The following is a 53,856-nucleotide window of genomic DNA, read 5'->3' as shown; positions in this document are numbered from 1 at the left end:
TTGAGTATTGTTGTTAGGCAACGGTTTTCGTGTTGTGGAGTTGGGTTGGATGGCCTGCGGCCATCACTCGCACTCGCTTTATTGTTGTGCTGCAACGGTTTTGGTATTCGTTGGTGGTGATGGCTTCGCCATTGTTCATGATTTCAATCTTACTGTATTGCAGTCGTTTTCGGCTACCATGTCTCGGCTTCGCCTCGACTGCGGTGAGTTCGTCGCGAATGCCGGCCGGCGGATCCGACTCGAGGGTTGTTGCCCGACTTGGCATCTCGACTCCCGTTCCGGCTACGCCCTACTTTACCATACTCGTTGCGTATCAACATGATTCGATATTCGATCAATCGCGCCTGCGGCGCTACACCCCCGCCCGGACCGTACCAGAACCGCCCCGACTCACACCCGGGCACTCTCCCACCCATCCGTTGCCCATCATCCTACCGACCGTAATACCTGAGGGTCAGCGTTCCCCATGAACCCCGGTGCTTCGATCAACCCCCAGCGCGGTCACCCACCGACCAGTGACGTCACCCCCAACAAGCCCAGCTCCGCCGGCCAACCCCGGCCCAGACAACCGCCGGCACCCTCAGCACAGCGCCGCGTCTCGGCCCCCTGGGCGCTAGCTGCCATGCTGAAGAACCCCACCAGCGCACAGGAACGCCACACCACCATGACCGAACCACGACACGTCAAACTCTCCGAAGTCGCCCACACCACCGGCATCCCCACCGACACCCTCAAACTCATGGCCGCCGACAACCTCCTCCCCGGCATGACACGCGGCCGAGGCGGACACACCTACCTCCACGAAGACCAGATCCCCACCTGGAACGACTGCATTCAACTACTCCAAGAACAACGCGACCGACACCTGCGACGCGCAGCATCAGCACTACGTCGCCTGGAGACCGAGTTGGAGGCGGTGCGCAACGACATCAACGAAGCCCGCGAGCACCCCCGAGACGCCCTGGGCATCGACATGATGAGCTTCGGCCACTGGCCTCACGACCGAATTCAGTCTTCGTTGCGCGGCCAACCACTCGTCACCGCCGTCCTGGAGCAATTCGCGATCGAGCGCATGTCGATCATCCGCTACCACGACGCCTACCTCGACGCCCTGGCCTCCGAAAGCAAGCTCCCGCCCACCGACGACTGACCTTCGACTTGCAGGCGCTGATGCTGCAGTTCGTTAGAAGAACGCCGGCTGACGCGCGCCACGGCCTTGTACCGCCCATCTGGGCCACGGTCTAGCGATCGTCGCTGCCTGCGCTCAACTCCCGTGTCCCCGCGCAAGTAGCTGGTCTGAACCCGAGCCGCCCACCATCGACCATCCGAACCTTCTACACCTGCGTAGGCCATATGTGGCCTGACCTGGCCACTACAGGGTGAAGCCCCGCACTGAGTCCCGCCCACAGCCTGTCGAATCGACGAGAACCAACGGGGAATATACGGACCACATCTCAATCGGGCACACCACGTGGTCAGCACCTCAGCTTGCCCGTCAGGAGCGTCCTCATGGACGACATCATGATCGTTTTGGTGGCCGCCATCATCGTCCCGTGCGTCACCGCCGCCTACATCGTCACCCAGACCGGATCCACCGACGGCATCGCCGAGATCCTCCGAGCCCTGGCCGACATCCTGCGAGCACTCTCCCCCTGGGGTGACAACAGCTAGCGGCCTCGGCCTCTGCGCAGCCGTACTCAAGCCGAGCCGGCGGCGCTGGCGGTCGCACTGGGTCGGGGAAGGACTCATGCCAACTGGGTTGTCATGAGTCCTTCCCCGTAAGCATGTTGATCACCCGGCCAACTCGTCCAGTAGTGCTCTCAGATTGACCAGATTCCGACAAGGCGGACGCAGCCTTGCGCACATCGGCCGCTTGTGCAGCCGGCCAGAACGGGGAATTCGGATCATCGGTGCCAATCTTCGAGTCCGCGTCCAGTCCTGCTGCACGCCTGTCCCAGTAGCGCTCCCTGCGCGAGGGCGGCTCGTCCCATATCCTCATCATTCGCTTCAGATCGTCTCTGCGCGCCTGCAGTGCAGCGACCTCAGAGGCCGAGCGCTCTGCCCTTGTGCGGGTATCTCCGCTGCATCGCTGCGGTCCACCAGGTTCGGCACTCGATTTGCACATTGTTCCTCCATCGTGCAGACACCTTCAATGAAGTAGTACCGGCGCAAGTCGCGGATTCCGTCGGTCAGGGCACCGACGAAATCAACTTCCTCAACCGGAGTCCACAGCACTGCCGGTAACCCGGCAGCGGTGTCAGGTGCGCCGGTGCTGGCGATCGCGTCCGACGCGCATGCGCAGTATCGAGTTCACCCACCACACGGGCCCCGATTCTCGGGAGAGCGCCTCCATCTGATCGTCTGTCAGGCCGGCGGGGCGACCGGCGTTCTGACCGGTAACCAAAGCAATACCGCGCAACAGTGGGACGGTGCGAGCAGAGAAGCCCGATACAGCCAGCAGGTTCAACGTGGCCATCCGGTTCACCGCGAGGTTCCCGGAACCAGCGCCGAACCAGAACACAAGCCCATCAGCAGTGGTGACTGACTCCGCCGCGGCTCCGACGTGTACTTCCACGACATCGCGGGTGATGTGGACCAGGCGCATGGTCTCGTCCGCTGGCATCAGGAGACCGACTGGGACTTGCGCTTCCAGGAGTTCGACGTCTTCGGGGCTCAGGTCGCTCACGCGGCGGCCCTCATCGGTGGGGGCGCCGCACGGTATAGCTGGTCCAGTCGGTGACCTCATGCATGAGGACTGGCTCGCGGCCGGCGACGGTGCAGAGCACCTGCAGCACGTCCTCACCGGCGACCACAGCGCCGACGCCGACACCGGCCGGCACGTAACGGGTGGCGGAGATGATCTCGGTGTGGTCAGCGTCCAGCTGGACCTCGACGCTGCCGGCGCCGGCGAGCTGGCACTCGCGGTAGTAGTCGATAGGCATCTCTTCCAGGGCCCCAGGCACGGGGTGGTTGAAGATGAGCAGCTTCGTCGTGTGCGCAGTGATAGCAGTCATCGGGGTAGGTCCTCTCATCGGTTCCGCGACCGGGCGTCCGGATGGTCCTACGGTACGAAACGAGGGTGCACGCTTGGCTACACCAGGGCTCTGAAGTGCAGCGATGGGTCTTTTGAACTCGGGGGGTGGCCTATTGGCGGACTCTAGGTCGATGGGATTCGATCCAATGTCGCACACGTGCCCGATCGCGAATTGCGGGGAACCGGTCGAGGAACTCCACGCGAGCCGATGCGTCGTTCTGGTGGACGGTGACATCGATCTGGCCGTGCTGCACGACAACGAGCGTGGCGAACTCGACTTCCGCGCCATCAAGCCAGAGCGGATCATCGCGATCCAGGACGTTGATGGCGTGCGTGTCGATGCGGTGAGCCGCTGCGTCCAGCTCCGGGAAGTGCTCGTGGAAGTAGGCGTCGGCGGCCGGGGGGGTCCTTGTGGACGGTCACGTTGATCTGGTCGTCGTGCAAGACGGCCAGAGTGGCGAACTGCACGACGGGAGACTCGCTGCCGCCACCGGCGCGCACGAACGTCGCTTGCCCTTGATGGGGCTCCTCGGGTAACCGCTCCCCGATCTGGGTGCCGATGATCGCGAACGTGTCAGCTTGCGCCTGTAGCCACTCAGCGGCGTAGTTGCAACCCTGCTGTGGGAGTTCGCCGTGGCCGGGTTCGGTGCGGGTGCCAGCGCGACGGACGGTGTCGGCGGCTGCTGCGTACGCGTCCGTTAACAGCGCGATGGCTTCCATCGTTGCCGGACGGGTCGACCATGCGGGATCTGAAAGTTCGAGTCGGAAGAGTTCGGCCAACCGGGAGAACATCGGCGCCGCCTCACGGTCGTTGCGCCCCGCCCAGGCTTGCGCGTTCTGCGCGGCGTGATCAAACGCCGCGGCGGCAAGAATCAGGTGCAGTGGTTCGCTCGGCGCCGGCCGATCATCGAAGGACATCGATTTCCTTTCCAGGTAGTTGCTATCTCCCCCGACCGTCCGTTCTTGACGGCCCATGCCGCCCTAGCGGTGTTGGGCGCCGAAGAACTCGGATGCTGGAACGGTGCGTTCCATCACGCACCACAGTCCCCACAGGTGCGGCTGTACATGCAGGATCGAGGTGTCCATCATGTTCGCGAAGCGAACGGCAACCTCGACGAACTCTCCTGGCCGAGCAGCCTTGAGATCGGCCTCCGCCCTTTTTGCACCGTCAGCAGAGTTATCGGCCAGCGCGTACACCAAGAGTTCGTTCGTCTTCGCGGTCGTTCCCTGCAGGGCCAATGCCCACATGTTGACCACGTCGGGGTAACTCTGCGTCATGTCGTCTCCTTATCTCGGCTGACGGTCGTGAAGGTATGGATCTCATATTCGGACGTCTGGGTGACGACGGAGTGAGCGGTGGTCGTCACGCTCCGTCCGTTGCGTCGATGACTTCGAACTTGCTCGGTCGGGTGATCACCGTTTGGTCGACTTCGTTGTAGGTGTCATGCGCCTTGACTGTTGCCGCGCCGATCGTGAAGCGCTGGCCTACCTCGACGTCGAGCGCTTTGTGGGCCTTCCACACCAAGGTGTGGCCGTCGTCGGCGATCGCGACGAGGAAGGTGGTGGTGCCCCAGTCACCGTCCTGATAGACGACGGTCTTCGCGGTGGCAGTGATGTCCTTGACGCGCTCGCCGACGTCGCCGAGGAACCCGGCGACCACGGGGTGGGCCTTGCGCTCGACTTCGATCTGCTGCTGGCGGGCATACACCTTGACCAGTGAGCCGAGGATCCCGACGTTCTTGCCGCTGACGCTCTCCCCCGCAAGCAGCACGCGCAGGTTGCGGCCGTAGTCGCTGTCCTTGGCAGTCTCGGTCACAGAGGCCTTGATGGCCGCGAGCAGCTCGGGGTCGGCCAGGTGGCCGGCCGCTTCGCCGGCCTTGGCGCGGTAGTACTCCCGGTCGGCTTCCCTGAGTTTGTCGATGTCGAAGAACAGGCTGGTGCGCACCCTGCTGACGGTGGAGGTTTCGGAGTACATGCCCGACGGGATGTAGGCGCGGCCCCGGTCGGAGTGGGCGAATGCGTAGGCCAACACCAGGTCGACCGATGCGCCGTAGTGCTTCGGACCGAACCCGCCCTCGACGTCATTGCTAGTGAAATCCGCCAGCTCCTCATCAAACGTCAATGCCCACAGTCCTTTTGGGCTCACGCCGGTATAGAGCTCGATGCAGGAGTGCCCCAGCTGGATGATCGATCCGTCTCGATCATCACGCACCAAGTACAACCGCATCCGGCTGCGCTCAACCTGGCAGTGATCGCAGGAGTTGTCACCGCGAGGGCTATACCCGCCGAGTTCCTGCCCCGGAGCGGAATGCACGGTCATACCGGCTTCTTCGGGCACCAGGCGCGCGACGAAGGTGAAGTGACCGTGCCGCAAGGTCAGCGGGCCCGTCAGCGTCGCGCGCACCCACGGCTCGTAGACGTAGACCGGCGCGTGATTGCTGACCACCGCGTGGTCAACGCGGGCAACGTTCTTCTTCACCTCGAAGTCCTCGTAGGAGACCTCGAACCGAGCATCGAGACCCGCCTTGGCTAGCCGCTTGTTGGCTTGGGCGATCTTTGCCTGGAACGCGCCGAGCTTGTAGGAGGGGATCTCCCATTCATGTGTCTCAACGGTCTGCAGACTCATGGCAATCATGCTTTCCCCCTGGGGAATTCGGTGACCTGACGCGCACGCCCGGCCGTTGGTATGTATACGACTATACACTTTTGTGGTGCGTTTTCGCTAGCGGTGCTTCCCCCAGCCGTGCCCGCAGTATCCACCACTCCACCGACACCAGCGCCGGCCGCCATGCTCGATTCCGCAACGCGTCGTTCGGCGGCCCGTCGTGCCAACGCGCTGCGGAACAGCGACTTTGCAGCGGCGCGGCCTTCCGGTGTGCTCGCAACTCTGCTGTTCGGCGACTGATCTGCAGCGACAGTCCCGGTGGGTACGTGTTCCTTACGAGCGGACGGTCCTCCACCGGCCACTGATGCAGCGGGCTTCGCAATTCGCCGCAGGCGGGCGGCCAGGAATGCGCCTGGGCGTTCGATTCGATCTGGCCAGCTCCAGCCAGTGATGCGCATGTCGGCGTTGAGAGCCTTGATGATCTCGGTCGACGTCCAAGCATCAATGTCCAACCCAGAGCGGGTCAGCGCGTCGCAGATGTGCCCAGGATGGACGCTGTCGAGGCCTCGGCTGCCTGCGATGATGCCGGCCGCGAGCTTCTGGACTGCTAGCGGGCGCGGCGCGGAGCGTCCGCGCTGCGCCGGTTTGGTTGTCGAGGAATTCTTCGTCGGCGGCCGTGTGCGGCCGCTTGGTGATTTTTTACCAACAGGACCTAACCGCCTATCACTACGTGATGGCGGTAGGCGGCAAACGCCCGCGTTATCCACAGGTTCCCGCCTGCTCACGAGATGCCATACCGAGGCTCGTCTGCCGTATCCGGGTGTGGCCGTGGACCCCGTGCCGCGGCGCGCTTCGACGGCCAACTGTGCTTGGCGTAGCACACCGCGCACTGTTCGCACGGTGCGAACCGAGCAGTTAGCTGCTTGCGCTGCAGCGGCATTGGTAAGCGCACAGTTGCGCCCGGTTCGGTGGTCGGCGCGCGCGGCCAGTGCCGCGGCTACGCGCAGCACCATGGCGTGGCTGATGTTGACCTTGGCCCGTTCAGCTCGACCGGTGTCACCGTCCGACCAGGCGGCGAGTTCGTCGAGCCAGCCCTCGCGGCTAGTCCACATCGGCAAGCTCGTCGGCGATGCGCCTGCGCCAACAATCCACGTGCGACGCGCGCGCCGGAACTGGGCGCGAGCAACTCTCGACGGCGAGCCGTCGAGAGAAGAAATATCACGATTTAGCTCACGGAATAGCGCGTCATCTGGCCCTGCAGATGGGTATGCGCTACCGTGGCACCTGTCGGCCTTCAAAATCGACAGATCCCTTCAGGGATTGGGTGAGAACCCACCGAACCGAGCGCCAACTCGGTTCGAAAACTTCAGACGAAGCCCTCGGTTCCCGCCGGGGGCTTCGTGTTTCAGAAGCCGGTAGATCTCACCTGCTATTCAGATGTCAGGTCACAACTCGGTGATTGGACCCTCGTATGGGATCCATCCCCGTGGAGTTGCGTGGTCACATCGCCAGCGGCAACCCCTCCCCCAGCGGCAGCTCATGCTTGCGGTCAAGTTCGACAACGAGTTCGGGGCAGCCGACGTGAAGAGCCAGCACGTCGGCGACGTACTGGCTCACAGAGGAGACGCCGCTCTCACTCTTCAAGCGGTGAATGTCGTTCCACACTGGTCGGTAGAGGCGTGTCTGCACCAGCGGGCGGGCAGCGCCAGCCGTTGCGCCCACCGGTCGTGCTGGCGGATCGACGAATGGCAACTCATCGGTGCGACCCAGTTCGACCGCAAGATGTGGTTGGCCGACGTGCACAGCGAGCACGTCGGCGATGTACTGACTGAGCGAGGAGATTCGGAGCCTGCGTCGACGCTGGTCCACCCGCCCGGCCACGTCGGGGTGCGGGCGCGTCTGTAGGAGAAGCCGATCTCCCTTGTGTTTACGACCCATGGCGCTCAACCTTCTCATCTGTATCGGGGAATCTGATTCGACACGCCGACGCAATTTATAACATGGCGGACGAACAGAGCGTTTCCCGCATATTAAGGGCTTTTCCGGTCTAACGGCTGCCCTCCGGCGGTGTTTTTACCGCTACTGGTAGATATTGGACGGCCTGTGGAGCGGTCTGGCCGGTCTAGCGGTGCACCTCCTCCGAGCGCTTGCCGCGTCCTCCTACAACGCAAGTACCGCGACCTGGCACCAATTCCGTCAGGGGCAGGCCGACCGTGTCTGGGCAGCCTTCAGCGCCGAATGTGTTCAGGCGGGGTCTTACCAACGGCGCCCGGAAGGCGGCTGGACCGGATGTTCCCAGCGGCCGGCGGTCCTATGGCTATCTGAGGATGCCGGTGTGCAGCGGCATCGGAGGGAGCTGGTTATAGCGTGAAGCGGCGGCCGCGTTCCCGCGGTGTGAATCCCATTCGACCTCCCGAATCCGATTTACTTATCCGGGCGGAATCGTCGCACGCCAATGCGCGGTTAATCGCGCAACACGCCGCGCGATTAACCGCGGATTCTGGATCCGCCTACGAGCGGATCAGCTGGCCAACTCCTTCGTCGAATCGAGCTCCTTGAGCGCTTCGGCCAAGTCGCGCTCCACGCGATCCAGGATCAACTGCTGTGCGTTCTTAAAGCCCAGTCGCACGGCGTACGCATTGAGGGCCTGAACCTGATCCGAAGTTTCGAACCGGACGCCGACCAACCCATTGAGCCGGCGCTTGTTCGTTCCGCTGCGACCCTGCTTGGTAGAACCGGCGCCGTTCGATGTGTTCGCCATGCGGTTCCCTCCAGTCGATGCAGCCTACGAACTGCGCAGATGTACCAATAGATACCTTGAGTAGAGGGTAAAGCGCACGATCGCGCAGTCAACGGATTGAAGACGGCGTGTTGGAGCATTAATGGCACATCACTGCACGTAAACGACGTCATCACCAACGCCCCCGTCGCGTTATGATGAGACACCGCCGACCCCACTCCCCCGCCGGATGTGCCAATGACCATCGAGATCCGCCCCGAACAGGGCCGCTCGGTGATGACTGCCCGCGAGGCGGCCCGGTACCTCCGAAAAGACCCGCGCACCGTCCGGCGAATGATTGAGTCAGGGCAGCTGGCGGGCTTCACGGACAACACAGGTGAGCGTCGTCGCTGGTACGTCTACACCGATCAACTCGGCCCTGACGGACCCCTCGTCGTCGAGCACAAAACTGCCGGGCGTCAGCGCACGGCAGGTGCCACCGACCTGCACGTCGAGAACGTCCGACTACGCCAGGAAAACAGCGACTTACGCGCACAACTGGCCAGCACAGAAGACGCGTATCGGACCGTACTGGCCCAACAGGCCACAATGCAGGAAGCCCTCGCCGAATACCAGCAGTCCGTCGATCAGCTGCTCGCGGGCACAAGTAGCTACCGCGACGCCGCTCAACAATTCCAGGGTGCCGCGACGAGCCTGCAGGCCAGCAACACCAAACTCACCGCCGTCCTCGGCACCTATCAGGGCGCACTGCATCAACACCTGATCCCCGGCCACGCCGGCGAGCTGTTCGCGCATCCAGAACAGCCGTAGAACTGATTTCCGGCCCCGGATGCCGCATCCCTTCCGGCTCACCCCACCCGCTGCATTGGGGCAGAAGCCCAGGCCTGGGCCCGACCTAGTCTTGAAACCAGCCGGATCAGAACCCACCCGATCTCCGTCGAGTCGACAATGCCCAGCGACTACCGCACCCACAGCAAGAAGATATACGCTCTGACCTGCTAAATACGGGTGAAAAACGGGTATAGCGCGGACTATCGCACGGTCAAGTACCCGCCCTAAGCACGGCCGATCAACGGATTTGCGTGCGGATTAAACCCGGTAGATCACCGGTTGTAAGTACGCCCATCAATACGGACGAAAAGCGGGTGTATGACGGCCAGCCGTACGGATGACCAGCGCTAAGACGCCGGTCGAATACCCGTCAAAACTACTGTGGAAGACCGCTCAAATCCCGGCCAATAAACAGGCCGAATAGCGGATATACCACGCGCGTATGCACGTCCGTTTCCCCGTGCGATTGACGAGCAAATGGCGCTCAATGACACATCCGTTGCACCGTCTGTATGCACGGACCGCCAAACGTCGGGATCACTGCCCGTGTAGACGCACTCACCGACTGCCCGGTGCCCGTCCGCCGATACCAACGGGGCACAGACCAAATCAACGCCAGAGAAGACGACCGAGGCATCGTCGGTGTGGACGAACGTTCTATCCGGCGTTGGGTAGACCGTTCGACGGGCAGTGCCCACATGCGATGGACTGGACGTGATGACCGCCGTGGTGCCGCCCGCGACCCAGGCGGGGTCCACTGGTGGATCACCGCACGGTGGCCCGCCCGAACACCAGCCGTGGGCACGTCCTCGCAGTGAGCTGTGTAACGGTTCGGATTCACGCCCGTGCGCCGCGCGGATAACCGCGCACCGTGGCGGTACGTTGCCGCGCATGACGATGAACGGACCAGCCAGGGCCATCCTCGTGGCCAACCAAAAAGGCGGGGTAGGGAAGTCGACCACCGTGGCCGCCGTCGCCGAGATGATCGCTGCCGGCGGCCGCCGAGGCTACCGGGTGCTGGTGATCGATGGCGACCAGCAGGCCAACCTCACCGTCGAAGACCTCGGCGTCGACGGCGACAACGGTCGCTCCCTTGCACAGACACTGCAATTCGGGGCCCCACTGAGCCCGGTGCGCAACGTGCGACCCAACCTCGACATCATCCCGGGCGGCGCGCAACTTGCGGTCGTCGGCGCCAGCGCTCACCTGATGTCTGAAAACGGCATCAATATGACGGCGAACCTGCGGACGCAACTGGAGGCCCTCTGCGCATCCGAGAACTACGACGTCGTCGTCATCGATTCAGGTCCGGGTGACGTGCCCCTGTTGGACACCTACCTGTCGGTCGCTAACTACCTGCTCATTCCCACCCGAGACGACCAAGCCAGCATTGGCGGCGTCGAGCGCCTGGCGAAACGCTTCTGGCGTGCGCGCAAGCGGGGTGCACTCATCGAGCTCCTCGGCGTTCTCCTCTTCGACGTCAACCCTCGCGCGACAAAGCGCAACCAGGAAGTGTTTGACCAGATCAACGAAATGCTCGAAGGCAGTGGGACCACGCCCTTCGACATCACCATTCGGTCAGCGCCGGCTGCCGCCGTCGACATGAGGAACCACCACAAGACGGCCGGCGAGCTGGTCGCATTGGCCGAAGACGATCGCCGTGAGCGGTTGTCGCGCCTCAAGGACAAGCAGACCCCCGGGCGAGGGTTGTGGACCAGCGACCCCACCGGTCTCGCTGCGGACTATCAAGAGCTGGTCCGACAGATCGTCAAGCGCCTGGGCCGGTTCGAAGCCATCGCCGCCACTCAGGCTCAGGAGCGCGTCGGATGAACCCGCAACGTCAGAAGCGCAAGCCCGTTTTCAATCCCCACGCCATCGATGACGACCTCGACGATCTGCTGCAGTCGGGCCCACCTCAACCGCCGCGGCCGCAGGTTGTTCCCTCGCCGGTAACACCCTCTACGCCAACGGAAGTCGCGACGACACCGCACTCCGATGCCAGCCGCAGCCACAATCAGCTGCCGGCACCCGCACCCGAGATCAGCAGCGCGGCGCCGGTCGAGCCGGCGTCGCCGCCGCCATCTGCTGCGGTAGCAGGGCCCCCGCCGCCCCCTCAGCGGACTCCTGAACGCTCGCCGCTGCGCAGCGTGCCGTCTTCAGCCATCGACGCGCGGACACGTCACCGGCCGCCGGAAGTGAACCTCGCCGCCGAGGTCTACGACGCGCTCTACCAACTCCAAATTGCGGAGAAGAAAGCCCGCAAAGGACTTGCGCGCCCGATGGGCACCATCGTGCTCGACGCGATCGAGAAGCACGCCTCCACGCTGCAGGGCACCTGGGCTGCAACCGAAGAGACAGTGGGGGAGGGCGGCCTGTTCGTCCGGCCGTCCACCAGCGCGGTACCACGGCGCCGCCGGCACGTTGTCGCCCCACGTACGGTCGTGCTCTCCGGAGTCAATGCCGCCAACGGTCAGCGGCTCGACGCCCTCGTCGATGCCTGGGGCGCCGGCACACGCAGCGCACTCGTCGAACAGGCCCTCCGGTACGAGTTCAACCTGACCTAACACTGTTCAGCCAGCCCTGGCGGCATATTCGTCACAGTGACGGATATGCCCTCTTGGAAGGCCGCCCGACTGCGGGCGTCGAAGGGAGGGGCTACACCGCGTGGTGTCAGCAGTCCCCTTTCGGCTGCCAGCATGCATGTCACGCGGACCGGGAAGGACATGCCGCGCGGACCGCGCGCATAGGCACATCGTGCTCACGGCGCCGCGACCCGTTTATCGCGCGCCTCGCTGCGATTCGGGGGATGGCTCCGCGTCCGCTAGATGTGGGGGAGGGGAGCAGATGAACTCCCTCAGCGTGGTACTGCGATAGGCGCGCAACTCTGCGCGGGCCCGCGCAGCCACCTCGGTCAGGTCGGACTGAGCCGCGCCCCGGCTGCCGAGCCACTGGTGATACACGCGGCTGGGCTCCAGGACCCGGCTCTGCGCTGTGGTGTACGCGGAGTTCCAGATCTGGCGATCCGCCAGGAGGCCTTCGATCGCGGGAATGAGGTTGCTGTCAAACCAGGATCCGTATTGATCGAGCATCGCCGCCGGTCGCTGCCCACTGGCCATCGCCGAGCGGAGGTCGCGCGCAGATGCGCGGAGCGCGTCTGCAGCCGCGCGGACGTGCGCGACGTCGAGATCGAATGAGACAGCAAGCCCTCCAGCTGAAAGCAATAACGCCTCGGACAGAACGCGGTGGTCGGTGTCGGTCGCGGCCCCGACCTGTGCTGGCATGCCTGGCACGTGCCGGTCCGGGTGCCTGGCAGTGACCTGAAATGTGGGTACAAACTCGTCGACGTCGAGCCCCATGATCGCCAGCTCCGTGCGACGGGCGAGGGTCGCCGCGTTATCGGCATATCCGAGAAGCGCCTCGACCGTGCGCATGAGTTCCTCGCCGGCATCCTCACAGACGTAGGAGAGCTGCAGCGCTCGGGAGTTCAGTCGATGACAGAACAGCAGAGTGGCGGAATCGGTCGCTGGCGCACCCGTTCGCAGGCGCAGGCGAAAGCCCAGGCCAGAGATGACACTCGCAGCGCCAGTCACACGTTCGGCGATCTGCCGAGTCGCAGTGAGGTCCAGCTGTAGGGTGGGGGCCATGTCACTGATCATGCCTTGTTCGGAAGGGAAACTGGCTGCTCCCAACCCTCCAACCTGCATGAATCGGCGTGCACAATGCATTCACAAACATCGCACAAAGCATCCTCGAACCAGTGACAATTGCTACATATGACCATCACATGCGACTCATGTCGTAGTCACAAATGGTGCGTATGGATGGCGCGTAACGATCACGTGTGTGTTATAGACCATTAACGCGACTTCGATGTGATCGTATCGTTGTCAACATATTGAGCTATCGATCAATCGATAGTGCATCAGCGTGACATTTCCGTGATCCTGATGCCGACATATTGAGACGCAGGCATGCCGACATCGTTGTCATCACATCCAGTCATTGATGTATCGATGACGAAGTGTCATGACCGATCACGTGCTGCTGATGCAACCCCGCACATTCCAGTCACGGAATGCTAACAATGGAGCGAGGGCGGGGAAGCTGCTGCTGCTCGCCACCACATGTCATCGTCGCCGCCGCCGCCGCCGCGACTGGGGTGGTGGGTGGGTTGCTCGTCGCTCGGGTGGGTCCTACCGGGGAGACGTTGGTCCTGGCCGCCCTCATGTTGCGTGTGTATCGGCTGGGCGACACCCGACAGGCGGTGGTGGCGGGACAAGGGTGCCGCTCATAACTGATTCACAAACCCTCAACAATCGACCATGGGCTGATATCAGGCTCACGTGAGTTACATGCCAGAGCGGGCACGGCCGATGGCGCGACCACGATGAATTCTCCGCCGAATGATCGTGAAACCATCTCACAATCGTGTCACGGTCAATGTGTGCTGTGGCGGCATTGTTACCACCGCCTAGCTGCTGAAATAGTGCGAGATGCGCTTAGCTAGACGCCAACGGCTGCGCCGTGCTGCCGCCTAAGCGCCGCGCTGGACGATCCGAGAGCCGTCGGGGGTGTCGTTGTATAGGCGGAGCCCGTTTCGGGCGCCTACGGAGCTCTCAGGGCCCTACTTTCTCCGGGCTCCGCGGCCACGCGCATGCGACACCGTCGGCGGACCGTCGAAAAGCGGCGCGCGGGATGGCGCTCAAACAGGCCTTTGACCTGCGGCGGCGGCGGCGCGGTCGTCAGCGGGGCGATCGCCGCGAGAGGATCTCGCGAATCTTGCGTCGAGCTTCCATACGCGCGGCCGATGGCGGTTCGTCCGCACGGGGTACGGCCAGCCCCGGAGGTGGCTCTGCCCGGTGGTCGTCGCGCGAAGCGACCGGCATTGATCTGGCGGATTCCGGCCGGGCGGGGAGGTGGCGCAGCCGGTGGGCGAGGAAGGGGCCAGGTCGTGCAATGTGATCGGGCCAGGTGAGGCCGCGAATCTTCATGTCGATGTTGAGGGCCTCGACGAGTCGGGGGCCGGTCCAGGCAGGGAGATCGAGGTGGCTGGCCTGCAGAACGTCACAGAGTTGGCCTGCCACGTGGTGGCCTGTCCGTGCACCGAGGCCCGTGGCGTTCGACGCCAGCCAGCCTGCGAGCCGCTGGGTGTGCAGCGGCCGCGGTGCGGTCGGCCGTTTCGGCCGCCGCGAATGCGCCTTTTTCGGGGATGAATCTCTCGGCGAGGCGCCGTGCGCCTCGTTTGGGGGAGTGGAACCTACAAGTACAGACCCCGTAACCCTCCGGGAACGGGGTAGGTCGCAAATTTGGGGTTTATCCACAGGCGTGCGCCGCGACGTCAAGTGCCACACCGACGGCCGACGCCGGTGAACCGGGGTTATCGCCGAGCCTGTGCCACGGCGCACTTCAACGGCGAACTGGGCTTCGGCAAGGACTGCACGCACCGTGGTCACGGTCCGGGGGCTGCAACCTGCCGACGCGGCGACCCGGGAGTTGGTGACCGCGCAGTGTCGGCCGCTCGATCCATCGGCGAACCGCGCCAGGGCGGCGCTAACCCGGGAGAAGAGTGAGCGGGTCACGTGAACGCGCCGCAGGACCTGTTGACCTGTGGCGCCGGCGGCCCAAGAGGCGACTTCGCAAGTCCAGGATGTGCGCGAGGTCCACATCGGCGTAGTGGCAGGTACGGCGCCCGCGGTAACGATCCAGTCCCGCCGCTGCGCCCGGTAGGTGGCTTGGACGACTCGAGTCGACGTCGGTCCATCAGCCTGCGTGGCGAAGCTGAATCCGTGACCGTCTCGTGACGGCGCGGACATGGTTTCGTCGCACAGAACGTTTGCCAAACGTGCTGGTCGCACGCTAAAATGGCGGTGTCGCCAAGACATCCGCTTCCCTTCGGGGGAGCCCGCCGGTTGGTAGTGCCAGCTACCAGCCGGTTTTTGGTTTTATGGGTGTTCTATTCAGTTGGCCGGGCACTGCCAGGTGCCCGATGAGCGCAAATCGTGCCACGCTTTACCGCCACAGGCAATGTTTGCGTATGCAACACCAGCGGCGCGGACCCCAGGCCGCGACCGAATCTGATGTGCCTGACCAGGACTTTTTTATTGCCGTGACAGAAGTGAAATCGCCCCGCTCCGGCGTGTTGCGCCGCGTCGGCTCCTGTGTCGGGAACATTTGGCCGGTTATAGTTCAAGGGCCATCGCTGAGATCATCGGGTCAGGAAGGGAGGCGCACTCATGCGTTCCACGCCGGCAGCCATGCCCGGGGTCTTCAAGTACCGCAGGATGCTGGACCTCGCCAAGAAGCAGGGACTGAGTAACCGTTCACTGGCCGCGGCAGTCCACGTCAACCAGGGCACCGTCACCCGCTGGGCAAAGGGCGAGGCAGCGCCGTCGCCGAGATTCATCGCGCGCCTGGCTCAGGTGCTCGACGTTGATCCCAGCGAGCTCTACGTCGTCACCGAAACTGCCCGTAACCTCGCCTACTACCGCGTCCTGGCTGGCTTCAGCCTCGCCCAGCTGGCGCCGCTGATTGGGACTAGCCCCGTGCACCTGGGTCGCATGGAAGCCGGTCGCAGCTCCATCCCCCCGCAGGTACGCGACAAGCTCATGGAGTACCTCAACCTCGATGAGGAGCGGCTGGCAAAGGCCGTTCGACGGTCGCAGACGAACCGGCGCCGTCCGGTGGCCCGGCCCTACGAGCTGCTACCCATTGCCACGCCGGCGACCCACCAGCTCATCGGCGCCTAACGGGCGAACGCCTCACCACCGGCCGCGGCGAGACAACCTCTCGCCGCGGTCTTTCGGTGCGCGCACGCTGAGCTACTCGCCCGGCTAAGACCTGATGCTCGGGCGGGCCTCGATCATCGCCGTGTCATTCCCGGCGACGGGATTCCCCATTGGCGGTGAACTCTGGAGGACCCGTCTCGCACACTCGAACACATGTACGATAAGTGGCGTGGAGCTGCGGCGGACCCACCACGGCTGGGCCGAACCTCAACCCACCCACTGCAAAGCCTGCGGAGCCGCCCTCGGGCCCAACCGCGTGCTGGTGGGCACGGTGCAATGCGCAGCATGCCCGACGTCGCACAGAACGCACACCTGCACCACATGCTGGTCGACCAGCTACACACCACCCCCAACCGAGCGATGCGACCTGCGCGCCCTGGGCAACAGGGAAGGAGTCGACGGTGGCTGACAATTGGCCAGAGACCGAACACCCGGTGGTGTTCCACCTCGACCGGCCAGTCATGGTTGACATGACGCGCGTATTTCCCGGCTTGGGTAGCCTCGCCCGACGCCAAGATGAGCTGCCACTGTGGGTGCGCTCCTTCGGGTTGCGCCTGGATGCGTGGATGCCCGCCCGTCAGACGGCCTGGGTCAGGCGCAGCGACGGGGGCTGGTTGGCCGTGTTGCAGTGCACGGCCACCAGCACCAACGGTCATACAAAGCTGACCATGAGCCTCTGGCTGGAGCCGGAGGCCATCACCACTGATCTCATGGCTGGCCGTTGATCTCAGCCCAAATCCTTCATTCCTCAGCAGGGTTATCAGCGTCCGGCGGCCGGCTCGAAGCTCCGGTTCCGCGGAGTCAACCTCACGGCCACGTTTCGGCGGACCTCGTCAATCATCGATATCGGGACGGCCGTGGTGTTCAACAGGATTGGCCCCTCATCCGCGAAGTGCGGCGCAAGTCAACAGTTGCCCGACGGCGGCCAGAGTGGTGTGACCAACGCTGTCCCGTGTGGTTAGTGGGTTGCTGGCGGGTCGTCGAAGGTAACCACCCATACCGGCAGTCTCAGTGCGCGCAGAGGCCAATCGTGCTCGTAGATTTCGATGCTGATGGGCCTGAGGACTCGCCCACGGTCGTCTTCTGTTTCAAGAACTCCGGCTTGCCGCTCATCTAGGTCGTTCCAGATCACTACCGTTCCGTCGGGCATGGCCGCTACCTGCTCCAGGGTGGACAACCGATGCCAGCCCGTCGGATCGCCGGTGAACACCTGTGCGTCCAGTAGGGGTTCGGGCAGGGTGTCCTCGCGGTGGGCATCGGTCACCTCGCTCGCCGAGGATGACCCAGGCATCCCATCTGGATATGTCATGGCCTACCTACCTCACGCCTTGCCTTCGCGCGTGCTCGCGGGGGAGTCAGTATGGTCTGTGCTCGGCGACATAGGCCGCCGCCGGCGAGGTCTCGCCGTCTGGGTAGTGGTGGACGGTTCGCCGATCCTGTTCGCGAGCCTCGGACACGGCTGCAGCGTTCGGCCAGAACGTGTGGTCGGTGTCGGCGTGCGCGACGCGGCCGCAGACAAAGCAATTCTGTGGCGCGAGATGTGCGGGTGTCGTCATGGCCTTGATCGAAGACTCAGGGCACTGTGGGTGCTCATCGGGACGCCTCAGCAATAAGGTCGACGGTCCGGGCGGACTTGTCCCGTCCGTCGATCACCGCCCCTATGACCGACGAGCGATCACGCGCGGCCCGGTCAGCCACGGCGCCGCGGTAAGCCCACGCCGAAAGCACTTGGCCGGCCTCGCCGAGGCGGACATTGAAGACGTTGTCCCCCTTAGTCCATACGCGCTCTCTGGACGGGATGTCGATCGCGCGGTAGTCGACCTCGACCCAGCCGTAGAGCGACGCGGCGGCCACAACGCGTTCCTGCCCTGAGCCGCGCTCGGTGTCGCGCTTCGTGACGTTCATCGGTCCCTCCATATCCCTCGGGCCTGGTGGCTAGCCACCACATTACGGCGGTCGTTGTCAGGTGGCAAGCCACCGTGCGATGATCTCGCTATGCCGTCCCAGCACCGCTACCCGGCGATTACGCCGCGCCCCGATCCGGAGTTGCGCGAGCGCGCCAAGCAGGCCGTGGCCGAAGTGGACTCGACCCTCAACGGACACATCATTGCCTTCCTTCGCTGGCTGGTGGGAGACACCGACGAGCTGCCCCGGCGCCCCGGCCAACGCGTGCCCGATGGGCCGACTACGCCTACGTAGTCGACAACCGCGGTCAAGACTGCGGCCACAGCGATCTGCACCGCAACCACCGACGTACGCGAGGTGGTGCTACGCCGGGCGCGGCCGCGAGAACCGTCACGCAGCGCGGTGCCCGATGATGCTGATCGATGACACCGCGAAGTCTTTGAGATCGCCCGTCTTTGGTGTGTCCGAGACGATGACACCGCCTTGGCCGGGAACGTTGCGGGTGTCGGCTACCGGACCGGTGGGGGTGCCGAACTCGGTGATCGTGATGGTCATCGCCGATGCCAAGACGGGCGGCTGAACGGGCGTGACCACCTCATCGCGGATGTTGTTGGTCTGCTGGGTCAGGCGCGTCTCGTCGGGATCATTGAACTGGTACTCCACCGTCGCGGCGGTCTTGTGCTTGAGCCACTCATCGGAACCATCCGGGTTTACCCGATTCCATCCGGGCACGATCGAGACGCCGGTGACGACGTACCAATTGTCGAATTCGACGCGCAGAACCGTGCCCGGAACACCGTAGGCCGGTACGCACATCCACGCGGTGTTGACGTCGTTGTCGAACGCTTGCATCGGATCAGTCGACCCAGCGGTGCAGCGGCTGTCCGCACGCTTGATACCAATGGGACCGTCAGCTCCGGCACCGGCGACGGGGCTTCCCGGAGCAGGAGAGGACGGCGGCGATTGGGTCATCGTGGGCACCGTGTACGCCGGAGTCGTGGCCGCTGTGGACGATGACTTGTCGTCGCCGCCGCCGGGCAGGACCAGGACCACGACGACTAGAACTATCACGACGGCAGCTGCGATCGCGCCCACACGGTGCGAGCGCCGACGCCCGTCGAACCACCCGAGACGCCACCACGGGCCGCCGCTGTGCGCGCCCAAAACATCGACGACATCGGCACCGCGATCATCAACGACGTCGGGCTCGGTGACGTCATCGTCGTCACGGTGTACGTACGCTCCGCGGCCAGTCCCAGCGAGCAGAGCATGATCCGGAGGCCCGGTCATCACACGGCCGAGCTCGTCGAGGTCTGCGCGTTCTTCATCGGTCAGGGCGCGATCACTGCGGTCGACCGGGTCATAGGAGGAGGGTCCATCGAACTCGGCAGCCGCGTCACCATCGCCGTCGCCGTCATCGCCGCTGGGCATCCACTCGCCGTAACCCTCGTCAGAATTTGACGCGAACTCCGCACTCACTGGCTCGAATAGATCGGGATCGGCCGTCAAACCATCGGCGATCGCATCGGCATGCTGGTGGTACAGATCGGACATGTCGACATCACTTTCCGAGGAGGGCATCGGGCGCCGCTCTGAGTCGCGAGCATTACCGCTATTGGTAAATTTTATCCCGCCCGGGCCGGCGGAGGCGCTCACGCGGCGGCACCATTCTTGCCAACAGCTGCGGGTCGACTGGTTCCGTCTCGAAGTGCCCACCGCGCGTCAACGCACGCACGGTAAAGGTCCTCGGAATCAGAGGCGACAGCGTCCCGGAGCCGCGCCATCGCACGGCGAAGACGGGACTCGAGTTTGTTCTCGGTGACACCCATGATGGCCGCCACTTCGCGCACCGGACGGGCGCTGCTGCCGCCGTAGCGCAGGACCAACGCGCGGTGATCCTGCTCGACAATCACGCCGCGCTCCAGTGCCCAATTCATCACCGCATCGGCGGTCACATAACTGTCGGCATCGGCGTGGACATCAGCGCCGGCGACGTCGTCGAAGGATGCCTCCTCGGTATCGCAGAGCGGAGCTTCGTGGAGCTTGGTGACCGTTCGTAATGTCACCCAGTACAACTGCGCGTCGGCGTACTCGTGGCTTGGCTTCACGGCCGGCAAGGCGTGAGTCAGGAACGCGTCCACGGTGACCTGAAACTTCTCCTTGGCGGTGTCACCGGGGGCATGGCGGGCAACCGATGCCAGCATCACCGTCTTGGCGCCAAGGAGCAGTGTCGACGCCAGAGTGACACCGCGGCGGAACTCACTCAGTAGAAGAGCCGTCGATTCGGCATCACGGCCAGCGAGCGCCTCGAAGAGTTGCTCGACGGTCGAGGCGTTCGTGACGCGTAGCCACGCAGACACGTGCGCGTGGTGTGAACGCATGCCCGCGCAGCGCAGCGCGTAGTCGCGGAGCGCAGCGGCGGGTCGCCGGAACTCAGATGCCGGGCGCTGATGCGCGCCACCATCAGGGCGGGGGAGGGATAGGGGCTGAGTGGTCATGGCCGGTCTCCTGGAGGAGTCGTGGGCGCCAGTGCGGCGCAGCTGATGACCTCAGCCTCGGAACGGGTTGTGAGCTAACCGTCAGCGACGACGTGACGGACCCCGTGAGAGCGTGCCGAAACCTCCTTTCACGACTGTGATCTGTGACTCAATATGAGTCATCACACGCCTGCGACCTGCGCGCAAGCATTGCCTGAGGGGTGTGCAACCACCAGATTCGGTTTTCACGCGACGGAAAAAGCGCAGCCCGCCTCTCACGCGCACAGCACACTGATGAGGCGTGTGCGCGGGATGTGCGCGGCCGCCGGCGCTCGATGTGCGCCTGGGCATGCGCGAGATGTGCGCGGACCGTGCGCGGTGCCGCCGATAGCTGATCACGCGCCCTGTGCGCGGGCCGTGAGCGAGTGCGCACATTTCATGTGCGCAACCTGCGCAGACGCTATTGGCGGGGATTGTGAGGTCACATTCACACGGTTGACCTGCGAAAATAGCGCCAGCAAAGTACGATCGGGAGAGTAACGCTGACCTTATCGCTCCGCTGCACGGCCAGCGTACCCCCCCTGTCAAGGGGGGTATAGCAAATCAGATACTTGTAGACAGTTGTCTGGACACGCGTCCAGGGGACGCGCTATCGGCGATAGCGGTTAGCTGCCCAACCGCCCACCTCAAAATCGATTGGCGCACGCGCGACGGAAACGGGACTTCTGGCCGGTACTTCAAGGGATAGAGGCGGCATTCAGGCCGCCCCCTCCTAAGAAGGACTCACCACCATGGCGCCCTCCGCATCAGCCCAGTCGCGCAACCTCGACATCAGCCCAGCCATCGCGGCGGCGCGCATCTACGCGCGCGAAGTGAAGATCGCCTGCGACGAACTCCACGACGATCCCTTCGACCTCAACGCGCGCGCCGCGCTACTGAAACTGATCGTCGATGACAGCCCCGAAGCCGACGCCTCATTCACCTCATTCACCCGTGCGCTCACCGAGAACGGCGCAGGGACTGTGGGAGACTGATTTACCGTGACAGGTAAACTTCCCGCCCAAAGGAAGCGCTTCGACGAGCTCGTGAAGCCCGTCGACAAACAGCTCCTCGCACACCGCGCCATGAACACCCTCGGCATCATCGGCGGACTCTTCGCGATCATCACCTTGCTTTCGACGCTGTGGACCGACCCCGATCACGCTGACCCCACACCCGGCAACAACTCGATCCCGGCATCAACCTTGGTGACTGGATTCGCCCGCGACTACGTCACCACCTACCTCACCGCCAAGGCCGGCGACGAAGAGAAACTCGCGCGCTACGTCACCGCCAAGGACGTCAAACTTCCCCCGGTCGCCGGCGAATTCACCGACACCGATATCGCCTTCGCCAAGCAGATCACCACAACCGACGATGGCGTCGCTATCTGGACGGTGACTGTGTCCGGACTCGTCAACGGCGCCACCGCCGCTACACCCCAGCGCACCTACTACCGCGTGCCCATCACGGTCCTCGACGGTGCGCCGCGCGCAACGGCGCTGCCCATGCAAGTGGCGGGACCGGGGGTCGGCGTGGACTTCCGCCTGGGCTACCGCAACACGGTGTCCATGGATTCGCCGCTGGGGTCCGCCGCCGCCGGATTCGTCCGGTCCTACCTCACCGGCGGCGCCGACTTCAACCGCTACGTCACTTCGGACTCGACTGACAAACCGATCCAGCCCGCGCCATACGCGAAGGTCGACACCATCACGATCCAGGCCAACGTCAACGACGACGGCAAAACAGCCAACGCCGCCGAGGTGTACATCACCGTCGCCGCCCGCACGAAGAACTACACACTCACTCAGCTGGCCTACCCGCTGTCGTTGCGATCCGTCGAAGGGCAATGGCAGGTCGTCTCCATCGCTGCCGTGCCGCTACTGCAGACCCGCCCCGAGGACCCCAGCCAGGGCAGTCCGACCACCACCACATCGACGACGCCACCGCCACCACCCACCCGCGGCTGATAGCGCCACACCCAACCATTTCGAAAGGAACGCCAGAGCCATGACCGACATAGAGGTACTGCTCAACAATTTTCAAGTATTGGCCGTCCGAGCGGGATCCTCCCTACTCGGCATCTGGGCGGTCTACTACTTCTTCCGCAACCTGTTCGGCGAGGCCGGTCGCAACCCCGTCAAGATCGTCGTGTCGATCATCTGCATCGCGGGTGCCGCCGCCGCCTTCACCCTGATTCCGAGGGCGATCAGCACAGGTAGCAATACCGGTGAGCAGGTCGGCGGAGGCGGTGGGTATTCGATGCCAGCGCCCGTGGGACTTCAGGGGCAATCTGCCGATCCGATCTCTGCTCCGGAGGCGGCATGAGTGACATCCGGTGGGTGCGCGTGGCGACGTCTGGCCGACGCTTCCGCACCTATGTTGGCCGCCTTCCTGGGGGCCGCAGGATCCCTGGGGGAGCGCGCCCCATTGAACAGGTCGTCGGATTCACCGCCGTGCTGATCGCCGCGGTTTTCGCCACGCGCCTCCTACCGTTCAACGCGGTCGCCGTCTTCGGAACCGGACTGCTCCTAGCGATCGCCGTCACCGCCGGGCTGAGCTTCATCAAGTACGACGGCGTGCCTGTACTCGGCAAGACCGCGCGCACCGCCGGCTTGATCCTCGATCGCAAGCCGACCGTGATCGCGCGGGAAGAGTTGGGCCGCCAGTCCGCCGCTAACCCCCACGCCTTCGTCGTCGACGAAATCCCGGTCGACACCGAAGCGGACTGACCTACCCCCAACATCTCCTTCTATGCGAGAGGACTGCAGCGCACCGTGAAGCTCCGACAGCCAACCGCCGCTCGCCGCCGCCACCTCCAGTGGACCCACCATGGCGCTGTCTTCGCGACCTATTTCGTTGAGGCACTCGACTACGGCTTGCGTCAGCCCGAGGACAAGGCCGGTGTGGCTGATGCACACGAGTCGCTGATTCTGAACTGCCCCGAGGACACGTTGCTGTTGAGCCTGCAGGCGCCCCTTGACCTCGTCGACGTCATGAACCGCTCGCTCGATCAGGTCGATCTGCAGCGGACCCCCGATTACATCAAGGAGACCCTGGACGGCTATCGACGCATTGCCGAGATCGCCCCTTTGACCCGGATCTACACGATCACATTCCCAATCGGGAAGAGCCAGCTCAACGGTGAGCCTTCCGCGCGGGAGGTCGCAACGCAGATGGCCGCAGCCGACGAACTGTTGAGAATGGTCGACCCCGAAGCCAACTTCAAGCTGCAGCCCGTCCCCGAGGGGCTATTGCCGTTCATCTGGAACCACAACCTCATGCGTGGGTCAGCCCTCGAACACGCCCCCCACAACCCGGCGAGCGCTTCGCCGAGCACTGCGCCGCCGGTCACTCCGTTCTTCCAGCCCGGTGTGCTCGACGAGGGGGCCCGCACGGAGAAGTCCTTCAGGCGCAGCTTCGACCCCATGCTTAAAGCGATGGTTCGGCTCGACGACGGCCACGTCATCAACAGCTATCAGGCCATGCTGACGCCGATGTCGTTTCCGCCGTCGATGGCCTTCCCGGGGCACTCCGAGTTCCTCTCCGTACTCGACGGCATCCCCGACGTCACCGTCGACTGGGCGATGCGTGTGCGACGCCGTGACCGCGAGTCGGCCACTCAACTCAACGAGAAGGTCCTCGGCAAGCTCGGCGTACAGCTCGGCGAGCGCGACACCGATATCGGCTTCCACAACCAAGAGCTACGCCGCAAGGTCGAAACGCTGGCCGCCTACAACGACAGCCTCGCCACCAACGAAAACGCCGAGGAGGTCGAATTCACCACCGTCTTGGCGGTCGGAGCCCCCACCGAGGCCGACCTCACCCGCAGCGTCGGCACTCTCAAAGCCAAGTTCCGCCGGCTCGGCATCCGCCTGGACGCCCCCCGCGGGGCCCAACGACGGTTCTGGATGATGCTCAACCCGGGAGCACCCGCCGACAGCGTCTACACCGACTACCAGCACATCACCGCCACCCCAGACTGGGCTGGCTTCGTCCCCTTCACCACCGCTCGACTGCTCGACGACACCGGACCGATCATCGGCGTCAACCTGCTCTCCGGACTCTTCGAGCCCCTGCACTTCAACTTCTTGAACAAGGTGCTCTCCGACATCAGCCCCGCCATCGCCATCGCCGGCGAACTGGGCTCGGGTAAGAGCTACTTCACCAAGACACTGATCAGCATCATCGCCGACCTACTCGGCCAGTTCCTGGTCATCGACCGCTCGCCCGGCGGCGAGTACGTACCCCTGCTCGAACTGATTCCTGGCTCGGTGCTGATCAGCCTCGACGACCCGCGCTTCACCCTGGACCCGTTGCGGATCTTCGCCGACCCCCACCGAGCCCGCAGCATCACCCTCGACACGATCCTGCCCCTGCTCAACATCCCGGTCGTTTCCGCGCCGGGCGTACTTCTCGCCGAAATCCTCCAACCCGAGTACCGCGCCGCCCACCAGCTGCGCTCGCTGGCCGACGTCCGCGACTTCCTAGCCCACGGAGCCGCCGGCAGCCAAGGCCGCGACGCCGACGACCAACACGCCCTGGTGCGCGCCATGGACGCGGTCGAAGCGCCGGTGCTCTTCGACCGCGCACTGCCGCCCATGCCTCTGACCGCCACTGCCACCGTCGTGCGCACCCACACCCTGGCGCTACCGACCGTCGATGAACTGACCCTGAGCCACGCCTACGAGAACCTGCCCTGGCGAAAGCGGTTGGGACACGCGCTTTACGAACTCGTCGGCCTGCTCGCGCGCGAACAATTTCTCAAGCCCGGACGATTCGGCGCGCTGGTGGTCGACGAGGCCTACCACTTCACCGCCACCACCGTCGGCAAGCAGATCGTCGAAGAGTTCGTCCGCGACGGAAGAAAGCACTCAGCCGGCATCATCCTCGCCTCGCACGACCCCAAGGCCGACTACGCGACCGCAGCGCACAACCTCATCCCGAACCGGTTCGCCTTCCGTCAACGCAACGCCGTCACCGCCGCCAACACTCTGGAATGGCTAGGCGTCGACATCGAGCGCGACGCCTACTTGATCAAGGCGCTCCGCGAGAACACCTCGCCACCGATTGGTCGCAAGGAAACCGTTGCTCCGAACCGCCGAGGGGAATGTTTCATCGCCGACGGGCGCGGCCGAATCGGCCGGGGAAAGATCCTCGGGCCCGCCCGCGACGACCGGGCTCGCGCCGTTTCCACCACACCGCAGCACGCGAGCATCTGATGCTTGCCGCCGCGTTCTTCCCCGGCTGGGACCCCACGATGCCCACGCTGGGCCAGCTCTTCGCCCGCGGCTGGGCGCTGTCCACGGCCACCCGGCTGCGCCGCTTCACCATGCTGCCGATCTACCTGCAGCTATGCCTGTGCGTGGTGGCTCTGCTATTCCCCGCCGAGGTGCACGCCGCCTTCGGTCCCCAAAGCCCCATGCTCTACATGCTTGACGTCACCGACTCCTACGGTGTTCCGTTGTCGCGCTACGCCATATCCACCGATTACGGATCGGTCCTCGACGGCGGATCCCAAGCTGTGCTGGCAACCCTGTTCGAAGCCGAGGCCGGTCTGTTCGTCGTGATCGGCGGCGTCGCGATCTGGTTCCTGATGTACGTCATCAGCTTCGGATTCATGCCCGACTTGGTCCAGCCGATAGCCGAGGTCGCCCAGAGCTACGCCGGTCAGATCGTGCCCGGCGTCGCAGCGATCGCCGCGGTCATCGCCGCCATCTTCGTCGCAGTCAACATCCTGCGTGGAAACCTGCCGCGTGCAGCGTCACAGGCGGCTGTGGCGGTCCTCGTCGCAATGGTCGGCGGCGCGCTCACCTACTCGCCCGTCAGTTGGGTCATCTCCGACTCCGGCCCCCTGGCCCAGGGCCGCGACGTCGCCGTCAGCCTGGGCTCCAACTCCGTGGCCGGCGCCACCGACACCAAGGACACCCTCGCCCGGCTGGAAGGGACCCTGGCCACCTCCTTCGTACGCAGACCGCTGCAGACATGGAACTTCGCTGGTCAACCCGACGCCACCCCGAGCTGCGCAGCCGCCTGGAGCAACGGCGTCAACTCCGGGGACCCCGACAACATCAAGGACGGGATCCGCAGCTGCGGTGCCCCCGATTCCGCCGTCATGAAAGCCACCGCGGACAACCCCACCCCCGGGCAGCTGGGCACCGGCGTTCCCATGCTCATGTTCGAGAGCATCTTCGCCCTGTTCTGCGCGGTGCTCGGCTTCCACATCGTGCTCGAGTTCTTCAGAGCCGTAGGCAACGCGGTACGGCTCCTCTGGGGATTCGCCGTCGGCGTGATCCCCGGGGGGCCCCAAGCATCCTTGGTCGACACCTTCGTCGCGGTGCTGTTTTCCGGTGTCGCGATGTTCGCCTACATCACCTTGACCATCTTCATCGGCGAAATCGTGACCGCCATATTCCGCAAGCAGGGCAACGGGATCGTGGCGATGCTCTCAGCCCTGATCCTGATGGTGGCCGCGATCCGGCTCATCTTCACGGTCACCAAGAAGCTCAAGCAATCCAGCGCCAACGTCGCGGCCGGAATACTCAACAGCGTCGGCGCAACCCCGCCGCCGCCGACCACGAACATCCTTCACGACAAGGCTGGCGGCTTTCTACGCGACACCAGCGTCGTCGCCCTGGGCCTCGGCTCGACCATGGTCGGCGGCGCGCTGGCTGCACGGTCACCGTCGGCCACACACGCCCTACACGTCGTAGCACCCTTCGTGCGGGGTGGGCGCAGCTCCATCGTCAGACACCTGGATCGCGGCGCCGACATCTACGAACGCAACCAGGAGCAAGCCGAACGCGCCGCCGAAAAGGCCAGGAAGCAAGCCGAAAAGGAGCAGGCCAAGCAAAACAAGGCGCAGGGGAATGGCCAGCAGCCCGCCAGCACACCACCCACGGTGAGCATGCCCGAGGCGCCCGCGTCGACGTCGCCTCCCTCGACGTCGACCCCGTCAGCACACCGCGACGCCGAGGGGACCCCGAGCCCTCAGCCGTCACGCTCAGCGCCGCCTACAACGCAGTTCAGCGCTGCACCCGACAACACGGCCACTGCTGCGGGCCAGTCCATCTCGGCAACCGACCTGCAGACCACGCCGTCGCAGGCCTTCGACAACCCCGCCCAAAGGCGCTCCGCTGCCCCAGATCTGCCGCCGGCGCCCAAGACGGGGTTAGGAGCTGCGCTTCCCGAGATACAACCGTCTGTGACCAGCAACAACGACACGTCCCCGACCGCTGGGGGCGCGCCGCTCGCGGGGCCCGCCGACGCAGGCGCCGCGCCGCCGTCGCCGTTCGAGCACGAACCCGGCCAGCATGGGCCGGTGCCTTCGACGAACCCGCCGAAGCCCCCGTCCACCGGTGCCGCACGGCCGCTGCCACCTCCTCCGCCCCGCGATGACCAGGACCGATCATGACTCAGCCGTCCCCACAACCACCCCGGCAGTCAGCGATGAAGTCGCTGCTGGGCGCAGCTGCGGTCCAGGGCGCCCGCAAAGCGGCCGCCTCCGCGGGATCCGCTGTCGTCGGCGCCCTGGGCTGGCCGGTGATCCTGGCGATCGCCGCCGTCATGGTGGCACTGGTGCTCGTCCTGCTCATCACCGCCATCGTCGCGTTGAGTCGCATGTCCGATCAGCGCGCCGACTTCAACTACCAGTGCGAATCTCGACTCGGGTACTCCGTCGGCAACACCGCGGCCTTCACGGCCGTACCCCGACTGGCCACCTCGGTGCCGTTGGAGGACACGCCGCCGGCGACGACCTGGGAGACGACCCTGCTGCAACCTGCTACCACGACACCCCCCACAACGACCACACCCACCACCACCGTGACTGCTACCCCCACGACGACCACCAGCGCAAATAGCACGTCCCCGACGAACCCGTACGCGTCGCTGACCGCCCCGCCCACCGCTGACGCCAAGACGGCGGCATGCGCCAACGCCGTCCGTACCGGCGACATCGTGGGAGCGCCCCTCAAGACACCAGGCGATGAGACCGGCCGCCGAGCCGCGGCCCTCGCCAATCAGCAGGTCGGCCTGCTGGCAACCGACTCCGATGGAAGCACCGCTGGACCGTCGAACAACGCCTTTTCGGCAGCCAACTTGATCAGATTCGCCTACTACCAGGCCACCGGGGGAGAGGTCACCTTGCCGAAGGACATCGCAGACCAGATCGACATCGGCGATCGGGTGGACCCCACCGCGATCAGCGCCGGCGACTTGGTCTTCTTCAACTTCACCCCCGACAACGGGCCCACCGCCGTCATGCTCGCCATCACACCCACCCTCGGCATCGACGCCACCACGTTGAACCAGCCCATCGCCGTCGGCGTCCTGCCGACCGGCAACGTCATCGTCAAAAGGCCACGCCTGCAAGCTGATCAGGAGGTGCCGACCCCATGAGCGAAGACCAGCTCGCCGACACCGCGGCGCCCCCGTTGCCGCCCGGGCTCGGAACCTCGACCCCGGACACAAGTCACCGCGACAACCAGCGCCGCCCGGTCCTGCCGATATTTCCGCGGGTCCCTGGCAGCCCCGCGCCGCAGCAACAGGCTGCACCGTCTACGTCCGCGTCGCCGGCTCAACAGCCAGCCGCTCCGGCGGCCAATCCCGCATCCGCTCCGACGCCAGCGACGCCCCCAGCAACCCCGGCTGCAGCAGCTCCGCCCTCTACCGCACCTGCTGCCGCACCAGCAAGTCCCGGTGCCGAGCCCGCCAGCACACCATCGGGCGAATCCGGTGACTCAGGCGGGGACAGCCCATCTGCGCCGAAGGAGGCAGCCGACGCCGCGGCCAAGTCCGCCATCAACCCCCAAGACGCGATCGGCATGCTCACGGGCCTGGCCCAACCGCTGTCCAGCCTGCCGTCGGCCCTGATGGGTATCGGCTCGGGGTTGCTGGCGCCGTTCGGGCAGATCCTCAACCAGTTCGGCCAGGGCAACCCAGCGATGCCCTCCTCCAGCGGCTTCCCCGAAGGGGTGCTCGACCGGCTCGGCAACACCGACGTCAGCAGCGGCATCACCGGAGAGGCGGGAGACGCCTACCAATCCGACGTCGACAAGCAGGCCAACCAAGCCCGCGCCATGGACAACTTGGAGCGCAAACTCCGCACCTCCCTTCAAGATTCAGCGGCCAACTCCACCATGGGCCGAGACAAGATCGAACAGATCATCAACCAGGTCAAGTCCGCGCTGCAGGCCATGGGGCCGATCGCCAACACCCCCATGGGCCAGCTCGGTGTGCTGACCACCATCGCCCAAGGCCTACAGCAGGCCGGCGCCGTCCTGAGTGACGCCGTCGGCAAGGACTCGCTCAACGCAGGCACCGTCAAGGCGATGTCGGCGGATTACCTCAAAGACCTCAACGCCGGCGGACCCGATAGCGAGGAACAGAAGCACCTCCTGGCCGCCGGCGGCCCCAAGGCATGGGCGATCAAAGCGTTGGCCGCCAACGGAATCACCGACCCCCGCGCCGTCGCGAACTGGCTGCCTGGCCTCATGACCATGGGACAACGTGAATCGGGCAACAACCCGCGGGCCATTAACGGGTCAGATTCCAACGCCGCCAGGGGAACCCCGTCCAAAGGGTGGATGCAAACCATCGAGCCAACCTTCGCCGCTCACTGGCGCCCTGGAACGTCACGTGACATCTTCGACCCCGTCGCCAATGCCGCGGCCGCCATCCACTACGTCATGACCCGCTACCAGGTATCCGCCGACGGATCAGACCTCATGCACAAAGTGCAGCAAGCCAACCCCTACGCGGCGCCGAAGGGATACTGACGTGGCCAAAACCGATACCCAACAACGCAACCCAGCACTGGCCGCTATCGTCGCCGTCCCCGTGGTCCTGGGTGCGCTGTGGCTGAAATTCGCCGCGACCGCCACGTCCTGGGCTCTGCGCCAGGGCTACTTCACCACCTCCGGACCCCTGTTCACCCTCCCCGGCGCCAACCCCAACACCGCCGGACCCACCCTGCTCACCGTCACCGCCCTGGTGGCGATCGCACTCGGCATCGCGGCTGCGGTGATGATCGGGATCCGGATGGCCGCACCGGTACAACACGACCCCGACGACCGCCGCCCCGTGCCCCCGGTTGCCGCGCCGGTGCTGGCGGCCACCGCCCTGACCGGCGGCCTACTCATCCTGGCGCTCATTCCGTTCGTCCCCGACCTCATCGCCGCGGCCATCGGCATCATCGCGGCCTACGGCCTGGCCGACGTGCTCACCGAAAAACTGCGCGAACGAAGCGAACGCGCCCGCTACCTCAACGAAATCGAATGGGCCCTCTACCCCTACCTGGGCTACGACGAGCTGCCGCGCAGCCGGGTCGTGGCCATCACCGAATGGGATGAGGAAGTCGAGGGCCAACCCGACAAGCCCAAGACCGTCCTGCTGGCCTATCGCGGACGCCGCGAGGAACTCAAACCACAACTCAACCAGCGCCTCGATGATGCTGTGGGCGGGCACTTCTCGCTGTCCTTCGCCACGACCGACCAACTCATCACCGCCACACTGGCCAGTCCCAGCAGCGAGTCCGACCTGGTCCGGGGACTGCGGGAACACATCGCTTCCAAGGCGCTCTTCGACTCAGGGGCCACGGTCATCATCGACCCCGAGCACGACTACAGCGGCAACGGCGACCTGATCAGGTTCACCGTGCGCCACAAGATCGGAAGCGCTCTCGCCGGCACTGACCGTCTACGCGTGATTGCCCGCAAGATCAGCGATCTCGGACTTCCAGGCCGCTGGCGCTGCGTCCGGAACGACAACCTGAGCGGCACAGCGACATTCGAAATGCGCACGGAGCTGCCCACCCGTGTCTATCCACCGGTCAGGCCAGCCGTCACCAGCGTCGAGGAAGCCTGCCAACGCTACGAACGAGCAACCATTCCGCTCGCCGTCGACGAAGAGGGAACCCTCATCGAGTGGAACCTCAAGATCAACCCGCACATGCTGCTCATGGGGCCGACCGGCACCGGCAAGACCGCCCTCATCCACAATTCGCTCGTCAACGGAGCACGCCTGGGCTGCCAGATCTTCATCATCGACTTCAAAGGTGGTGAGTTCACTGCCTTCCGCGATTACCCCCAGGTTGTAGCAGTCATCACCGAACCGCACGAAGCCGCCGCACTGGTGGCAACCCTGCACAAGGAGATGCGCCGCCGCTACAACCTCTACAAGCGCAACAAGCGGTCACTGGCCAACGAAGTGCCCTTCATGATCATCTTCGACGAATACGCCGAGTTCCAAGAAGCCATGAAGTCCCTCTACGCCAGCACCGGCGGCAAGGGAGCCTGCCCGACGATCCAGAAGTTCTCGTCCATCCTGCGCCTGGCCCGCACCGCCCGCCTGCACTGCGTGGCCGCCCTGCAGCGCGCCGACCAGAAGTTCCTCGAAGGCGAAGCCAAGGACAACTTCACAATGAGAGTGTCTCTGGGCAAGCTCAGTTCCGTTGCGGCACAGATGATCCACAGTGACGCCAACGCCGGGAGAACCATTCCCATCGGGATCCGCGGCCGCGGCACCGCACTCAACAGCGCCGGCATCCCCACCGAAGTCCAGACCTTCTACGTCCCCGACCTCGACGACCCGGGCAGCGAGGAAGAGCAGCGGATCGTCGACGAACTGCGCCCGCCGGTCGCGCTCTACGAACGCGGCGTCATCATGCCGCCGGAAACCGACCCAATCACCGACCCAGAGGACTACGTCACCTACGAGGCGCTGCCCCTGCTCAAGGCCGCCGACTACCCACACTTCGATCCGGCCTCGCCCGACTACGACCCACCACGGTGGCTCGCGCTCGTCGACGACGGCGTCGACTCCATCTTCGGATCCGCCCCCGGCGGCCCGCGCACCGCCAGCTCCGCAGAAGACCTCGTCTCCACCTATGCCGCCACCGACCTCGACAGCCGCCGCGTGCCTCTCGCCGAGCTCGAAATCGGCGACTACCTGTGCCACCCAGAGACCGGCGGCTGGATGATCCTCGACGACGAACCGAGCCCCGGAGACACCCCAGACACGACCGTGCTGATCCTGCGCGACGTCTACTCGGGAGAACGGGAAGAAACCGAGGTGGCCAGCGATGCCCTCGTCGACGTCCGCGACCTCGCAGAAACCCACCTGGCCTCGGTATGAACCCACATATGTCATCGGCGAATCCAACCATCAAACAAACACGCCTTGACGTGCGGATAATTGCTGTCGATCGCCAATAATGGAAACATCAAGTCCAACGAAAGGACCCTCACCGGTGGCTAAGAAGAACGACTTCACCAAACGCGCCAACGACTTCCTCTCGTCGCGTCTGGGCCCGGTCCAACGCCTCGGAGAGCTGCTCGACGCCAAAGCCGAGAAGGAGGCCGAACTCAAGGATTGCGAGGCCGACATCGAAAAGGCCGTGCTGGAGTGCATCGAAGCAGGCTGGAAGCCCGCCGAACTCACCGAACTCGGTGTCCCCAGGACCGCACTGCCCCGCCGGCAACAGCGCTCGGCAACCTTGGAACCCCGCAACCCCGGTGGCGCCGCCGACAACGGCATCACCAACTCCGACAGCGGGCACGACGGCGGCAACCAGGACGGCCCCGCACCGGAGCCCTCGCCGTAGATGACGACAGGCGGCGCTACACGTGACGAGATCACGGCGATCCTCAACCAACTCCGAGGGCTCCTCGGAGAGGGCACACCAGTGACTGCGCCGCTTCCGTCGACCATCCCCGACACCATCAGCCAGCGCCTGGAGGCGCTGCCCGACGGCCTGGGTGACTTCATCGAACACCTCGTCCTGTCCCGCAAGAGCCAAGCTCAGATCAGCGCGGCACTGGCCGAGGTGGACCCTTCCCTGGTTCCCGTGGTCGACGAGTCAGCCGCGAACGTGGCGGCCGGGCGCGCCGACATCGACGCCACCACCGACCAATACGTGAGCCGCGACGACGCCTTGGCGCCGGTGGAGAACACCCCGATGGGTGCGATGGCTTCCCTGCAGAACAAGGCCGACGCACTAGCCAACGGCAGCCGCGCCGTCCGCGCCCAACTCCCACCGGCCGACATGCGCCGCGTCCTGGTCGACGCATTGGCCCAGAAGTACTACCAGCAGGCCAAGGCCGCGGCCTCCGGCATGGGTGGTGGCGGCATGGGTGGTGGCGGGATGGGCGGTGGTTCAGGCGCCGGCGGCGGACCAGGCGGAGGCGGGAAAGGCGGCGGCAACCCGCTCAGCGCTCTATCGGGCCTGTCTTCCGCGCCGGCGAGCATGCTGTCCGGTCTCACCGCCGGCAAGGGTGGCAAAGGTGAGCCGGGTGCCGTCCTGGCTGCCCGTGCCACCCCGGAGGGAGCGCTGCCCCCTGAGATCGGATCCGAGAAGGGGCTGCAACGCAACACCATCCTGATCGCTCGCGCGATCAGCGCCGCCTTCCCCGAGATCAGGGACATCGGGGGAGTGCGCGCGGACTCACTGAAGTGGCATCCCAACGGCCTGGCGATCGACGTCATGATCCCAAACCCCAGCAGCGCCGAAGGTAAGGCGCTCGGCGACCGGGTCCTAGCCTTCGCCATGCAACACGCCTCCAAATACGGTCTCAATCACGCGATTTGGCGCCAAACGATGTACACCCAAGGCGCCGCACCTCGGGGCATGGAAGACCGAGGCGGGCCGACTGCCAACCATATGGATCACGTCCACATCGCCACCGACGGCGGCGGATATCCCACCGGAGGGGAAACGTACTCGCTATGACAACCCCTCAACCGCAGACGCCCCCACTTACCCGAGTTCCCCACGGAGAGGCTGAAATCCGATGACCGACAGCGACGCCCGCAAGTTCGGAGACGCCACCACATGGCGCACCTGGGACGCCTCCCATGGTCAAGGCTGGCATACCCCGGGGTGGGCGCTGACCGACGACCCGTCCCGCTACATCAGCAAGGACGACCCCGCATGGACGGTCGTGAAGGCCAACGCTCAAACCGCATACGGCGACCCCAACATCCACTTCAATACCGACGACACCAGCTCCGAGCGGTTCCTGGTGTTCGGCGACGGGACGCGGCTGCCCAACGATGGCACCGTCGTCTACCACGACGCGGCCAGCGGCAAGAACTGGATCCAGAACACCGATGGCTCAGTCACCGTGGCAGACAAGAACTTCAAGCCGACGGGTCCCGCATTCGACCCCCTGGGCTACCGGCGCAGCGCCGACGGCAAGATGTACATGCCCGTCGATGCCCGCGGCACCCAGATCGGACCGCAGCAGGCCTTCCTGGCCCCCGGTACTCAGTTGCACGGCAACCCGGCCGACCCCAACGCCATCCTGACCCCGATCAACAAGAACGGGGACTACTACACGGTGGACCCGGCGACCGGGCGCACCGACTATTTCGACAAGAACGGCAAGCCGATCCCGGAGACCCAGTACGAGGCGGGCAAGGGAACCCCGCCGCCGAACGGTCAACCGCAGCAACCCACCCCACCGGGCGCACCCGGTCAGAAGGGACCGCTGCAAAGCACCAAGGTGGACATCCCGGACGGTATGACCACGCCGCAGTACCCCGAGTGGGCCACCGACGTCGACCCCGACGTCCCCAATCGGATGACCGGCGTCATCGCCAAGCTCTACGAACTGTTCGGCAGCGGCACACCCGCCACCAGTGATCTGCCCGAGTTTCCGTTCAGCACCGACACCGGCGACAAGTCGGGCATCGACGCCTACGACAAGGTCAAAGGCGACTTCAAGCGGATCGAATCCGAATTCGACGCGGCGGCACAGGCATTCAAGACCGCAGTGCAGAATTCGGCCAACGTCACCAAAGCCGGCCGCGACGCCATCAACAACGCCATCGGCACCTTCAACTCGACCGCCAAGACAATCGACGAGGGCGACTGGCACGGACTGCTGCAGGCAGAGTCCAAACTCCTCGACACCGTCAAGTCCGAGGTTGAGAGCGCCGCCAAGTCATCGCAGAACGTCCCGGCCAATCCATCCGGCGGCCCGGCGACCCCGATGACACCGCCGGCACCCGCAGCGGGCATGCCGCCCGGCGCAGCCGACCCCTCGTTGGCCTCCCCGCCCACCGACGACAAAAAGGATCTCAAGGACCTCCTGGGCGGCATGGGTTCACCGTTCGGCGGCATGCCGATGGGCGGCAACCCCCTGGGCGGCCTCGGTGGAATGAACCCACTCGGGGGCCTCGGCGGCGGGAACCCGATGGGCGGCGGGGGAGCCAACCCGCTCTCGCCGATCGCCGACGCGGTCAAGCCGCTGGCCAAGCTCTCCGGGGCTGACGACAAGCCCGATGACAAGAAGTCGCCGATCGCCCCACTGAACTCCGGCCCGCAGAACGGACCGCCACCCGCGTCGTCCAGCGCGGCCGGCGGCGGGACGCCCGCCGGGCCGGCCGCGGCCGCCGGAGCGCCCGGACCCGCTGGCACACCCGCTGCTCCCACGGCCACACCCGCGGGCAACGCGACCACCAAGCCGACGGTGACGCTGCCGGACGGCAAGGTGGTTGATGCGCCGAACAAGCAGGCCGCTGACGCGGCGCAGAACGCCCTCGACAAGGCGTCCCCTGGTGGCGATGCCGCGCAGAAGGCCTACAGCCCTGCCGGATTGGAGTTGCCCGGCGACGGCAAGAACCTTGGCGCCAAGGTCGACCCATCGGACATGCAGCCGGGGGACGTGCTGAAGTGGCAGGACAAGACCATGGTGGCCGTCGCGCCTGGATTGGTCGCCGACCCCAACCACCCTGGCGTCACCCACACGCTCGACGACGTCTTCAAGGACCAGAAGGGCTTCGAGGGCGTGTTCCGCCCCACCGCCACGGACCCGACCTTGTCGATGCACACCTCGGCGCCGCCCCTGACCGACCCCCAGGCGCCGCACCCCGCCGGCTCACCTCCGCCGGCGGCGCCACCATCGGCAGGTCAGCCCGCCCCGCCGCCGGCTGATCATCAGGCACCTGCCCCGCAGCCCCCGCAGCAGCAGCCGCCGGCGGCTCCGCCGACGACACCGGTGCCTGCCGAACCGCCGCCAGACAGCGTGCCGCTGTCCGGTCCGGGGCCTGCTGGCGCGCCGGCGCCCCAGCAGCCCAGTGCGACAGTGCCTCAGCCCGCGCCGCCGTCACCGTTCGAGGGTGCCGTGCCGCCTCCTGCGGCCCGATCCACCAGGCAAGAACGCATCGCGGCGGGCAAGGAATGACGCCGCCGATGACCACACTCGACGCACGGAGAACCCCATGACTACCTTCGACCTCGCGGATCTGGTCGACGTGGGACCCGGCCAGCTCGGCCCGCCCAACACCAAGGAGCTGCTGCCGGGACTGTTCATCCCCAATCCGGCCGCCAACGCGCTGCACCCGGGAGTCGTCAACGACAACAACGTGCGAATGCCGTTGTACGCCAGCGACATCAAGGTGCTTACCCCAGGTGCGCTCGGTCCCTACGGGTACATGGAGCTGGGCAGGAACACCGGGGTGTGGGTACCCAGCCCTCGGGGGAACGACTTCCGCCCCGGCTCCTACACCCCACCGGCCGGTGAGAAGCCCATCCAGATCGAGGACATCAAGTACCTCCGTCCCGGAGATCTCGGACCCCGCGGCTACATCCCCCTCGGCGACAGTGGCGTGTGGCTGCCCGGCCCGCAATCGAACCCTCTGTCCGTACACCCCTCGGGCCACACCACCGATGGCGACGCCCAGACGCCCGAGGGGGAGCCGGGTAAGGACGTGTTCGAGGTCAACTACCACCATTTGGAGGGGTTGGCGCAGGGTCATGACTCGCAGGCCGGGCAGGTGGCTCAGTGGGCTGATGCGGAGAAGGACTTCGCCGATCAGCTGCTGGCAACCCACGGCAAGGTGGCCTACGCGACGTATCTGAATGTGAAGGGCTTCAACGAGAGTCGCCAGGTCGAGGCGGGCGCGTACGCGCAGCGCAACGCAGACACTGCCCTCGGTTTGCGGGGGGCGATCGAGTCCACCCGGTCGACTGACGAGTCCTCCGCCGCGGCCTTCAAACCGACCACCAACTCAGGAAGGAGCGCGACCCTGTGACCACCCCGCAACCCACCCCGGAGCCGAACCCGCCACGCATCACCTACCCGGCTGGACCCCCCGAAGATCTCCAGCCCTTCCCGATGTATCCGGAAGTAGAACCCAACCCCGACGGCACCTTCCACACGCCGCAGTACCCGCCCTACATCCCCGAGCAACAATTCGACACGTCACAGGGCATGCCACGATCCACCCTCGACGGGATCCATGGCACCGGCGGCGATGATCCGATCCGCTGGTCTCCAAGCTTTCCCGGCGAGTTGCCGCCCTACGGGATGCACGATTACGTGCAGGACAAAAACGATCCAGATCTGTGGTGGCCCGACCATCGACCAGACGCCCCGGGGTCGACGCACCCCGCCGGCTACACAAAGTCCGCCCCCGAGGGGAAGTCGGGTAAGGACGTGTTCGAGGTCAACTACCACCATTTGGAGGGGTTGGCGCAGGGTCATGACTCGCAGGCCGGGCAGGTGGCTCAGTGGGCTGATGCGGAGAAGGACTTCGCCGATCAGCTGCTGGCAACCCACGGCAAGGTGGCCTACGCGACGTATCTGAATGTGAAGGGCTTCAACGAGAGTCGCCAGGTCGAGGCGGGCGCGTACGCGCAGCGCAACGCAGACACTGCCCTCGGTTTGCGGGGGGCGATCGAGTCCACCCGGTCGACTGACGAGTCCTCCGCCGCGGCCTTCAAACCGACCACCACCAGCATCTGACCGAAAGGATCTGAGACACGATGTCCGACAACGACGATTGGTTCACCGAACCGGGATGGCACGACTTCAACACGCCCGTGGACCCCGGCGGCGCCGCGGCCGGGCCCGGCGCCATCGGCCCCGTGCCGGCGAGCCTGGTCAGCAACGTCACCAACACCGCCGGCGGGGACCCCAACTACGACTGGCTGCACGACTTCAACGAGGGCAGCTTCGAGCCCGAACCCGTCGGACCGCCCGGCGCCGGCCCCGGGCCGGGCGTGTCCGGGGGAGTGGCGCCGGTGAGCAACACGACCGGCCCCGGGGCGCCGTTTGAGGTCAACTACGCCGAGCTGGAGAAGTTCGCCCAGGAGCACAACCTCAACGCCCAGGAACTCGCCGAGTGGGCCTCCGGCGACCCGGATTTCCCCGAGCGTTACCTGGCCACGCACGGCAAGGTGAACTTCGGCACCTACCTCAAGATCAAGGAGTTCCAAGCCAGCAAGCTGATGGCTGGTACGGCGTTCGCCGAACACAACACTCAAACCGCGACGGCGTTGTTCGCCTCCATTGCCTCCACAAAGGCCACCGAAGAAGCCAACGCCGCAGCCATCAACGCGACCAGAATGGTGTAGGAATCAACCATGTCCGTCATTCATCCCGACGTGAAAAACACGCTGCTGTACGCCGATGCGGTGTACGACCACCACATGGGATACATCGAAAAGATGAGAGGCGTTCTGGGCGAACGGCTTTCCGAAGATAAAGACATCGCCGTCAAGGTGGACATGTACGGCCAACTGGTCGACTTGTGGCTCAAGCCGGGCATTTTGGACCGCAAGACCCCTGCCGAGATCGCCAAGGAAATCACCCGACTCGTGATGACTGCCGGACAAGAGACAGCGGAGCAGATCGCCGCGCTCTATCAGGCCGCACACGACCTGCCCGACTTCGAGACCGTGATCGCCGAGCACGAAAACCACGCCGGCGCGGACCCCGAAACAGGCCCCCAGCCTCGATAGACTCACCCGTGTGAATGAGCAAGCCGCCAAGCTGACTCGGTGGCTGCTTGCTGGGAACGGGGCGCTGAAGAACGTCGCGCAGCTCCTGACCGACGCGTTCGGTCCCGCCGGTGCCGTCGCCGCGACCATCGACGCCGCGACGATCACCGCCTATCCAGCTGACCCCACCGCCGAGCCGGTGGGTCTGGAATGGACTCCAGCCCCGCAGGGGTGGTCACACCCTCTGCATTCCCAACTGCTGCCTCGCAGCACCTCAGCCCACCACCACGTGGTCGCAGGCATCACCTCCCGCAACGAAGTGCTGGTGGTCAACCTCGCAGCGGCCGCCTACCTCGGGATCGAAGGCGGCAACGCGGTCCTGATGATGCGGTCCTGGCTCATGCAGACCTTGTCGAAAACCCCGGAAGCATTCCTTGCTGTCACCGACTCCGCCCTGGCGATCGCCGGCGCCGAGCGACTGCTTCTCATCGACGACCCCGCGACCGCCCCGCATCAGGTGTCCCTGATCCTCACCACCGCCCACACCAGTGCACCTGCCGACGGCCAGGCCCATCCCATCCTGGTGTCCTCGCAGGCCGCCGGCGCCGCCAACGTCGTGTTGTGCAACGAGGCCGTCGCCGGCATCTACCTGGCCAACCGCTACTGGCCGATCTGGCGACGCATGGAGGTCGCCGACCCGCAGTGGACTCAGCTCAAGGACGTCCTGGCGCCGGCGGTCGCCGCCGGGCCCGCGGCCGCACAAGCCCTCGCCCCCGACCATCTCGAGCGTCCAGTCGCCGCAACCACCCACACAGGCCCCACGACCTCGGGTAATGACACGTCCCCCGGCCAGGCCTCCTCACCGCCAGCGGACCCCCAGCCCTCCAACGCCATGCCCGTGACCAGCGATAATGACACGTCCCCAGAGTCAGCGGGCCTCGTCGAGGAGACCCCGGCCGTCGACGCAGCGCCTGCTCCGGCCGCGACACCCGAGGCCCCCCATCTGCTGCCGACGCCCAACCCGCAACCAGCGCCCACCCACGAACCCACACCCCTACTGAGCGGCACATACGACACGTCCCGGGAGCCTGCGCCGGCCGCCGACCAGCCCCTAGGCCCGCCGCCGCTACTCACCCCTGACATCCCGACCCCTTTCGCGCAGACAGGCCACGACAGCGGCGCCGGCGCCGGCGACCTCACCCCGCTCCTTCCGGGCCGCCCCGCGGAGGAACCCACCGAACCGGGCCTCTACGTCCTCGGACAGGTGTACGCGCTCGGGCTCGACCCCGAGACCAAGGAGCCGGTCAAGCATTCCGCAGTGACCCGCCAAGGAGTCCGCAAGCCCGTCAAGGCCCTGATGGCACTGGCCACCTCCAACGGAGTCACCTCCACCGAGTGGGAAGAGAAGATTCTCCAGGTCACCCCCCAGAACCGGCGCCAGCTGCGCACGCAGATCCGCAAAATGATGGGCGGGATCGACCCCATCCGCAACGACGCCCGCGGCCTCCTCGTCGTCGACATGTTCTGCGACTGGAAGGAATTCAACCGCCTCATCGGCCACACCCCCGAAAGCGCCACCACCGAAGCGCTCACCGCCGCAGTACGACTCATCCGCGGCGCCCCCTTCGAAGACGTCCCCGACGAGGAGTACGCCTGGCGCTCGGTGCAGCTGCTCAAAGACGAACTCATCGACCGCTGCAGCACCGCCGCCGCCGAGTTGGCCCAACGCCAGCAGGCCGCCGGCGCCCACGAAGCGGCCTACCGCACCGCCCGGCTCGGCTTGAGCGTCTACGCCCAGCGTGAGGACCTCTGGCTGGTGGCCGCCAACTCCGTCACCGACGAGGAGCGCAGAGCCCTCATCTGGGACCTCAAACAGGCCATTCCCGTACCCACCCATCCCGCGCTGCGCCAGCTGCTAGCGGCAGCGCGCGCATCCTGAAGGAGAAGCCATGACATCAGCCGACTCGAACCCGCAGCAGCCCGACCGCTACGAGATCTTCAACCGCACCCGCACCATCGGCGTCTCGGCCACCGCCGGCGGCGCCGTCAACGGATTCTTCCTCCACGAAAGCGTCCGCCAGCTCAAAGAGCGCGCCCTGACCCGCGAGATCCTCGCCGTGGCCAGCGTGGCCTCCATGCGCGGACGCCTGGCCGTGCGCGAACGTATGGAAGCCGCAGCGGCCGCCAACGGCACCACTGTCCCACCCTCGGCGTACGACGTAATGCCCGACGCCCCCACCGCTGAGCAGTATGAACAGTTCAAACGCGAAACCTTGCGGTACTGACATGAAGCGCCTGCTCACCGCGCTGGCCGCCATGCTCATGGCCGCCGTCGCCGCACTGACCACCGCAAGCCCCGCCAACGCACTCGCGATCACCGCCGGCTTCATGATCACCAGCGGAGGCCGCTGGTGCACGGTTAGCTTCCCCGACCCCAAGATGCCCAACATCGTCTACACCGCCGGGCACTGCTACCACGACGGCATCACCGAGGTCAGCCTCGGCAACATTCAGATCGGCCAATTCATCCCCGAAATACACGACCCCACAACCGATCTGATCGCCATCCGGCTCTACTCGAACATCCCCAGCGAGTACAGCCTCATGTCACGCGAACCACTCCTGGACCCCTGGGTGCCCAGCAAGGGATCGACGGTCTGCAAATACGGAGCAACCACCCAAGAAACCTGCGGCACAGTACTTTCCGTCGACGACACCAAATTCGCCGTTCAAATGCCGGCCGACCACGGAGACAGCGGCGCGCCCATCTACGAACGACTCAACCCCACCAGCAAAGGCGTCCACGTCGTGGGCACCGTCATCTCCGAAGACCCCCGCCGCCCTGGCGTCATCTACTGCACCACCATCGGCGCCATCCGCAACTTCCTCTCCCAAACTTGGGGAACCGGCTGGGACATGGACTAACTTTGCTGTTGTTGTGGGCTTCTCAAGTTTAATGTCCATTTCTCAGGTGAAATGTCCAGTCGATGTCCAATTGGACATTTCGGTGAGAACTCGGGCCGCGATGGGATCACGGGCAAGCCGGTGGAGTCCGGGTCTCTCAGCTAATCTCTCACCTCATGGCTGACTACTGTGAGTGCAATCTTGTAGCTACGCAGTTGTGTGTCTCGTGCCGGAAACCAACGTGCAGAGAACCTGGGCCCCGCCATCTTGCCATCGTCAAGGACGTAGCGATGGGTCACGGGTTTGTCGTAGACGCAAAGGCTCAACCAAACCGCTGGGGTCGGGGAGACACGGTCTGCCCTACCTGTGCGCCTCACTTCGCGACTCGTGAGTTCACGGACCTGGTGCGTCCACACCAAACCTGGCAAGTGAGCAACGCCTTCGAGATGGCCTGTGTGGTCGCCTACAAGAACTCCGTGATCGTAAAGACAATGGGAAGCTCACGTGAGTCGCTACTGGACTGGGAGTTCGGCGAGTGGAAAGGCCCATACTTGAGGGGTCTTTCAGCGTCTGAGTTCGCGCGCGAGTTTGTGTCTGCGGCAGTTCGGCGTGGGAGAAAGCCAGATAGCGTTTTGAAACTCGGCATCTTGAAGAAGACCGACGCATATTTGATTGCCAACACAGACTCGGAGGGCTGGACGACGGACGTCCTCTGTGTCGCTGCTGATGGATCGACGACCTACTCGCCCCCCAAGGGGAATGAGAAATCGGCGCCTATGAATGGCGATGCTGTGCTGCAGATTCCAGCAGGTACGGCCGCTGCCCTAGGTATAAGGCCCTAACGATTCATGACCGATTACTGCGGCTGCGGGAACAAGGCCAACATGCTGTGCCGAGTTTGCAGGACCACTCCGACCTGCAATGTCGTGGCCATGGAGCACGCGGCTGTGCTCAACGTACCCATGCCTTTCGGATTCTCGTTCGACCTTCATGGGAGCCATACGGGCGCGAACGGCGTGTGCCCGGTCTGCATGCCGGGGCTTGTGCAGCGGGAGTACGAAGAACTGGTGCGCCCCGTTATCGGTGTCGAGGCGGCGTCAGTATTTGAGATGGCATGCGTCGCCGCAAGCCTGAGCGAGACGATGCCCGCAAGTGGCTGGATCCATGGCCAAGTCTTTCGGTCCGGTCGGCAGGGGCTCATTTCCTGGAAGGCGTATGACTGGCGAGGACCGCATCTGACGGGGATCTCGGTTCGGAACTTCGGCCGAGAGTTCGCGACTGCAGCTCATAATCGGCGGATGGGCCCGGGGTGGATCAAAGTGACTGCGGAAAAGGTGGACGAGACCGCCCAGCGCAGTTCTTCATTCTGGTCGAGGTCGCGCACCCCGCGCTACAGAGACGTTCACGTCTTCAAGGCGAAGGCCGATGTGCGGCATCTGGTGCCCGACGTGTTGAACCCGCAACTGTTTGTCTCAACCGACGGTTCCGGAGTGTTCTGCAGCAGCTACTCAGCTCAGTACGCATTCCCGATCCCGCTGGACTCGAAGGTGAACTTGTCGGCGGAGACTGCGACGTCACTGGCAATACCTGTCCCGTACAACTAGTTACGCGGATTGGGCGGCGGACGTAGCTTCCTCGCGCGCCGTCCGTCGCGGACGATCTCGCGGATCAGCTCTTCGATGTCGGTATCAAAGGTGAGCGTTGCTCCGGTCGCCAGGGTGTGCCGGGCGCGGCGCGATGTCAGTTTGCACCCCGAGGGAGTGGACAGAAAAGTGAGAATCCCGCGGCACTGCACCTGGCCCGCCACACCGCCTGAGCAACAGCTGACGTCGGTTCACTGCGCTCCGTCGGCGTCGACTCCAGCTGCCTCGCACCACGCCACGTAGGACTCCGGCAGCGGTAGCGGTAGCGGCACGATCACGCCGCCGGTCTGCCCGGCGTAAGTCGCAGCCTCATCCCGCTCATCGTCGGTGAAGACCTGCACCGCGGCGGGTTGGCGGGGCACACGCACCAATAACGTGAAGTCCCTGACCTCAACTTTCCCGTGTCGGCTGCGCGGGCTCTGTCGAACGTGGTGGCTGGGAACATCGCTCATGGTCACCATTGTGGCCGGGCGGTGCGACACCACTTCATTCGGCGAGCCCGGCTAAGAGCGCCGCCAGGTTGTCACCGCCGGTCATATAAGGCATCCTGCCGCCGAACGCGCCGTGCCGGAGCAACAACTACGAGGCGGCGGAGTCGAGGAAACCTGCAGTGGAGCGGGAGCGCCGCGCAGCGCCTGGGCGTACCGCGGCTCGAACCGGGGGGTCATCCTCGCTCCGGCTCAATCGATGGCCGCGGTGGGCGTGGCGCCGGTTACCGCACTGGCGATCCATCCGCGGCTTGCAGTTTGATACCAGCGGTCTCCAGGTCCGGATAGTTGCTCACCGCGCGGCGACACAGTGCCTCACCGCCGATGACTAGTCGGATATCGAGCTGTTTGCGTCGCAGGCCGGCGACGAGTTCGGCGACGAGTTCGTGCCGGAAGGCGTCACGCAGCTCTGCTGCAAGGCTAGCGGCGTGGTGAACCGTCAGAATCGAGCCCTCCGGTAGCTTCTCGACGAGTTCCCATACGTTGCTTGAGGTTTGACCGATGAATGGCCCAATGAGTTGTTCGAGGGTCACTTCAGCGTGTGGCGCTTCGGTTGACCGCGTGGCCGATAGGGCCTCGCGGTAGCCCATGCCGGTGCGGTTCTGGAGCTGGCGGGCGGCGGCCTTCTCCGCGTTGTTCTTCATATGCCGGCGATCTGTCATCGTTTAAGCCTCCTGTCGAAGTCGCGACCAACGTCCATTAGGTGCCACGCACACCCCCGCTGGCCGACCGTCGAACACGGAAGGAAACTGTCGCATCGCCCGAGGGGCGTTGCCCTAGTGAATACCCTCGGCGTGGTCGAGGAGGTCTAGGGAGCCGCTGCGAAAGCAGGCTGTTCAAGAGCTTAACCCGCGCCAGTGCACCTCCGGGAAGTAACGCGTGAAGGTAGCCGGGCATCGGCGGAAAGGAAGCCGCCAGCTGCAGCCGGTGCATCGCGCAGTGCCTTGGCATACCGGGGTTCGAATCGAGGGGTCATCTTCACCCCGGCCCAATAGCTGGACCCGGTGTGCGCGGCGCCGATGACTGCGCCGGCGATGCTGGCGATGGAATCGGAGTCGCCGTTGCTGGTCGCCGCCCACGCGAGCGCCTCGCGCCCGTTCAGGGGAGCGCGGCGGCGCCCGGGTGCGGTGGCCATGTCGGCCACCAGCAGTCCGAGTGCGGTCGCCGTGCCCGACTCCCAGCCCTCGCCGATCCCCACGCAGGGGTCGCCGTACTCCGCTGGCGTCAGAGTGGCGAGCTCCTGCTTGACGGCGTAGGCGTCCAGGAGCGCATCGAGCAGGACGTCCTTGACGCCGGCGGCCAGCAGTCCGGGAACGTCTGAGGTCATCGGTGAAAGGACCTGCAGCAGGTAATCGTCACGCAGCCAGGGGCTTTCACCCGTAATGATCGACATTGCAGCGCTGATGGCGTGTTCGAGAAAGTGCCCGCGCACTGTGGTCGCCGAGCGGATGGCGTTACTGAGCACCAGGGCGGAGGCGATCGCTCGCGGATGCTTGTGGGTCAGCACGGCCTGCAATGCGGTGATGCCCCGCCACACCGGCTCCGGGCATAGGGCCGCAGGCGCGAGCCGCATCACTGCCCCGCAGCCCGGCCGGGCCAGCGCGCCGGCGCCTTCGTACCAGTGCGCGCCGCGCCGCAGGCGTGACAGGGATCCCATGCAGGTGGTTCCTGGCGCGCGGGTGTTGTCGCGGTCGACCTGCCATTCGAGGAAGCGGTCGGTGATGGCCTTGGTCACGGCGTCGATGTCGTCGAGCTGGCCGGCGACGTCGACGAGGGCGTCGTGCAGGGCGAGCGTCATCTGGGTGTCGTCGGAGATCCGCCAGATCTTCTTGGGTGCCGGCACCGGGTAGGCGGGCATGTGGGCGTACTTGCGGAATTCGACCTGGTAGCCCCACGCGTCGCCGGCGGCCAACCCGATCAGGGCGTTGCGGTAGCGAGCCTTGGTAGCGGTTCGTGTCGTCATGGTGCACCTACCTTCCGTATGTCCATCACTATACACCAAACAGTATATCGGTATACATACGGTTGGGCCTGACTTGTAGGTGACGGGGACGACGCACACATCGAGGCGGAAAAAGGTCGGTCCAGCAGCGACGGAAAACGGGGTCCCCGCCGGTACTTCAAGAAGTAGGAACGCACACCAGCTCTCCTTTGCCGGGCTGGCGCTATTTCGATAGCGGTCCCCGCGTCCCACGCAGGAGGAGGTACTTCATCGTGTGCCGTGCTACGACCGACCCAGGAGGGCCACGTCGCTGCTCCGGGGACACCCGCGTCGCCTACAGTCACTCAGCCCACGCCGTCGAGGTCCTGGAAGAAGTCGAGTCCGTCCTGATGGCAGCCCTGGCCGATGCGGGCCACCCTGTGCCGGCACCGGCGGCCGCCGACGCGACACCACCCGATTTCGCGCCGGCACCCGCACCGGTGTCCAAGAAGGTCAGCTTCGCCGACAAGACGACCCGCATCGAGGACATCCGCCGTGAGATCGACGACGCGATCGCCAACCTCAACACCGGCGAGCAGTGGCAGGACTGGCTGCATTACGCCAGTCAGTTCCACCACTACTCGCTGCAGAACCAGCTGCTGGTGCGCATGCAGCGCCCGGATGCGACCTTCGTCGCCGGCCTGAAGAAGGTGTGGAACAAGAAGTTCAACCGCGAACTGATCGCCGGCTCGAAGGCGATTTGGATCCGCGCACCCCAGATCAAGAAGCGCAAGAAAGACGACGGCACCGAAGAAGACGTCATGACCGGCTGGCTGAGCGTCCCGGTCTACGACGTCTCCGACACCACCGGCCCACCGCTGCCGCAGCGACCCGAGGTGCCCTACACCCGAGAAACCGGTGTCGCACCACCTGAGATGCACACCGATCTCGAGAACCAGATCACCGCCCACGGCTACACCGTCGAACGGGTCGAGCTACCCGAGGACGGTCCCGAGGGCTACACCCAGGACAAGCCCACCAAGAAGGTCGTCGTCAGCACCCGCTACTCCGACGCCCACCAAGCCATGGTGCTCGCCCACGAATTGGCGCACATCGAGATGGGTCACATGGAACGCCACCACGACTACCACAACGGCCCCGGTGGTCAGCGCCCCACGATGGAGGTCGAGGCCGAAAGCGTCGCCTACGTCATCGGCCGCCACTACGGCCTCACCCCCGGAGGCAGCGCATTCGCCTACATCGACGGCTGGGCCAAGGGGGACCCGAAGAAGGTGCAGCAGACCGCCGATCGCGTCAACAAGGCCTGCAAGTCCATCATCGGCGCACTCCCACAGGCCACCCCGGCCGTCATGAAGTAGAAGGGCAACACCAGTGAGCAACCCCGATCACCCCGCCCCCGTCGAGATCGAGATCGAAGACCCAGACACCGGTGAACTGCACACCTTCACCGGGAACACCGAAGCAGCCGCCACCGCGGCCGCCGAGCAGTTCTTCGGCGTCGACGAAGCCCAGGAGCGAGACAATGACTGACACCATGACCCAGGAACCGACCCGCGAAGAACTCCTGCGCGAACTCAACAAGGTGCAGGCCAAGCTGGACAAAGCCCGCCGCCGCCGCGACGCCGACGCGATCGCCTACGCCTCCACCCCCGACGGCGCCGCCGAAACGTTCCGCCGCTTCGAGCTCACCCGCGACGAGCACGAACGCAAGGCCCTCAAGACCATCTACCTATCCGGACTGGCCATGGCCGTCGAGGAGTACGAAGAGCGACTCTCCCGCGGCAACGCCGGCGACACCGACGGCCCCCTGGCCGTCATCCCCGTCGGCTCCTTCCGCGACCCCCTGTCCAAGGCGCTCGTCGAACAACGCGTCATGGCCACCTTCCGCAACAGCCCGGCATCGGCAGACACCAACACCGTCACCATCACGCTGCTGCGGCTCATGCCCGACCTACAGACCCGCAAGCGGCTTCGCCTGGACGCCACCGCCGAGCTCGGCGTCCTAACCGACGACCTGGCCGACGTCATCGCCACCGCATGGGCAGACCCGGCCACCCAGAAGCGTCTGCGCGGCTTCCTCGACGATGCCGCCGAACCCATCGACGCAGCGATCCAGCAGCGGACCCCCCGATGAGTACCGACCTCGTCTTCCAAGAAGCCGGTGTCATCGAAACCCGCCAAGAACGCGCCCTGCGCCGAGCCCAGCTGCTACACAACGCCTTTCAGACGGCGTTCGAGGTCCTCGCCGAGATCTACCGCGACGAGGACTGGCGCTACATCAACGACGGCGCCGGCCGCCCCTACACCGGCTTCACCGCCTTCGTCCAAGACCAACTCGGATGCGCAGCCTCCAACGCCCGCCGCTACCAGCAGGGCATCGTCGGCCTGATCCTGCCCCTGCAGGAACTCACCGCCCCCGGAACCCGCATCCCGGTCACCTCCTCCGACGTCGCCCGCCTCGGTGTCACCGGCGCCCGCGTCGTCATCGAAGAAGCCCCTGGGGCACTGGAGGGACTCACCGACCCCGACGCCCAAACCGACGCTCTGCGCGACCTCATCGACACCGTCACCCAGCGCTCCACCGCTCCCGGCTTCGGCCCCCTGCACGAATCGCTATCCCCGCCGGCATCCCCACTGGGCGCCCTGGTCCCCGCGGAGATCCCCGACGACGTCGACGACGACGCACCGCCGTTCGACGTCACCAACCCGGGCGACCAGGAATCCGCATCCAGCGCCCCGCCATGGCGCGACGACAACAGCGCCGCTACCAGCACAGATGACACGTCCCCGACAGTGGGCGGCGCCGCGGCGGCCGCCCCGGCCGCCCCAGCCGGCATTCCCACCGAAAAGGCTGGGACCAGCGACGATGACACGTCCCCTCCGTCCGGCGCCACAGCGCAGGTCCTGCAGGATCTGGAGGCGGCGATCACCGCAGTCCTGGCCGCCGGCGATCCCACGACGCTCGCCGAGCAACTCTCCGATGGCCGAGGCGCCCACCTCGCCCCCAAATGTCTGGCGTCCGGCCAACGACTCGTACGCCTGGGCCAGCTCCTGCTTAGCCTCACTTAGAGGTGATCTCGGTCCCCATCCCGCGGACCGGTACCGACGCCACCAGTGACGCAGGGAGAGAGCCATGGCGAGGATCGCCCTCGACGAGTTCGTACATTCCCTCGACCCCGACCTGCCCACCATCGGCATGTTCGCGCCGTCGCTGCACCTGGAAACCGCCGACACCGTGTACGGCAGCTCCGCCACGGTGCTCTGGCGCGCCGACATCGTGATGACCCACCTCGAATCCCGGCTCGGGGACCCCGACGTCGTCATCGGCCGCCTGCACTTCATGATGGTCCGCACCGGCGTCGACGGCCTGGCCCAGGAGCTGCTCAACGGCGAGCAGTACCACAACCTGCGCACCGACCGGTTCGCCCCACTCTTCGACGATCACCGCATTGGACCCGAACTGGCACAACAGTTCTCCGACTGCGTAGAAGTCGTCATGCTGCCGCTGTGGCTCAACATCGACCCCGCACTGCAAGGCCACCGACTCGGCGCATGGGCACTATGTCAGTGCTTGACTTCCTCCCCACGGCTGAAGCCGGGGGATTCCAACCCTGTTCATGCTGCGGGTGCAGCGCTGGGTTGGAGCAGTAATTCCTCGCGGGTTCCTGCTAGTTCCTGCTTCGGTGACCGCGCTCGGCCCGCAGGCCTTGGCTGGTCTTCACAGGCGGTGACCGCAAGCCCTGCGGCCAGAATGTTCTTAGCGGCGTTGACATCCGCGTGCTCATGATGCGTGCAGTGGGTGCACCGGAATACCGCTTGGTTCTCACGGGATTTCGGGTCCACATGCGCACACGCTGAGCAGCGTTGCGATGTGTAGGCCGCCGGCACCTTTTCCACGGTGGTCCCGGTGTAGCGGGCCGCCGAGGCTAGTGCCAACGCGAACTGATGCCATCCTTTGGCCAGGATGGCGCGGTTGAGCCCGGACTTGGCTCTGACGTTGCGCGCGGGCGAGTCGAGGGTTCCTTTCGCTGATTTGGTCATCTGCTTGGTTTTGAGGGCTTCGAGCACCACCACCGCGTTGGCGGCCGCGAGCTGATGAGCGGTCTGAGCGGCGAAGTCCAGGCGCCGCCGGCGCTCGCGGGCCCGCACCGCTGCCAACGCGGCGCGGGTCTTGTCCCGATTCGCAGAGCGTCTCGCGCACCGCGACAGCTTGCGTTGCAATGCCACCGCCCGGCGGCGTTCCCCGACAGTCATAAACGCCCTGTCGATCAGCTCCCCGTGGCTGGTTGCGATCGCCACCGCGACACCACGGTCCACTCCCACTGCGCTGCCCGGCGAGGCATGGGTCGCGGGAGTCTGCTGGCCGTCGTCGACGAGCACCGAGATGAACCAATGCCGGCCCTGCCTGGTGAGGGTCGCTGAGCGGATGGTCTCACCGGTCAGAGGTCTGCTCATCCGCAGTTTCACCCACCCGAGTTTGGGCAGTTTGATCCGGCCGTGGCGGCGGTTGAGCTTCTCCACCGTCATTTTGTTGCCCTCGGGAAACCGGAACGACGGTGACCAGCGACGACTCGATCGCCACCGAACCTGCCACGTGCCATGCTCGCGGCACGCCCGGTCCAGGTCCATCAACGTCTGCTGCAGGCAGTGCCCGGGAACGTCTTTGAGCCAGGGATGCTCGGTCTTGGCTTCGGCCAACTCCTTGGCCTGGGGCTGGTAGTTCATCCAGGCGCCGCGGCGGCGGTACTCGCGGCGCTGCTCCAAACCGATGTTCCACACCACCCGGCATACTGCCCCGATCCGCTCGGCGAACTCGGCCTGCTCACCGGTGAACTCGACCCGAAACCGCCGCCCCGTCAACATGACTCAGCGTTCTTTCTGCGACTCGACATAACGCTTGATCACCGACAAGGGCGCGCCGCCGACAGTGGCCACGAAATACGAGTTCGTCCACAGAGACGGCAACCGCGATTTCAGCCACGGAAACTCCTCACGCAACACCCGCGACGAGCGGCCTTTGATGGCCTTCACCAGCTTGTGCACCCCGTACTGTGGATCCACCTCCACCAACAGGTGCACGTGATCAGGCATGGTCTCCATCTCGATCAACCAGGCCCCCTTCTCGGTGATCACCTCGGCGATGATCTCTTTGAGCCGCTCCTCCATACGGCCCCCGATCACCCGGCGCCGATACTTCGGACACCACACCACGTGATACGCACACTGAAACGCGAAATTCGCGTTCGCCCGCAACGTAACACCCACAGCCGACAACAGTAGACAGGTCACACCTACCTAACCGTTCGACACGCTAGCCAAAGGAACAGTGACCCTGTTAAGTGCGGAATTGACGCGCTCACCCCCAGGGTTAAAACCCGGGGTCCGCCGCGCTACCTACTTCCCGATCGAGGTGCCGCTGGACCCGCTGCGGCAGCGGATCCGCGACGGCGGCGACTTCCTCTGACCCACACCACCTCGGCCAGGTGTAGGAAAAGCCGCGCAATATTGCCGACCCGCCCCACGCCGACGACGCCGGTGGGGACGTGCCATCTTTCAAGGTGAACCGCTAGTTCGGTGTCCAGGATCGGCGATCGGGATCCCACGTGCCCGATGAAATCCGGCCATCGAGGACCGCGCCGACGAACCGGTCGGCCTCAGCCAGCGCAGCATCAGCGTCGCGCAGCTCGGCCGGCAAGCCAGCATCAGCCACTCGGGCTGGATAGCTGCGCCGCCACTGCTCAGAGGGCAGCGCTAGGGGAGTGGGCACCACGACCCCGCGGCGCTGCTCCTGCTGGCGCACCGCACCCCTCAACTCCTCGGCGTCGACCCGCGCGCACCGCGACAGGATCACGATGTCGGCCAGGTCATGCGAACGCGTCGACGGGGACGCACCACTGCTGCCATGCACCTCATACATCGCGGCGACCTTGTCGGCCAGGTGCGAGGCCACCGCATACGTGCGCACCCTCGACATCGGCCGCACATCATCGATCGGTACCACCGGATCAGGAACCAACGTGTCCGGCTCGAACGGAAACGCCCGTCCCGCAGCGACATCCAACTTCGCCACCGCGAACCGCGACCCACCCAGCATGTAGGTGATCTTCCCGGTGAACGCACCAGGACCACTACCGGGACTCACCGCCACCACGAACTCGCCGTGCTCCCCAGCCCGCCGGCTCGCCGCCGCAGTCAGCGCCTCCGTCAAGTCCTCCACCCCGCGGGTCACCGCCAGATCCAGATCCGCGGTCGCCCGCGCCTCCGTCGTCCGAAACTGCAGAGCCGTCCCGCCAGTCACCAACCACGACTCCGGATCACGATCGAACAATCGAGACACGAACTGCTGCAACGCAAACCGCCGCGCAACCTCAGCAGAATCGCTGCCGCCGCGCCGCGCGATATCGCGGATCCGCGCATTGAGCGCCGCCCGGAACGCCCCCTCCGAACCGTAGGTACGGCGCGCATCGAGCATCTCCTCGATCTCACGCTGGCGCTGCTCCAGCGCGGCAACCCGATCGTGGGACTCCTGCGCCCGCGCCCGCATGTCGGCCGAGCATCGCTTCGGCCCACCGGGCTGATTGCTGGCCTTGCACATGCTCCCGGGCTATACCGGTAGCCGCAACGCACGCCCCGCGTCCACCAGGAACCGCCGCGCCAACCCCACCCCGTCGGACTCACCCCACCGATGCGCGAACGGATCCAGGCGAGCACCCACCTCGTCGAGGGTCAACAAGCCCTCATCAAGAACGTCGGCGATCACCGTCCCCTGATGAGCACCATCGAGATCGTCACGGGCCAGGTCGGCGATGATCCGCCCCGGAGTGGACACCGGAAGACCCTTCACCACGTCCCAGTCGACGCCACGCGCACCGATATCGCGGCGATAGGCGTGCACCCGCACCGAGCGGGCGTGGATGCGGCGCGGCCCAGTCAAGTACAAGCCCCGGGCCACAATCGTGCCCAACTCCTGGATGACCGCCGCGCTGTCGTGACTGATGACGCAATCCGGATCAGCCCGCCGCTGCTCGATGTCCGCCTCCGGACGCAAGGCCAACCACTGCGCAGCCCAATCCTCGAACGCGAACATCGCCGCAGACTCCGCGGTGAACCCATACACACCGCGGTGGGCCCGAAACAGCTCCCCGGAGCCGATCCGGCTGGTTAGCTCGTAGGCGGCTACGCCAAGCTGGCGGGCCTGAGCCGCGGTGAACAGGCCGAACTGGCCGGCAGCCACCGCACGCAGCCGGCCCCACACCTGCCCGTCGGCCATGCAGCGATAGTAGCAACGCGGGGACGTGCGATTGGCCCAGCTCAACAGGTGTCGGTGCCGCCCCGCCGCGGTCATGACCCCTCCGTTCTCTTGCCCGACCGCGGCGCGCGGCCACCCAACCAGACGTCCAACGTCATCCGGGTGATCCCCAGCGTCTGGGCGATGTCGCGCTTGCTGCGGCCCTGCTCGAAATACCGACGCGCCAGCTGCTGAGCTGCTTTCTTCTCGTCGTCGAGCCGCGAGTCGGCCTGCATCAGGCGCCGTCCTTGCTGCGCCAAATCGTCCAACCCGCGGGCGTAGACATAGGGCGGCCCGACGAGCTCGGGCCCGGACTGTCGCATCGGCTCAGCCGCGGCCGCGGCGGCCAGGATCTCCTCATCGCTCGCCCCGCTGTCCACGTCGGGAAGGTCGTACTCGGCGACCAACTCCGCCGGCGTCCGAAGAATCACCCTCACGCTTGTCTCCT

At 65.4% G+C, this 53,856-nt stretch carries 57 protein-coding genes; 35 read left to right on the top strand and 22 right to left on the bottom strand.

Features of this window, described 5'->3' with window-relative positions; translation table 11 throughout:
* Positions 1–622: 622 nt before the first annotated feature.
* Together QN239_RS33535 and QN239_RS33530 are read left to right on the top strand one after the other, a co-directional pair.
* Positions 623–1,150: a DNA-binding protein gene (locus tag QN239_RS33535; protein WP_499017666.1), complete on the top strand. Its 528-nt coding sequence runs from the start codon at positions 623–625 to the stop codon at positions 1,148–1,150.
* A 359-nt stretch (positions 1,151–1,509) separates the two neighbouring features.
* Entirely contained in the window at positions 1,510–1,671 is a 162-nt protein-coding gene (locus tag QN239_RS33530) for a hypothetical protein (protein WP_499017665.1), read from the top strand.
* A 586-nt stretch (positions 1,672–2,257) separates the two neighbouring features.
* Here the strand turns inward: QN239_RS33530 and QN239_RS33525 are convergent.
* The 6 genes from QN239_RS33525 to QN239_RS33500 all read right to left on the bottom strand — a co-directional run bounded on the left by QN239_RS33525 (position 2,258) and on the right by QN239_RS33500 (position 7,283).
* Positions 2,258–2,686, bottom strand: coding sequence for a hypothetical protein (locus QN239_RS33525; protein ID WP_499017663.1), 429 nt, complete (start codon positions 2,684–2,686; stop codon positions 2,258–2,260).
* 10 nt (positions 2,687–2,696) lie between these two features.
* A complete protein-coding gene (locus tag QN239_RS33520) occupies positions 2,697–3,014 on the bottom strand; it encodes a hypothetical protein (protein ID WP_499017661.1) in 318 nt (105 codons plus the stop codon).
* Between the two features lie 323 nt (positions 3,015–3,337).
* Positions 3,338–3,952 (bottom strand): hypothetical protein, encoded by a 615-nt coding sequence (locus QN239_RS33515; protein ID WP_499017660.1) that lies wholly within the window; start codon positions 3,950–3,952, stop codon positions 3,338–3,340.
* 63 nt (positions 3,953–4,015) lie between these two features.
* Positions 4,016–4,312: a hypothetical protein gene (locus QN239_RS33510; RefSeq protein ID WP_499017659.1), complete on the bottom strand. Its 297-nt coding sequence runs from the start codon at positions 4,310–4,312 to the stop codon at positions 4,016–4,018.
* Between the two features lie 85 nt (positions 4,313–4,397).
* The gene (locus QN239_RS33505) at positions 4,398–5,660 is read right to left on the bottom strand and encodes a hypothetical protein (protein ID WP_499017657.1); all 1,263 of its coding nucleotides are present in this window, start codon (positions 5,658–5,660) and stop codon (positions 4,398–4,400) included.
* A gap of 1,479 nt (positions 5,661–7,139) precedes the next feature.
* Positions 7,140–7,283, bottom strand: a complete 144-nt coding sequence (locus tag QN239_RS33500; RefSeq protein WP_499017655.1) for a hypothetical protein — start codon at positions 7,281–7,283, stop codon at positions 7,140–7,142.
* Between the two features lie 3 nt (positions 7,284–7,286).
* Here QN239_RS33500 and QN239_RS33495 point away from each other — a divergent pair, with 3 nt between their 5' ends.
* Positions 7,287–7,544: a hypothetical protein gene (locus tag QN239_RS33495; protein ID WP_499017653.1), complete on the top strand. Its 258-nt coding sequence runs from the start codon at positions 7,287–7,289 to the stop codon at positions 7,542–7,544.
* A gap of 616 nt (positions 7,545–8,160) precedes the next feature.
* Here QN239_RS33495 and QN239_RS33490 read toward each other — a convergent pair.
* Entirely contained in the window at positions 8,161–8,400 is a 240-nt protein-coding gene (locus tag QN239_RS33490; RefSeq protein WP_499017651.1) for a hypothetical protein, read from the bottom strand.
* A 216-nt stretch (positions 8,401–8,616) separates the two neighbouring features.
* On the opposite strand from QN239_RS33490, the gene QN239_RS33485 reads away from it, so the two are divergent.
* The 3 genes from QN239_RS33485 (at position 8,617) to QN239_RS33475 (ending at position 11,774) form a co-directional block, all read left to right on the top strand.
* On the top strand, positions 8,617–9,189 hold the full coding sequence (locus QN239_RS33485) for a helix-turn-helix domain-containing protein (protein WP_499017649.1): 573 nt from the start codon (positions 8,617–8,619) through the stop codon (positions 9,187–9,189).
* 912 nt (positions 9,190–10,101) lie between these two features.
* Positions 10,102–11,040, top strand: coding sequence for a ParA family protein (locus tag QN239_RS33480; RefSeq protein WP_499017647.1), 939 nt, complete (start codon positions 10,102–10,104; stop codon positions 11,038–11,040).
* The gene (locus QN239_RS33475; RefSeq protein WP_499017645.1) at positions 11,037–11,774 is read left to right on the top strand and encodes a hypothetical protein; all 738 of its coding nucleotides are present in this window, start codon (positions 11,037–11,039) and stop codon (positions 11,772–11,774) included. The genes QN239_RS33480 and QN239_RS33475 overlap by 4 nt, the downstream gene beginning before the upstream one ends.
* Positions 11,775–11,987: 213 nt before the next feature.
* Here the strand turns inward: QN239_RS33475 and QN239_RS33470 are convergent, their stop codons facing one another.
* Positions 11,988–12,854 (bottom strand): hypothetical protein, encoded by an 867-nt coding sequence (locus QN239_RS33470; protein ID WP_499017643.1) that lies wholly within the window; start codon positions 12,852–12,854, stop codon positions 11,988–11,990.
* Between the two features lie 2,589 nt (positions 12,855–15,443).
* On the opposite strand from QN239_RS33470, the gene QN239_RS33465 reads away from it, so the two are divergent.
* On the top strand, positions 15,444–15,956 hold the full coding sequence (locus QN239_RS33465) for a helix-turn-helix transcriptional regulator (protein WP_499017641.1): 513 nt from the start codon (positions 15,444–15,446) through the stop codon (positions 15,954–15,956).
* Positions 15,957–16,396: 440 nt separating this feature from the next.
* Entirely contained in the window at positions 16,397–16,720 is a 324-nt protein-coding gene (locus tag QN239_RS33460) for a hypothetical protein (RefSeq protein ID WP_499017639.1), read from the top strand.
* A gap of 233 nt (positions 16,721–16,953) precedes the next feature.
* Here QN239_RS33460 and QN239_RS33455 read toward each other — a convergent pair whose 3' ends face one another.
* The 3 genes from QN239_RS33455 to QN239_RS33445 all read right to left on the bottom strand — a co-directional run bounded on the left by QN239_RS33455 (position 16,954) and on the right by QN239_RS33445 (position 17,900).
* Positions 16,954–17,259 (bottom strand): hypothetical protein, encoded by a 306-nt coding sequence (locus QN239_RS33455; protein ID WP_499017637.1) that lies wholly within the window; start codon positions 17,257–17,259, stop codon positions 16,954–16,956.
* Between the two features lie 91 nt (positions 17,260–17,350).
* A complete protein-coding gene (locus tag QN239_RS33450) occupies positions 17,351–17,551 on the bottom strand; it encodes a hypothetical protein (protein WP_499017636.1) in 201 nt (66 codons plus the stop codon).
* 34 nt (positions 17,552–17,585) lie between these two features.
* Positions 17,586–17,900, bottom strand: coding sequence for a hypothetical protein (locus QN239_RS33445; RefSeq protein ID WP_499017634.1), 315 nt, complete (start codon positions 17,898–17,900; stop codon positions 17,586–17,588).
* A gap of 90 nt (positions 17,901–17,990) precedes the next feature.
* On the opposite strand from QN239_RS33445, the gene QN239_RS33440 reads away from it, so the two are divergent.
* Positions 17,991–18,194: a hypothetical protein gene (locus QN239_RS33440; protein WP_499017632.1), complete on the top strand. Its 204-nt coding sequence runs from the start codon at positions 17,991–17,993 to the stop codon at positions 18,192–18,194.
* A gap of 96 nt (positions 18,195–18,290) precedes the next feature.
* On the opposite strand, the gene QN239_RS33435 is transcribed toward QN239_RS33440, so the two are convergent.
* Entirely contained in the window at positions 18,291–18,971 is a 681-nt protein-coding gene (locus QN239_RS33435; RefSeq protein ID WP_499017630.1) for a hypothetical protein, read from the bottom strand.
* Positions 18,972–19,052: 81 nt separating this feature from the next.
* Between QN239_RS33435 and QN239_RS33430 the strand changes: the two genes are divergently transcribed.
* On the top strand, positions 19,053–19,361 hold the full coding sequence (locus QN239_RS33430) for a hypothetical protein (RefSeq protein ID WP_499017629.1): 309 nt from the start codon (positions 19,053–19,055) through the stop codon (positions 19,359–19,361).
* Positions 19,362–19,552: 191 nt separating this feature from the next.
* Here QN239_RS33430 and QN239_RS33425 read toward each other — a convergent pair whose 3' ends face one another.
* Positions 19,553–20,398 carry a hypothetical protein gene (locus QN239_RS33425; protein ID WP_499017628.1) on the bottom strand — a complete coding sequence of 282 codons (846 nt, stop codon included), beginning with the start codon at positions 20,396–20,398 and terminating at the stop codon, positions 19,553–19,555.
* A gap of 770 nt (positions 20,399–21,168) precedes the next feature.
* On the opposite strand from QN239_RS33425, the gene QN239_RS33420 reads away from it, so the two are divergent.
* The 21 genes from QN239_RS33420 to QN239_RS33320 all read left to right on the top strand — a co-directional run bounded on the left by QN239_RS33420 (position 21,169) and on the right by QN239_RS33320 (position 43,651).
* Positions 21,169–21,411, top strand: coding sequence for a hypothetical protein (locus tag QN239_RS33420; RefSeq protein ID WP_499017626.1), 243 nt, complete (start codon positions 21,169–21,171; stop codon positions 21,409–21,411).
* Positions 21,412–21,417: 6 nt separating this feature from the next.
* Entirely contained in the window at positions 21,418–22,386 is a 969-nt protein-coding gene (locus tag QN239_RS33415) for a conjugal transfer protein (protein WP_499017624.1), read from the top strand.
* 40 nt (positions 22,387–22,426) lie between these two features.
* A complete protein-coding gene (locus tag QN239_RS33410) occupies positions 22,427–22,744 on the top strand; it encodes a hypothetical protein (RefSeq protein WP_499017622.1) in 318 nt (105 codons plus the stop codon).
* 128 nt (positions 22,745–22,872) lie between these two features.
* Positions 22,873–23,148: a hypothetical protein gene (locus tag QN239_RS33405; protein WP_499017620.1), complete on the top strand. Its 276-nt coding sequence runs from the start codon at positions 22,873–22,875 to the stop codon at positions 23,146–23,148.
* A 45-nt stretch (positions 23,149–23,193) separates the two neighbouring features.
* Entirely contained in the window at positions 23,194–25,638 is a 2,445-nt protein-coding gene (locus QN239_RS33400) for an ATP-binding protein (protein WP_499017618.1), read from the top strand.
* Positions 25,638–27,830: a hypothetical protein gene (locus QN239_RS33395; protein WP_499017616.1), complete on the top strand. Its 2,193-nt coding sequence runs from the start codon at positions 25,638–25,640 to the stop codon at positions 27,828–27,830. Before QN239_RS33400 ends, QN239_RS33395 begins: the two co-directional genes overlap by 1 nt.
* A complete protein-coding gene (locus QN239_RS33390; protein WP_499017614.1) occupies positions 27,827–28,816 on the top strand; it encodes an NlpC/P60 family protein in 990 nt (329 codons plus the stop codon). Before QN239_RS33395 ends, QN239_RS33390 begins: the two co-directional genes overlap by 4 nt.
* Entirely contained in the window at positions 28,813–30,195 is a 1,383-nt protein-coding gene (locus QN239_RS33385; RefSeq protein ID WP_499017612.1) for a DUF4226 domain-containing protein, read from the top strand. The genes QN239_RS33390 and QN239_RS33385 overlap by 4 nt, the downstream gene beginning before the upstream one ends.
* 1 nt (position 30,196) lies before the next feature.
* A complete protein-coding gene (locus QN239_RS33380; protein WP_499017611.1) occupies positions 30,197–32,551 on the top strand; it encodes an FtsK/SpoIIIE domain-containing protein in 2,355 nt (784 codons plus the stop codon).
* 115 nt (positions 32,552–32,666) lie between these two features.
* A complete protein-coding gene (locus QN239_RS33375) occupies positions 32,667–33,020 on the top strand; it encodes a hypothetical protein (RefSeq protein WP_499017609.1) in 354 nt (117 codons plus the stop codon).
* 81 nt (positions 33,021–33,101) lie between these two features.
* Complete coding sequence (locus QN239_RS33370; protein WP_499017607.1) at positions 33,102–34,145, top strand: VldE C-terminal domain-containing protein; 1,044 nt, start codon at positions 33,102–33,104, stop codon at positions 34,143–34,145.
* 61 nt (positions 34,146–34,206) lie between these two features.
* Complete coding sequence (locus tag QN239_RS33365; protein WP_499017605.1) at positions 34,207–36,603, top strand: hypothetical protein; 2,397 nt, start codon at positions 34,207–34,209, stop codon at positions 36,601–36,603.
* 37 nt (positions 36,604–36,640) lie between these two features.
* The gene (locus tag QN239_RS33360; protein WP_499017603.1) at positions 36,641–37,453 is read left to right on the top strand and encodes a hypothetical protein; all 813 of its coding nucleotides are present in this window, start codon (positions 36,641–36,643) and stop codon (positions 37,451–37,453) included.
* On the top strand, positions 37,450–38,166 hold the full coding sequence (locus tag QN239_RS33355; protein WP_499017602.1) for a hypothetical protein: 717 nt from the start codon (positions 37,450–37,452) through the stop codon (positions 38,164–38,166). Before QN239_RS33360 ends, QN239_RS33355 begins: the two co-directional genes overlap by 4 nt.
* A 20-nt stretch (positions 38,167–38,186) precedes the next feature.
* Positions 38,187–38,777 (top strand): type VII secretion target, encoded by a 591-nt coding sequence (locus QN239_RS33350; RefSeq protein ID WP_499017600.1) that lies wholly within the window; start codon positions 38,187–38,189, stop codon positions 38,775–38,777.
* Positions 38,778–38,786: 9 nt separating this feature from the next.
* Entirely contained in the window at positions 38,787–39,164 is a 378-nt protein-coding gene (locus QN239_RS33345) for a hypothetical protein (protein ID WP_499017598.1), read from the top strand.
* 10 nt (positions 39,165–39,174) lie between these two features.
* A complete protein-coding gene (locus QN239_RS33340; protein WP_499017597.1) occupies positions 39,175–41,082 on the top strand; it encodes an AfsR/SARP family transcriptional regulator in 1,908 nt (635 codons plus the stop codon).
* A gap of 10 nt (positions 41,083–41,092) precedes the next feature.
* Positions 41,093–41,428, top strand: coding sequence for a hypothetical protein (locus tag QN239_RS33335; protein WP_499017596.1), 336 nt, complete (start codon positions 41,093–41,095; stop codon positions 41,426–41,428).
* Between the two features lies 1 nt (position 41,429).
* Positions 41,430–42,068 carry a chymotrypsin family serine protease gene (locus QN239_RS33330; RefSeq protein WP_499017594.1) on the top strand — a complete coding sequence of 213 codons (639 nt, stop codon included), beginning with the start codon at positions 41,430–41,432 and terminating at the stop codon, positions 42,066–42,068.
* 407 nt (positions 42,069–42,475) lie between these two features.
* Positions 42,476–42,889 carry a hypothetical protein gene (locus QN239_RS33325; protein WP_499017593.1) on the top strand — a complete coding sequence of 138 codons (414 nt, stop codon included), beginning with the start codon at positions 42,476–42,478 and terminating at the stop codon, positions 42,887–42,889.
* A gap of 6 nt (positions 42,890–42,895) precedes the next feature.
* Positions 42,896–43,651, top strand: coding sequence for a hypothetical protein (locus QN239_RS33320; protein ID WP_499017591.1), 756 nt, complete (start codon positions 42,896–42,898; stop codon positions 43,649–43,651).
* Positions 43,652–43,881: 230 nt separating this feature from the next.
* On the opposite strand, the gene QN239_RS33315 is transcribed toward QN239_RS33320, so the two are convergent.
* The 3 genes from QN239_RS33315 to QN239_RS33305 all read right to left on the bottom strand — a co-directional run bounded on the left by QN239_RS33315 (position 43,882) and on the right by QN239_RS33305 (position 46,141).
* Positions 43,882–44,142 carry a hypothetical protein gene (locus QN239_RS33315; RefSeq protein ID WP_499017590.1) on the bottom strand — a complete coding sequence of 87 codons (261 nt, stop codon included), beginning with the start codon at positions 44,140–44,142 and terminating at the stop codon, positions 43,882–43,884.
* 260 nt (positions 44,143–44,402) lie between these two features.
* Positions 44,403–44,840 (bottom strand): hypothetical protein, encoded by a 438-nt coding sequence (locus tag QN239_RS33310; RefSeq protein ID WP_499017588.1) that lies wholly within the window; start codon positions 44,838–44,840, stop codon positions 44,403–44,405.
* 182 nt (positions 44,841–45,022) lie between these two features.
* The gene (locus QN239_RS33305) at positions 45,023–46,141 is read right to left on the bottom strand and encodes an ADP-ribosylglycohydrolase family protein (RefSeq protein ID WP_499017587.1); all 1,119 of its coding nucleotides are present in this window, start codon (positions 46,139–46,141) and stop codon (positions 45,023–45,025) included.
* A 251-nt stretch (positions 46,142–46,392) separates the two neighbouring features.
* Between QN239_RS33305 and QN239_RS33300 the strand changes: the two genes are divergently transcribed.
* From QN239_RS33300 to QN239_RS33285, 4 genes are read left to right on the top strand one after another with little or no spacing between them, the layout of a single operon-like run.
* Positions 46,393–47,478, top strand: coding sequence for an ImmA/IrrE family metallo-endopeptidase (locus QN239_RS33300; protein ID WP_499017585.1), 1,086 nt, complete (start codon positions 46,393–46,395; stop codon positions 47,476–47,478).
* Between the two features lie 13 nt (positions 47,479–47,491).
* Entirely contained in the window at positions 47,492–47,650 is a 159-nt protein-coding gene (locus QN239_RS33295) for a hypothetical protein (protein WP_499017584.1), read from the top strand.
* Positions 47,643–48,254 carry a hypothetical protein gene (locus QN239_RS33290; RefSeq protein ID WP_499017583.1) on the top strand — a complete coding sequence of 204 codons (612 nt, stop codon included), beginning with the start codon at positions 47,643–47,645 and terminating at the stop codon, positions 48,252–48,254. The genes QN239_RS33295 and QN239_RS33290 overlap by 8 nt, the downstream gene beginning before the upstream one ends.
* Positions 48,251–49,189 carry a hypothetical protein gene (locus QN239_RS33285; protein WP_499017582.1) on the top strand — a complete coding sequence of 313 codons (939 nt, stop codon included), beginning with the start codon at positions 48,251–48,253 and terminating at the stop codon, positions 49,187–49,189. The genes QN239_RS33290 and QN239_RS33285 overlap by 4 nt, the downstream gene beginning before the upstream one ends.
* On the opposite strand, the gene QN239_RS33280 is transcribed toward QN239_RS33285, so the two are convergent.
* From QN239_RS33280 to QN239_RS33255, 6 genes are all read right to left on the bottom strand, one after another.
* Positions 49,182–49,661 carry a hypothetical protein gene (locus QN239_RS33280; RefSeq protein WP_499017581.1) on the bottom strand — a complete coding sequence of 160 codons (480 nt, stop codon included), beginning with the start codon at positions 49,659–49,661 and terminating at the stop codon, positions 49,182–49,184. The genes QN239_RS33285 and QN239_RS33280 overlap by 8 nt on opposite strands.
* Positions 49,662–49,735: 74 nt before the next feature.
* Positions 49,736–50,983, bottom strand: a complete 1,248-nt coding sequence (locus QN239_RS33275) for an RNA-guided endonuclease InsQ/TnpB family protein (RefSeq protein WP_499017529.1) — start codon at positions 50,981–50,983, stop codon at positions 49,736–49,738.
* A 3-nt stretch (positions 50,984–50,986) separates the two neighbouring features.
* Complete coding sequence (gene tnpA, locus QN239_RS33270; protein WP_499017531.1) at positions 50,987–51,385, bottom strand: IS200/IS605 family transposase; 399 nt, start codon at positions 51,383–51,385, stop codon at positions 50,987–50,989.
* Between the two features lie 301 nt (positions 51,386–51,686).
* Entirely contained in the window at positions 51,687–52,715 is a 1,029-nt protein-coding gene (locus tag QN239_RS33265; RefSeq protein ID WP_499017579.1) for a nucleotidyl transferase AbiEii/AbiGii toxin family protein, read from the bottom strand.
* 9 nt (positions 52,716–52,724) lie between these two features.
* Positions 52,725–53,390, bottom strand: coding sequence for a type IV toxin-antitoxin system AbiEi family antitoxin domain-containing protein (locus QN239_RS33260; RefSeq protein ID WP_499017578.1), 666 nt, complete (start codon positions 53,388–53,390; stop codon positions 52,725–52,727).
* Between the two features lie 71 nt (positions 53,391–53,461).
* Positions 53,462–53,845, bottom strand: a complete 384-nt coding sequence (locus tag QN239_RS33255; RefSeq protein WP_499017576.1) for a hypothetical protein — start codon at positions 53,843–53,845, stop codon at positions 53,462–53,464.
* Positions 53,846–53,856 lie beyond the last annotated feature (11 nt).

Source organism: Mycolicibacterium sp. Y3 (assembly GCF_051188035.1).
Lineage (GTDB): Bacteria > Actinomycetota > Actinomycetes > Mycobacteriales > Mycobacteriaceae > Mycobacterium > Mycobacterium fluoranthenivorans.
This window is presented reverse-complemented; position numbering and strand designations above follow the sequence as displayed.

Coding starts and splice junctions, on each gene's coding strand:
- QN239_RS33535 (WP_499017666.1), top strand. CDS start 623: ATGCTGAAGAACCCCACCAGCGCACAGGAACGCCACACCACCATGACC.
- QN239_RS33530 (WP_499017665.1), top strand. CDS start 1,510: ATGGACGACATCATGATCGTTTTGGTGGCCGCCATCATCGTCCCGTGC.
- QN239_RS33520 (WP_499017661.1), bottom strand. CDS start 3,014: ATGACTGCTATCACTGCGCACACGACGAAGCTGCTCATCTTCAACCAC.
- QN239_RS33515 (WP_499017660.1), bottom strand. CDS start 3,952: ATGTCCTTCGATGATCGGCCGGCGCCGAGCGAACCACTGCACCTGATT.
- QN239_RS33510 (WP_499017659.1), bottom strand. CDS start 4,312: ATGACGCAGAGTTACCCCGACGTGGTCAACATGTGGGCATTGGCCCTG.
- QN239_RS33505 (WP_499017657.1), bottom strand. CDS start 5,660: ATGAGTCTGCAGACCGTTGAGACACATGAATGGGAGATCCCCTCCTAC.
- QN239_RS33490 (WP_499017651.1), bottom strand. CDS start 8,400: ATGGCGAACACATCGAACGGCGCCGGTTCTACCAAGCAGGGTCGCAGC.
- QN239_RS33485 (WP_499017649.1), top strand. CDS start 8,617: ATGACCATCGAGATCCGCCCCGAACAGGGCCGCTCGGTGATGACTGCC.
- QN239_RS33480 (WP_499017647.1), top strand. CDS start 10,102: ATGACGATGAACGGACCAGCCAGGGCCATCCTCGTGGCCAACCAAAAA.
- QN239_RS33475 (WP_499017645.1), top strand. CDS start 11,037: ATGAACCCGCAACGTCAGAAGCGCAAGCCCGTTTTCAATCCCCACGCC.
- QN239_RS33470 (WP_499017643.1), bottom strand. CDS start 12,854: ATGGCCCCCACCCTACAGCTGGACCTCACTGCGACTCGGCAGATCGCC.
- QN239_RS33465 (WP_499017641.1), top strand. CDS start 15,444: ATGCGTTCCACGCCGGCAGCCATGCCCGGGGTCTTCAAGTACCGCAGG.
- QN239_RS33450 (WP_499017636.1), bottom strand. CDS start 17,551: ATGACGACACCCGCACATCTCGCGCCACAGAATTGCTTTGTCTGCGGC.
- QN239_RS33445 (WP_499017634.1), bottom strand. CDS start 17,900: ATGAACGTCACGAAGCGCGACACCGAGCGCGGCTCAGGGCAGGAACGC.
- QN239_RS33440 (WP_499017632.1), top strand. CDS start 17,991: ATGCCGTCCCAGCACCGCTACCCGGCGATTACGCCGCGCCCCGATCCG.
- QN239_RS33425 (WP_499017628.1), bottom strand. CDS start 20,398: ATGACCACTCAGCCCCTATCCCTCCCCCGCCCTGATGGTGGCGCGCAT.
- QN239_RS33420 (WP_499017626.1), top strand. CDS start 21,169: ATGGCGCCCTCCGCATCAGCCCAGTCGCGCAACCTCGACATCAGCCCA.
- QN239_RS33410 (WP_499017622.1), top strand. CDS start 22,427: ATGACCGACATAGAGGTACTGCTCAACAATTTTCAAGTATTGGCCGTC.
- QN239_RS33395 (WP_499017616.1), top strand. CDS start 25,638: ATGCTTGCCGCCGCGTTCTTCCCCGGCTGGGACCCCACGATGCCCACG.
- QN239_RS33390 (WP_499017614.1), top strand. CDS start 27,827: ATGACTCAGCCGTCCCCACAACCACCCCGGCAGTCAGCGATGAAGTCG.
- QN239_RS33385 (WP_499017612.1), top strand. CDS start 28,813: ATGAGCGAAGACCAGCTCGCCGACACCGCGGCGCCCCCGTTGCCGCCC.
- QN239_RS33365 (WP_499017605.1), top strand. CDS start 34,207: ATGACCGACAGCGACGCCCGCAAGTTCGGAGACGCCACCACATGGCGC.
- QN239_RS33360 (WP_499017603.1), top strand. CDS start 36,641: ATGACTACCTTCGACCTCGCGGATCTGGTCGACGTGGGACCCGGCCAG.
- QN239_RS33350 (WP_499017600.1), top strand. CDS start 38,187: ATGTCCGACAACGACGATTGGTTCACCGAACCGGGATGGCACGACTTC.
- QN239_RS33345 (WP_499017598.1), top strand. CDS start 38,787: ATGTCCGTCATTCATCCCGACGTGAAAAACACGCTGCTGTACGCCGAT.
- QN239_RS33335 (WP_499017596.1), top strand. CDS start 41,093: ATGACATCAGCCGACTCGAACCCGCAGCAGCCCGACCGCTACGAGATC.
- QN239_RS33330 (WP_499017594.1), top strand. CDS start 41,430: ATGAAGCGCCTGCTCACCGCGCTGGCCGCCATGCTCATGGCCGCCGTC.
- QN239_RS33320 (WP_499017591.1), top strand. CDS start 42,896: ATGACCGATTACTGCGGCTGCGGGAACAAGGCCAACATGCTGTGCCGA.
- QN239_RS33315 (WP_499017590.1), bottom strand. CDS start 44,142: ATGAGCGATGTTCCCAGCCACCACGTTCGACAGAGCCCGCGCAGCCGA.
- QN239_RS33310 (WP_499017588.1), bottom strand. CDS start 44,840: ATGACAGATCGCCGGCATATGAAGAACAACGCGGAGAAGGCCGCCGCC.
- QN239_RS33305 (WP_499017587.1), bottom strand. CDS start 46,141: ATGACGACACGAACCGCTACCAAGGCTCGCTACCGCAACGCCCTGATC.
- QN239_RS33290 (WP_499017583.1), top strand. CDS start 47,643: ATGACTGACACCATGACCCAGGAACCGACCCGCGAAGAACTCCTGCGC.
- QN239_RS33285 (WP_499017582.1), top strand. CDS start 48,251: ATGAGTACCGACCTCGTCTTCCAAGAAGCCGGTGTCATCGAAACCCGC.
- QN239_RS33275 (WP_499017529.1), bottom strand. CDS start 50,983: ATGTTGACGGGGCGGCGGTTTCGGGTCGAGTTCACCGGTGAGCAGGCC.
- QN239_RS33265 (WP_499017579.1), bottom strand. CDS start 52,715: ATGTGCAAGGCCAGCAATCAGCCCGGTGGGCCGAAGCGATGCTCGGCC.
- QN239_RS33260 (WP_499017578.1), bottom strand. CDS start 53,390: ATGGCCGACGGGCAGGTGTGGGGCCGGCTGCGTGCGGTGGCTGCCGGC.